The 57,671-nt window shown below is 69.8% G+C and carries 38 protein-coding genes and 2 pseudogenes (2 of these 40 cut by a window edge); 22 read left to right on the forward strand and 18 right to left on the reverse strand.

Annotated features, from left to right (window positions below; all coding sequences use genetic code 11):
- From ACIRC0_RS03930 to ACIRC0_RS03940, 3 genes are all read left to right on the forward strand, one after another.
- Positions 1-1,232, forward strand: the 3' portion of a protein-coding gene (locus ACIRC0_RS03930) for a glycoside hydrolase family 97 catalytic domain-containing protein (protein WP_403610836.1). 736 nt of this gene lie to the left of the window's left edge; only the last 1,232 of its 1,968 coding nucleotides appear in the window; its start codon lies beyond the left edge, outside the window; its stop codon occupies positions 1,230-1,232.
- A gap of 214 nt (positions 1,233-1,446) precedes the next feature.
- On the forward strand, positions 1,447-2,502 hold the full coding sequence (gene denD / locus ACIRC0_RS03935; RefSeq protein WP_403610839.1) for a D-erythronate dehydrogenase: 1,056 nt from the start codon (positions 1,447-1,449) through the stop codon (positions 2,500-2,502).
- A 17-nt stretch (positions 2,503-2,519) separates the two neighbouring features.
- Positions 2,520-3,260, forward strand: coding sequence for a FadR/GntR family transcriptional regulator (locus ACIRC0_RS03940; protein WP_403610842.1), 741 nt, complete (start codon positions 2,520-2,522; stop codon positions 3,258-3,260).
- A gap of 54 nt (positions 3,261-3,314) precedes the next feature.
- Here ACIRC0_RS03940 and ACIRC0_RS03945 read toward each other — a convergent pair whose 3' ends face one another.
- The 3 genes from ACIRC0_RS03945 to ACIRC0_RS03955 form a co-directional block, all read right to left on the reverse strand.
- Positions 3,315-3,539: a hypothetical protein gene (locus ACIRC0_RS03945; RefSeq protein WP_403610845.1), complete on the reverse strand. Its 225-nt coding sequence runs from the start codon at positions 3,537-3,539 to the stop codon at positions 3,315-3,317.
- Positions 3,536-4,171 (reverse strand): hypothetical protein, encoded by a 636-nt coding sequence (locus ACIRC0_RS03950; RefSeq protein WP_403610848.1) that lies wholly within the window; start codon positions 4,169-4,171, stop codon positions 3,536-3,538. The genes ACIRC0_RS03945 and ACIRC0_RS03950 overlap by 4 nt, the downstream gene beginning before the upstream one ends.
- 128 nt (positions 4,172-4,299) lie before the next feature.
- A complete protein-coding gene (locus tag ACIRC0_RS03955; RefSeq protein ID WP_403610850.1) occupies positions 4,300-4,869 on the reverse strand; it encodes a TetR/AcrR family transcriptional regulator in 570 nt (189 codons plus the stop codon).
- 158 nt (positions 4,870-5,027) lie between these two features.
- Here ACIRC0_RS03955 and ACIRC0_RS03960 point away from each other — a divergent pair, with 158 nt between their 5' ends.
- The 9 genes and pseudogenes from ACIRC0_RS03960 to ACIRC0_RS04000 all read left to right on the forward strand — a co-directional run bounded on the left by ACIRC0_RS03960 (position 5,028) and on the right by ACIRC0_RS04000 (position 13,944).
- On the forward strand, positions 5,028-6,374 hold the full coding sequence (locus ACIRC0_RS03960; RefSeq protein WP_403610853.1) for a carboxypeptidase regulatory-like domain-containing protein: 1,347 nt from the start codon (positions 5,028-5,030) through the stop codon (positions 6,372-6,374).
- Between the two features lie 162 nt (positions 6,375-6,536).
- Positions 6,537-7,580, forward strand: coding sequence for an L-glyceraldehyde 3-phosphate reductase (gene mgrA, locus ACIRC0_RS03965; RefSeq protein ID WP_403610855.1), 1,044 nt, complete (start codon positions 6,537-6,539; stop codon positions 7,578-7,580).
- Positions 7,581-7,609: 29 nt separating this feature from the next.
- Positions 7,610-7,936, forward strand: a complete 327-nt coding sequence (locus ACIRC0_RS03970) for a putative quinol monooxygenase (protein ID WP_403610858.1) — start codon at positions 7,610-7,612, stop codon at positions 7,934-7,936.
- 298 nt (positions 7,937-8,234) lie between these two features.
- Entirely contained in the window at positions 8,235-8,747 is a 513-nt protein-coding gene (gene msrA, locus ACIRC0_RS03975; RefSeq protein ID WP_403610860.1) for a peptide-methionine (S)-S-oxide reductase MsrA, read from the forward strand.
- 102 nt (positions 8,748-8,849) lie between these two features.
- A complete protein-coding gene (locus tag ACIRC0_RS03980) occupies positions 8,850-9,275 on the forward strand; it encodes a hypothetical protein (RefSeq protein WP_403610862.1) in 426 nt (141 codons plus the stop codon).
- Between the two features lie 637 nt (positions 9,276-9,912).
- Entirely contained in the window at positions 9,913-11,322 is a 1,410-nt protein-coding gene (locus ACIRC0_RS03985) for a ricin-type beta-trefoil lectin domain protein (protein ID WP_403610865.1), read from the forward strand.
- Between the two features lie 44 nt (positions 11,323-11,366).
- Positions 11,367-12,602, forward strand: a pseudogene (locus ACIRC0_RS03990) (alginate lyase family protein); the annotation flags it as partial.
- 45 nt (positions 12,603-12,647) lie between these two features.
- A complete protein-coding gene (locus ACIRC0_RS03995) occupies positions 12,648-13,019 on the forward strand; it encodes a ricin-type beta-trefoil lectin domain protein (protein WP_403612688.1) in 372 nt (123 codons plus the stop codon).
- A 106-nt stretch (positions 13,020-13,125) separates the two neighbouring features.
- Positions 13,126-13,944, forward strand: a complete 819-nt coding sequence (locus tag ACIRC0_RS04000; protein WP_403610867.1) for an SAM-dependent methyltransferase — start codon at positions 13,126-13,128, stop codon at positions 13,942-13,944.
- Between the two features lie 99 nt (positions 13,945-14,043).
- On the opposite strand, the gene ACIRC0_RS04005 is transcribed toward ACIRC0_RS04000, so the two are convergent.
- From ACIRC0_RS04005 to ACIRC0_RS04015, 3 genes are all read right to left on the reverse strand, one after another.
- A complete protein-coding gene (locus tag ACIRC0_RS04005; protein ID WP_403610870.1) occupies positions 14,044-14,436 on the reverse strand; it encodes a hypothetical protein in 393 nt (130 codons plus the stop codon).
- On the reverse strand, positions 14,436-16,928 hold the full coding sequence (locus ACIRC0_RS04010) for a DUF4132 domain-containing protein (RefSeq protein ID WP_403610873.1): 2,493 nt from the start codon (positions 16,926-16,928) through the stop codon (positions 14,436-14,438). Before ACIRC0_RS04010 ends, ACIRC0_RS04005 begins: the two co-directional genes overlap by 1 nt.
- 141 nt (positions 16,929-17,069) lie before the next feature.
- Complete coding sequence (locus ACIRC0_RS04015) at positions 17,070-17,675, reverse strand: DUF4328 domain-containing protein (protein ID WP_403610874.1); 606 nt, start codon at positions 17,673-17,675, stop codon at positions 17,070-17,072.
- A gap of 277 nt (positions 17,676-17,952) precedes the next feature.
- Here ACIRC0_RS04015 and ACIRC0_RS04020 point away from each other — a divergent pair, with 277 nt between their 5' ends.
- From ACIRC0_RS04020 to ACIRC0_RS04030, 3 genes are all read left to right on the forward strand, one after another.
- Entirely contained in the window at positions 17,953-18,840 is an 888-nt protein-coding gene (locus ACIRC0_RS04020) for a squalene/phytoene synthase family protein (RefSeq protein WP_403610877.1), read from the forward strand.
- 195 nt (positions 18,841-19,035) lie between these two features.
- Positions 19,036-19,938 carry an RNA repair domain-containing protein gene (locus tag ACIRC0_RS04025; protein WP_403612691.1) on the forward strand — a complete coding sequence of 301 codons (903 nt, stop codon included), beginning with the start codon at positions 19,036-19,038 and terminating at the stop codon, positions 19,936-19,938.
- Between the two features lie 545 nt (positions 19,939-20,483).
- Positions 20,484-21,725, forward strand: a complete 1,242-nt coding sequence (locus tag ACIRC0_RS04030; protein ID WP_403610879.1) for an Ig-like domain-containing protein — start codon at positions 20,484-20,486, stop codon at positions 21,723-21,725.
- Between the two features lie 243 nt (positions 21,726-21,968).
- Here the strand turns inward: ACIRC0_RS04030 and ACIRC0_RS04035 are convergent, their stop codons facing one another.
- Positions 21,969-22,907 (reverse strand): LysR family transcriptional regulator, encoded by a 939-nt coding sequence (locus ACIRC0_RS04035; RefSeq protein ID WP_403610882.1) that lies wholly within the window; start codon positions 22,905-22,907, stop codon positions 21,969-21,971.
- Between the two features lie 120 nt (positions 22,908-23,027).
- On the opposite strand from ACIRC0_RS04035, the gene ACIRC0_RS04040 reads away from it, so the two are divergent.
- A complete protein-coding gene (locus ACIRC0_RS04040; protein WP_403610885.1) occupies positions 23,028-23,702 on the forward strand; it encodes an FMN-dependent NADH-azoreductase in 675 nt (224 codons plus the stop codon).
- Between the two features lie 1,557 nt (positions 23,703-25,259).
- Here ACIRC0_RS04040 and ACIRC0_RS04045 read toward each other — a convergent pair.
- Positions 25,260-26,559: pseudogene (locus ACIRC0_RS04045) on the reverse strand (hypothetical protein).
- 715 nt (positions 26,560-27,274) lie between these two features.
- Between ACIRC0_RS04045 and ACIRC0_RS04050 the strand changes: the two are divergent.
- Together ACIRC0_RS04050 and ACIRC0_RS04055 are read left to right on the forward strand one after the other, a co-directional pair.
- Complete coding sequence (locus tag ACIRC0_RS04050; RefSeq protein WP_403610888.1) at positions 27,275-28,684, forward strand: hypothetical protein; 1,410 nt, start codon at positions 27,275-27,277, stop codon at positions 28,682-28,684.
- Complete coding sequence (locus ACIRC0_RS04055) at positions 28,681-31,335, forward strand: hypothetical protein (RefSeq protein ID WP_403610891.1); 2,655 nt, start codon at positions 28,681-28,683, stop codon at positions 31,333-31,335. The genes ACIRC0_RS04050 and ACIRC0_RS04055 overlap by 4 nt, the downstream gene beginning before the upstream one ends.
- A gap of 631 nt (positions 31,336-31,966) precedes the next feature.
- Here ACIRC0_RS04055 and ACIRC0_RS04060 read toward each other — a convergent pair.
- The 10 genes from ACIRC0_RS04060 to ACIRC0_RS04105 all read right to left on the reverse strand — a co-directional run bounded on the left by ACIRC0_RS04060 (position 31,967) and on the right by ACIRC0_RS04105 (position 49,452).
- A complete protein-coding gene (locus ACIRC0_RS04060) occupies positions 31,967-32,167 on the reverse strand; it encodes a hypothetical protein (RefSeq protein WP_403610893.1) in 201 nt (66 codons plus the stop codon).
- Between the two features lie 49 nt (positions 32,168-32,216).
- Positions 32,217-33,977 carry an Hsp70 family protein gene (locus tag ACIRC0_RS04065; RefSeq protein WP_403610895.1) on the reverse strand — a complete coding sequence of 587 codons (1,761 nt, stop codon included), beginning with the start codon at positions 33,975-33,977 and terminating at the stop codon, positions 32,217-32,219.
- Complete coding sequence (locus ACIRC0_RS04070; RefSeq protein WP_403610898.1) at positions 33,974-34,876, reverse strand: hypothetical protein; 903 nt, start codon at positions 34,874-34,876, stop codon at positions 33,974-33,976. The genes ACIRC0_RS04065 and ACIRC0_RS04070 overlap by 4 nt, the downstream gene beginning before the upstream one ends.
- Entirely contained in the window at positions 34,873-36,615 is a 1,743-nt protein-coding gene (locus ACIRC0_RS04075) for a hypothetical protein (RefSeq protein ID WP_403610900.1), read from the reverse strand. Before ACIRC0_RS04075 ends, ACIRC0_RS04070 begins: the two co-directional genes overlap by 4 nt.
- Entirely contained in the window at positions 36,615-42,080 is a 5,466-nt protein-coding gene (locus tag ACIRC0_RS04080) for a DEAD/DEAH box helicase (RefSeq protein ID WP_403610902.1), read from the reverse strand. Before ACIRC0_RS04080 ends, ACIRC0_RS04075 begins: the two co-directional genes overlap by 1 nt.
- Positions 42,077-43,069: a hypothetical protein gene (locus tag ACIRC0_RS04085; protein WP_403610905.1), complete on the reverse strand. Its 993-nt coding sequence runs from the start codon at positions 43,067-43,069 to the stop codon at positions 42,077-42,079. The genes ACIRC0_RS04080 and ACIRC0_RS04085 overlap by 4 nt, the downstream gene beginning before the upstream one ends.
- Positions 43,066-45,126: a hypothetical protein gene (locus ACIRC0_RS04090; RefSeq protein WP_403610908.1), complete on the reverse strand. Its 2,061-nt coding sequence runs from the start codon at positions 45,124-45,126 to the stop codon at positions 43,066-43,068. Before ACIRC0_RS04090 ends, ACIRC0_RS04085 begins: the two co-directional genes overlap by 4 nt.
- Before the next feature lie 427 nt (positions 45,127-45,553).
- Positions 45,554-47,185, reverse strand: a complete 1,632-nt coding sequence (locus tag ACIRC0_RS04095; protein ID WP_403610911.1) for an RNase H family protein — start codon at positions 47,183-47,185, stop codon at positions 45,554-45,556.
- 177 nt (positions 47,186-47,362) lie between these two features.
- Positions 47,363-48,016: a hypothetical protein gene (locus tag ACIRC0_RS04100; protein WP_403610913.1), complete on the reverse strand. Its 654-nt coding sequence runs from the start codon at positions 48,014-48,016 to the stop codon at positions 47,363-47,365.
- A gap of 209 nt (positions 48,017-48,225) precedes the next feature.
- Positions 48,226-49,452 carry a DNA sulfur modification protein DndB gene (locus ACIRC0_RS04105; protein WP_403610916.1) on the reverse strand — a complete coding sequence of 409 codons (1,227 nt, stop codon included), beginning with the start codon at positions 49,450-49,452 and terminating at the stop codon, positions 48,226-48,228.
- A 146-nt stretch (positions 49,453-49,598) separates the two neighbouring features.
- On the opposite strand from ACIRC0_RS04105, the gene ACIRC0_RS04110 reads away from it, so the two are divergent.
- The 4 genes from ACIRC0_RS04110 to ACIRC0_RS04125 all read left to right on the forward strand — a co-directional run.
- Positions 49,599-51,749: an N-6 DNA methylase gene (locus tag ACIRC0_RS04110; RefSeq protein WP_403610918.1), complete on the forward strand. Its 2,151-nt coding sequence runs from the start codon at positions 49,599-49,601 to the stop codon at positions 51,747-51,749.
- A 166-nt stretch (positions 51,750-51,915) separates the two neighbouring features.
- Entirely contained in the window at positions 51,916-53,166 is a 1,251-nt protein-coding gene (locus tag ACIRC0_RS04115; protein WP_403610921.1) for a protein kinase, read from the forward strand.
- A 139-nt stretch (positions 53,167-53,305) separates the two neighbouring features.
- A complete protein-coding gene (locus tag ACIRC0_RS04120) occupies positions 53,306-56,188 on the forward strand; it encodes a DEAD/DEAH box helicase (RefSeq protein ID WP_403610924.1) in 2,883 nt (960 codons plus the stop codon).
- A gap of 25 nt (positions 56,189-56,213) precedes the next feature.
- On the forward strand, positions 56,214-57,671 hold the start of the coding sequence (locus ACIRC0_RS04125) for a class I SAM-dependent DNA methyltransferase (RefSeq protein WP_403610926.1). 3,633 nt of this gene lie beyond the right edge of the window; the window shows 1,458 of its 5,091 coding nt (coding positions 1-1,458); it begins with the start codon at positions 56,214-56,216; its stop codon lies beyond the right edge, outside the window.

Genomic DNA, 57,671 nt, shown 5'->3' on the forward strand with positions numbered 1-57,671 from the left:
GCCTGATGCTCAGTTCGGTACCCGGGCAGCCCAACACCCTGGCCGCCTTCCTGATGGAGCACACCGCCCGCGGCACCGGACCGGTGGCGACCGAATCCACGGTCACCACCCCGTTCGCCACACCGTGGCGCGCGGTGGTGATCGGCTCCACCCACGCCGAACTGGTCGACAACGCTGAGCTCGTACTCAACCTGGCGCCGCCCAGCGCCCTCACCGACACCTCGTGGATCAAGCCCGGCAAGGTCTTCCGCTGCGAGCTCACCACCGCGGCCGGCCTCGCGGGCGTGGACTTCGCCGTGGCCCGCGGCCTGCAGTACATCGAGTACGACGCCGGCTGGTACGGGCCCGAGTTCTCCACCCCGGACGCGACGAAGCCGATCGCCGCCATCGACCTGCCGTCCGTCGTCTCGTACGCGACGAGCAAGGGCATCGGCGTTTTCCTCTACGTCAACCGGCTCGCGCTGACCGACGCCGACTCGCTGTTCGGCCTCTACAAGAGCTGGGGCGTCGCGGGCATCAAGCTCGGCTTCATCAACGACGGCACCCAGGCGATGACGAACCAGATCACCGGCTGGGCGCAGACGGCCGCCAAGTACGAGTTGCTGATAGACATGCACGACGACGTCCGGCCGTTCGGCTACGAGCGCACGTACCCGAACTACATCAGCCTGGAGGGCGTCCGGGGCAACGAGAACTTCCCGACCGCCACGCACAACGTGACGCTGCCCTTCGCGCGCAACATCGGCGGCCCGATGGATTACACCATCTGCTACGGCCAGTCGCGCGACAAGACGACCAACGCCCACCAGATGGCGATGGCGGCGGTGTACTACCAGCCGCTGAACTTCCTCTTCTGGTACGACAAGCCCTCGAAGTACTCCAACCCCGCGAACTGGCCCGGACTGCCCTGGTTCAACGCCATCCCCACCACCTGGGACGAGAGCAGGACCCTGGCCGGGTCCATCGGCGAGTACGTGGCGGTCGCCCGCCGCAACGGCGACACCTGGTACCTCGGAGCGATGACCAACGAGACGTCCCGGACCCTGTCGATCCCGCTCTCTTTCCTGGGCGGCGGAACCTACACCGCGACCGTCTACGCCGACGGCACCCCGGGCACCAACCCGTACCAGACCCCGGTCGTGGTCAGCACCCGGACCGTCACCTCGGAGTCCACGCTCGACATCGCCATGGCCGGCGCGGGGGGCCAGGCGATCATCCTGACGCCGAGCTGACCTCAGGCGGTCGTCGTCCTCGCCCAGTCCTCGATGAGCCGGACGGTGCGGTCGACGTGTTCCTCGTGCAGGTAGTGGCGGCGGTCTTCGCGGGGCCCGACATGGTCGCCCTGGGGGCGCTGGCCGCCCCCCGCGCCGGCACGAGCGAGGGTCTCCGCCGGCTCGACGGCTACCGAAGCGACCGAAGCGACCGAAGCGACCGAAGGAACAACGCATGAGGATCGTCATCACGGGTGGCTTCGGCTTCCTGGGACAGCAGGTGGCCGCCGCACTGCTGCGGACGCGAACGTTCTGTGGTGCACCGATCGACCGGCTGGTGCTCGCCGACCGGATCGTGCCGCCCGCATCGACGGCGGCGGCCGACCCGCTCGTGGACGTCGTCCAGGGCGACCTGGTGGACCACCTCGACGAGGTGTTCGGTGAGCCGGTGGATGTGCTGATCCACCTCGCCGCCGCGGTCTCGGCCGCGTGCGAGGCCGACTTCGACCTCGGCATGAGCGCCAACGTGGACACGACCCGCGCGCTGCTCGAAGCCGCCCGGGCACAGTCGGCCGCCGGCGGCCCGACGCCGCGGGTGGTGTTCTCCAGCAGCGTCGCGGTCTACGGTTCCGACCCGATGCTGCCGCTGCCGCCGGTGGTCAGCGAGTCGACCCTGCCCACGCCGCGGTCGAGTTACGGGACGCAGAAGCTCGTCTGCGAGCAGCTGATCGCGGACTACACCCGCCGCGGCTTCGTCGACGGACGCGTCGCCCGCCTCATGACCGTCTCCGTACGGCCGGGGAAGCCGAACGCGGCCGCTTCCGGTTTCCTGTCCGGCATCATCCGCGAGCCGCTCGCGGGCCTCCCGGCCACCTGCCCGGTGCATCCCGGACTGCGGGTGGCCCTGGCCTCGCCCCGGCGCACGGTCGCGGGCATCCTCCGCGTCGCCGAGGTTGAGCGAGGCGTCGGCCCGGGGCGCCTCGGCGGCGGCGTGCCGGTGAACCTCCCGGCGCTCACGGTTTCGGTCGCCGAGATGCTGGCAACGCTTCGGCGGGTGGCCGGCGACACCGTCGCCGACCTGGTGACGATCGCACCCGATCGTGACATCGAGGCCATCGTGGGCTCCTGGCCCGCTGTCTTCGACAACGCGCGCGCCACCGCCCTCGGGCTGGAACCCGACCCGAGCTTCGAGTCGGTGGTACGGGACTACGTCGAGGACCACGCCGACGCGGTGCTGGTCGACGTCGCCCCGCTCGCAGCCGGGGCGGACAGGGCGGCGCCGATAGACTGAAGAGCATATTTTCCAAGGTGAACGGTCCCGTGCGGCTCGCGGACCAGGTCGCCGCGGTGCTGTCGGAGGAGATCGAGTCCGGACGACTGGCCGTGGGCGACAAGCTGCCGACCGAGGTGCAGCTGGTCAAGCATCTGGGCGTCAGCCGCACGGTGGTGCGCGAGGCCGTCTCCAGGCTTCGCAACGTGGGCCTGGTCGAAGCGCGCCAAGGTCTCGGCGTGTTCGTCCTGCCTCGGCGCACCCGACCGCTCGACCTGGAAGCCGATGCCTCCCAGACCAGGTCCAAGGTGCTGCAGATCGTGGAGGTACGTCGCCCCATCGAGGGCGAGGCGGCGTATCTCGCGGCCGCCCGTGCCGCACCGGACGACCTCGCCCGGATACGTCAGGCCCTCGACGCGATCGACGCGGCCGTGGCGGCCGGGGGCGACGGCGTGGACGAGGATCTCGCCTTCCACACGTCCATCGCCGAGTCGACCGGGAACGCCGTGATGGTCTCGACGGTCCGGTACCTGGGCGAGGTACTGCGCAGCGGCATCCGCGTCACCCGCGCGAACGAGGCGCGGCGGGGCGATTTCATCGAAGCGGTCCGGCAGGAGCACCACGCCATCTTCGCCGCGATCGAGGCAGGTGACGCCGAGGCGGCACGCGCCGCCGCGCGCCGCCACCTGAAGCACGCCGCCTCGCGGCTCCAGGATGCGGACGACAGGTTCTGGACCGAGGCGCAGGACCTCGCCGTGGATCTCGGCACCGCTCCCTGACGGGTACGGCGGCCTTGATCGCCGTTCGGGGCACGCGCGCCTGCGCCGCCCCGCTTACGGGGCGCTTCGCAGGGGTCGCAGGGCAGCGGCGCCGACCCGTGCCATCGCGGACACCGGTGATCCTGCCCATCGGATGAGGTCGCGCGGGAAGCCGGCGTCGAGCTCGATGGTCACCCGCACGTATCGGGTGTGCAGCCGAGTGACCTTGACGGGACGCGGTACGGCGGCGTCCGGTTCCCGCTGCAATGCGGCCCGGTAGGTGTCCTTGCGCTGGTTCATGCCTTGTCCTGTCGCTTGATGAGTTCGTCTGCGAGGTCCATGTACGCCGAGCCCTTGACGTCGACGGGGCTGCCGAACGACTGGGCGTACAGGTCGAGCCGCGGAATGTGGGTGGACAACACGTCGAATCCCCGCTCGGTGAGAACCTCGCGGGCGTCGGCGTCGGGACCGGTGCGCGTGGCCTCGGCGCGATTCGTTCGGTTCAGCAGAACGGCGGCACGGGCCGGCTGGGCGCGCAGGGACTGCACGTCGCCCATCTCGCCGCCGATGGGCGCCATGCGATCCAGTTCGATGGGAGCCGGAGTCACCGGCACGATCCACTCGCTTGCGTACCTCATGATGCTCCGGGTGATGTGCGCGTGGTCCTCCAACTGCGGGGCGTCGAAGACGACGGCCTTGCGGTCGCCGAGGAAGTCGTTCACGCGCCGGTGCACGTCGCCCACCGGAAGAGCGACCACCGGAAACGGGAAGCCACCCGCCAATTCGCTCCAGCGCAGTGCGGAGGAGGCGGCGTCACTGTCGACCAGCAGCGGTGGGATACCCGACTCGTGAAGCGCGTGCGCCAACCAGACCGCGCTCGTCGTCTTTCCCACTCCGGGCTTCAGGTTCACAAAGGCGTAGCTCAGCGACACAGGAGTCAACGTATGGTCGCGAGCGGCCGTCGGCCGTCGGCTCGGGGCACACGGTCCCGGCGTTCACCCTGCGGCGCCGGCGAATCATCCGTTTGGGCCAGTACGGAAGCCGCAAGGCCCCATCGAGCTCAGTCGGCCGCCGCGACCGCGTCCCTGATGAGGCGGCGAGCGGCCGCGTCGGTACGGGCGACGTCATGGGTCACCAGGCGGTCCTGGCACAACCCGCGCAGGCCGGAGACGAGCAGCGTGGCCCCTGCCCGCGCCTGCTGTGGCGTGTGACCCAGCCGGCCGTATGCGGCGGCGATGGGGCCGATCATGACCTCGACGCTGTCGGCGGCAAGGGTGCCGTACTGCTCCGGATCGGTGGCGGCCAGGCTGAGCAGCTGCAGCAGCATGCGGACCGGTCCGGACTGCTCCCCTACGGTCATCGCTTCCCACAGCGCATGGGCGGCCTTGCGCAGCCCGGCGGTGTCGTGGACGTCGTCGAACATCGCGTGGGCGTCGGGACGGCTGGCGGCCAGTGCCTGGGCCAACAGGTTCTCGCGACTGCCGAAGTAGTACAGAAGCATGCGCTTGGTGGTGCCGATCGACTCTGCGAGCGGGCTCAGCGACATCTGCGCGACGCCGCGGTGCTGGAGGTGGTGCACGACCTGCTTCAGCAGCTCGGCACGCTTCTCGACGTTGACGGGGCGAGGCACGGCTTTGACTGTACCGGCCGGTACACGTATGGTCCACCCAACATGGATGTGCCGATCGGTACATTAACGGGATGGCGCCACGGTGATGGGCCGGCGCGGGGATCGAAGACAAGGGTGGTTCCGTGAAACACCGGATCGAACGTCCTCGGGGCATACCCTTGGCCAGGACTCTGGCCGAGGCACTGACGATCCCGGCGCTGCTCTTCCTCGGGCTGCTGTTCTGCTTCCCTCTGGCCTTTCATGAGCCCCAGCCGAACCACGCGAAGATCGTGATCGCCGACCCCGCAGTGGAACGCAAGGTCGACACCGCTCTGCGACGGCAGCATCCAGGTGGGTTCGAAGTCGCCGCTGTGGCAGACGCCCGGGAAGCCCGCCAGGCGGTACTGGGCCGGGGCGCCGTGGCGGGCTACGCCGCCAGGGGCAGACATGCTGTGCTGTACGTGGCCAAGGCCAACGGGGTGGCCCTGGAGCAGGTGCTGACCAAGGGTTTCACCCAGCTTGCGGCGCACAACCACCAGAGGCTCACGGTCACGGACGTGGCGCCCACCGTGAGCAAGGACGGGCTCGGCACGACCCTGGTCTACTTCGGAATCGCCTGGAACGTCCCCGGCTACATACTCGCGACGACCCTGCTGCGGGCGGTGACGTTCAACCGTCGCAAGAAGCTCCTGACGATCGCGGGCGCAGCCGCGCTCTTCAGCGTCGTGGGCTTCTTCGTCGGCGTGGGGCTGGGCTTCTTCCCCGACGAGCCCTCGGCCCTGGCGATCGCCTTCTTGCTCACCACGGCGGTGGCCACGTTCTCCCTCGGCGTGGCGCCCTTCACCAAGCAGTTCTTCCCTCTGGTGGGTTTGGGTCTGTACATCGTGCTCAGCGTTCCCTCCAGCGGCGTGGCCCCCGTCCAGTTGCTGCCGAGGTTCTTCCAGGGCCTGCACGCCGTCATGCCGCTGGGCAACGCGGTGGACGCCCTGAAGGGGGTCCTGTACTTCGGCGATGCGGGGGTGCTCAAGCCGGTCCTCGTGCTGTGCGCGTGGACCACGGCGGGTATGGCCTTGCTGGGCCTCGACGCGTGGCGGCACCACCGCATGGCCGTACGGCGCGGGCCGGAGGACGAGCAGGAGGACGTTCCGGAGCCGCCGGTGGAGGACCCGTCCGTGGAGGCGCCCACGCCTACCGCGCTTCCGGTGCACCGTCACCACTTCGGCGAGCCGTTGCCGATGCTGGAGGGCACCGTCCACGACGGCGAGCAGAAGCCGCTCCGCCATGCCGCGGTGACCGTCATGGACGCCGGCGGCCGGCAGTTGGTGCGGACCGCGACGAACGCACGGGGCGAGTACGCCGTGACCGGTCTGCCCGAGGGCTACATCAGCGTTGTGGTCTCCTACCCCGGCCGAAATCCAGTGGTCCGCCAGAGGCTGCTGCAGTCCGGTGTGGCCGTCCGGTCCGACTTCACCATGCATGACCGGCGCAACGGGGTGTCACCTCTCGCGGCCGCTCCACGCCACTGACAGGAAAACAGGAGGCGCGGGGTGCTGGATCCCATTCAGAAGCAACACTGCTGAATCCGATGGATTGGCGCTATTGGACTTCAGAGTCGCGCAGGAGCACCGTTGGGAATCGCCCCCTCGAACCCGACGGGGGCATTCACCGCCCCACCCGGAGATCGCCCGATGAACCACGTCGCGGATCCTGAGCGCTACAACGGCACCATGCGCTACCGGCGCACCGGCCGCTCAGGGCTCGACCTTCCCGTCCTGTCCCTGGGCTACTGGCACAACTTCGGCGACAACCGGCCGTTCGAGGCCCAGCGGGAGATCGCGCTGCGCGCCTTCGACCTCGGGATCACCCACCACGACCTCGCGAACAACTACGGCCCGCCCTACGGCTCCGCCGAGATCAACTTCGGGCGCCTGATGAAGCAGGACCTCGCGCCGTACCGGGACGAACTGGTGATCTCCACCAAGGCCGGCTGGGACATGTGGCCCGGCCCCTACGGCCAGGGCGGCGGCTCCCGCAAGTACGTGCTCGCCTCGCTCGACCAGTCGCTGCGGCGCATGGGCCTGGAGTACGTCGACATCTTCTACTCCCACCGGCTCGACGCGACCACACCGCTCGAGGAGACGATGGGCGCACTGGACACCGCCGTCCGTCAGGGCAAGGCGCTGTACGTGGGCATCTCCTCCTACGACGCCGAACGGACCCGCGAGGCGGCCGCCGTCCTCCGGGACCTGGGCACCCCGCTCCTCATCCATCAGCCGTCGTACAGCATGCTCAACCGCTGGATCGAGACCGACGGTCTGCTCGACACCGCCCAGGAGGAGGGCTTCGGCGTCATCGGGTTCACGGCCCTCGCCCAGGGGCTCCTGACCGGCCGGTACCTCGACGGCATCCCCGGTGACTCGCGGGCCGCGCAGGGCACGTCGTTCGACACGGCGTGGCTGTCGGACGACATGCTGAACCGGCTGCGCGCTCTCAACGACATCGCGGCCCGTCGCGGGCAGACCCTGGCCCAGATGGCCCTCGCCTGGGCCCTGCGCGACGAGCGCGTCACGTCCCTCGTCATCGGCGCGTCGCGCACCGAACAGCTGGAACAGAACGTCGCCGCGCTGGACAACCTCGACTTCACCACCGAGGAACTGGCCGAGATCGACAAATACGCCACCGACGGCGGCGTCGACCTGTGGCAGGACGCCCGCCTCGGAAACCTCGGCTGACCATCACCGGCACGACGGAGAGCAGCGAAATGATCTTCATCACGGCGAAGTTCCGGATCAAGCCGGAGCACGCGGAGCGTTGGCCGGAGATCGTCCGGGAATTCACCGAGGCCACCCGCAGCGAACCCGGCTGCCTCTGGTTCGACTGGTCACGCAGCCTGGCCGACCCGGCCGAGTACGTACTCGTCGAGGCCTTCCGCCACGCCGACGCCGGCGCCGCACACGTCCAGTCCGCCCACTTCAGGGCCGCGCAGCAGACCCTGCCGCCGTACCTGGCGGACACACCGCGGATCGTCAACGCGGAACTCGAACAGGACGACTGGTCCTTGCTCGGGGAGATGGCCGTCGAGGACTGATCCGAGTCACAGGGCCCGAGGTTCGCCGCGCCGTCATCAGCGCATAGAGGGTCACGGACGCAACGCCGCGCGGTCGGATGCACCCCGGCTCCCCGGGTCCTGTGCAGTCGCTGGGAGGCGCCCACGGCAGCAGGGGCCCGCCGACAAGCCGAGCGCGCGGCGACCGGAGGACCGGTCGGGCAGGCGCGGAATTGTTCGGAGCCCTCACGCGCTGAGGTAGCCAGAGGGTACGGGACGCCGACGGTGTACGAACCGAGCGGCGCGAGTGACCGAGGCGACAGACAGTGGAGGGGCCGACATGGCAGCGCAGACGCAGAGGGCCGTACTGGCGGGCGGATGTTTCTGGGGGATGCAGGACCTGATCCGCCGGCTCCCGGGCGTGACGGCGACCCGGGTCGGCTACACCGGGGGCGACGTGCCGAACGCGACGTACCGTAACCACGGGACCCACGCGGAGGCCATTGAGATCCTTTTCGACCCCGAGAAGACCGACTTCCGCACGATCTTGGAGTTCTTCTTCCAGATCCACGACCCGAGCACCAAGAACCGCCAGGGCAACGACATCGGCCTCAGCTACCGCTCGGCGATCTACTACGTGGACGACGAGCAGAAGCGGATCGCCGAGGACACCATCGCGGATGTGGACGCCTCCGGTCTGTGGCCGGGCAAGGTCGTCACCGAGGTCGAGCCGGTCGGCCCCTTCTGGGAGGCCGAGCCGGAGCACCAGGACTACCTGGAGCGCTACCCCGAGGGCTACACCTGCCACTTCCCCCGCCCGGGATGGCGGCTGCCAGCCCGCACGGAGCGCTGAGCCACCCCCCCAACCGGCGCAGGCCACGGTCTGCGTCGGCGTTGTCGCCGTACCGGTGCCCACTCGTCGCCCACCGCGCTGCGTGGTCGGCCGCTGACGGGGGTGTGGTCACTCGACCAGGCGCGGCCGGATTCGATGGCAGGGGCTGAGGGGTTCGGTGCGCTGTTGAAGCGGCCGGCGGATCACCGGCAACGGGACCTCGGCGCCTTGCCCCTGCTCGCCGACGTTTCCGAGCCCGAACTCCTGAGCCTGTTCCGCGGCGGGGCACCGAGCCCGTCTCTGCTTCGGCGGCCTGCGCCCGCGCTCCGCCTGCACACCGCGGCCCTATTCGTGATCGCGGGTGTCGAGGTGCCCCACGACCTCGCCCCTGCGGACACCAGGGCCGGAGAGCGGGTGCCCGACCTCGTCCGTCAGGCCGTCGCTCTGCCGCCGGAGAAGCGTGCCGATTCGCGCGATTTCACGGCGTCCCTGCCGCGCCAGGAGCGCACGCAGCCTGTTCCTGGCCTGCCGGCTACCTGGCGGCGTTGACCGGCGTCCCGCTCCCGGGCGTGTACCCCAGCCCCCGGTCCGCCGCTGCCGGCCTCGGCGAGCTCATCGGGCACGTGCGGCGTCTCACCTCAAGTCGGCTTCAGCGAGTCAGCGACACGACGGAGTCCATGCTGCGCCAGCTCGGCGAACGGGGTCGGGCGTAGCCGGGCCGTGTCAGGCCCACCCTCGCGGCCACGGCGATCCGGGCGGGCGGTGCGCGGCTTCCTCCTGCACGGCAACGAGGCGCGCAAGCCGCCATGAGCAGTCGTCGTCCGCGTTCGTTGCCGTCATTGCCGTCGCCGGTCAGCTCCAGCCTCCTCCGACGGCGAACGCGGCGAACCAACAGCGACGGTGCAAAGCCGCTGTCTTACCTTGCCGTGCCCGGCCGTCGCGCATTCAACTCCCGTACGCAGCAAGGCGTCAAGGGAGTCGAGCGGGGTCTGTGACGCAACCTCGTGAAACTGCACCGTGGGCCATACGGCGCGGCCGTTCGAAGAAGTCGAAGTCAACGACGACAGGAACCTTTCCTGTCAGTTCTCTTGCGCGTTGCTTTCTTCGCTAGTTGACTTCGCGCTGCTCGGCCGCTCCTCCTTCTCCCCCACGAACCGGTCCCTCACCAGACCCAGTTGGATGGCCCATGCGTATCAGACATCTGTCCCCCCTCGTCGGCTTCCTGGCGTCGGTCTCCCTGCTCGGTGCAGCCTCTGACGCCCAGGCAGCAGCCAACCCCGGTCCAGGCTTTCCCGCCCAATACGTCGCGCCCTGGGTGGAGACCTGGAACTCCCCGTCCGCCATGGCGAACGCCCGGGCCGCCACCGGCGTCAACCACTTCCACCTCGGGTTCGTACTCAGCGACGGCACCTGTAACGCCACCTTCAACGGCAACATGTCGATCAGCGACGCCGGCTGGACCACCGCGATCAACAACCTGCGGGCCTCCGGCGGCGACGTCATCGCCTCCTTCGGCGGTGCCGCCGGAACCGAACTCGCCCAGGCCTGCGGCACCGTGTCGGCGCTCCAGGCCCAGTACCAACGGGTCATCGACACGCTCAACCTCACCCGGCTCGACTTCGACATCGAGGGGTCGGCGCTGAAGGACACCGCCGCCAACGACCGCCGCAACCAGGCCATCGCGGGCCTCCAGGCGGCTGCCAAGGCCGCCGGCCGGAAGCTGGACATCGACTACACGCTGCCGACGAACCCCGACGGTCTCGACAAGGACGGGCTGAGCCTGGTCGACAACGCCAAGTCCCGCAATGTGAACGTCAATCTGGTCAACATCATGACCATGGACTACTACCAGAACGTCTCCGACATGGGTTCTGCCGCCATCAGCGCCGCCACCGCACTCCACACCCAGTTGGGGAACGTCTGGTCCACAAAGACCTCCGCCGAGCTGTGGGCCATGGAGGGCAACACGCCCATGATCGGCGTGAACGACTCCCTCAACGAGATCTTCACCACGGGCAACGCCACCACGCTCACCGACTTCGCCAAGTCCAAAGGCATCCAGCAGATCGGCTACTGGTCCCTCGGCCGTGACGCGGCCTGTGCGACCAACGGCACACTCTCCGACACCTGCAGCGGCACCCCGCAGAGCCCGTACCAGTTCGCCGGCATCTTCAACGGCATCGGCGGCAGTGGTGGCGGTGGCACCACCCACACCGGTCCGATCACCGGCTACGCGGGCCTCTGCCTCGACGACAGGGGCGCTTCCACGGCCAACGGCAACCCGATCCAGGTCTACACGTGCAACGGCACGAACGCCCAGACCTGGACGGTCAACGACTCCGACCACACCCTGCGGGTGCTCGGGAAGTGCCTGGACGTCGCGGCCGGCGGCACCGCCAACGGCACCAAGGTGCAGCTGTACGACTGCAACGGCACGGGCGCGCAGGCATGGGTCCCGCAGGCCAACGGCTCGCTGCTGAACCCGCAGTCGGGCAAGTGCCTCGACGACACCGACTGGTCCACCACACCCGGCACGCAGTCCCAGATCTGGTCCTGCAGTGGCAACGCCAACCAGAAGTGGGCCCTCCCCGCCTGATCCGTTCCGCACCGGTAAGACCAGTCCGAAGGGCAGGACCTGCCATGCAACTGCGTCAATTCCTGCGGCGGAGCCGCGCCACGACCGTGCTTCCCGGAACCCTCGCGGCTGCCGCTGCCCTGCTGTGCGGCGGCCTCGCCGGCCCGGCCGCCGCGCAGGGCACCGCCACCACCGGGGCGACGGTCGCCGCCTCGCCCACCGCCTTCACCCATCCCGGCGTGATGGTGAGCAGACCCCAGCTGGACTACGTCCGTACCCAGGTGCAGGCAGGCGTCCAGCCATGGGCGTCCGCATACCAGCAGATGACGTCGAGTTCCTATGCCTCGCTGTCGCGCGTCCCCAAGCCGTGGTCGGTCGTGGACTGCGGCTCCTACTCCAACCCGGACCACGGCTGCACCGACGAGCGGCAGGACGCCATCGCGGCCTACACCGACGCCTTGATCTGGTACATCAGCGGCGACAGCCGGTACGCCGACAAGTCGATCCAGCTGATGAACGCGTGGTCTGCCGTGATCACCGACCACACCAACAGCAACGCCCCGCTGCAGACCGGCTGGGCGGGCTCGGTGTGGCCCCGGGCCGCCGAGCTCATCCGGTACACCTACACCGGCTGGTCCTCCTCGGACATCGGCCGCTTCACGGCGATGCTGCGGAACGTCTACCTCCCCGAGGTCGTCAACGGATCCAACAGCAACGGCAACTGGGAGCTTTCGATGATGGAGGCCGCCGTCGGCATCTCCGTCTTCATCGAGGACCCGGCCGGCTACGACACGGCCATCAAGCGTTACCTCAACCGGGTCCCGGCCTACATCTACCTGTCCTCGGACGGCTCCCTCCCCAAGACGGTGCCCGGCAGCGGCCTGGACACCTCGCAAAAGGTCATCAACTACTGGCAGGGACAGTCGACCTTCGTCACGGGCCTCACCCAGGAGACCTGCCGGGACTTCACCCACACCGGGTACGGCATCTCCGCGATCTCACACGTCGCGGAGACCGCGCTGATCCAGGGTCAGGACCTGTACCCGCAGGTCGGTGAGCGGCTGCGGCAGGCGCTGGGCTTCCAGACCACCTACGAGAACGGCGCCGCGGTCCCGTCGTGGCTGTGCAACGGCACGCTCAACCTCGGCCTCGGCCCGATCACCGAGCCCGGTTTCAACGCCATGCACAACCGGTACGGCTATGCGATGGCCAACACCCAGTCGTACACGGAGTCACACCGTCCGCAAGGCACCAACAACCTCTTCGTGGCCTGGGAGACCCTGACCAACGCCGACAACCCCTACGTCGCCTCCGGTACGCCGCCACCGCCGTCCCCGGTCGGTCCGATCACCGGTATCGGCGGCAAGTGCGTCGACGTCGCCGGGGCCGGCACCGCCGACGGCACCGCCATCCAGCTCTGGGACTGCAACGGCACCGCGGCCCAGCAGTGGACCGTCGCCACCGACGGATCCCTGCGCGCCCTCGGCAAGTGCATGGACGTCACCGCCGCCGGAACAGCCGACGGCGCAAAGATCCAGCTGTACTCGTGCAACGGCACCGGTGCCCAGCAGTGGAAGCCCCAGACGAACGGCACGCTGGTGAACTCCGCGTCCGGCAAGTGCCTGGACGCCACCGGGCAGAGCTCCGCCGACGGCACCCGGCTGCAGATCTGGACCTGCGCCGGCACCCCCAATCAGCTGTGGACCCTGCCGACGTGAACTGACGCGGCCGGGTGATCAGCGCGAGCCCACTTCACGGAGAAGACCCGTTCAAGGATTCCAAAGTGATGGTCAGCGGGCCACGCCACAGGGGAGGATTGTCGACATGACGGATGAAGGCTCCTCCATCGACCCCACCAAGCCCAGTATCGCCCGCGTCTACGACTACCTGCTCGGTGGCAAGGACAACTACGCCGTGGACCGGGAGATCGGCGACGTGTTCAAACGTGACCTTCCCGGTTCGGTGGCAATCGCCTTCGCCAACCGCGCGGCCCTGATCCGCGCGGTCCGGGAGATCGCGACGACCACCGGCGTGCGGCAGTTCATCGACCTGGGCAGTGGCCTTCCGACCGCCGACAACGTCCACCAGGTCGCGCAACGGCACGCACCGGAGTCCCGGGTCGTGTACGTGGACACCGACCCCCAAGTGCTGGTCCACGGCCGTGCGCTGTTGGAGGAGAACGACCGGACCCGGTTCGTCGCGGCCGACGTACGCAACCCCGAAGACGTCCGTACCCACCCGGACACCCTGAAACTGATCGACTTCGATCGCCCCGTCGCCGTCATGTTCAGCGCCATCCTTCACCACGTCAACGACGAGGAGGACCCGGCTGGAATCGTCCGCTACTGGCGCGACCACGTGCCCTCCGGAAGCTACTTCTTCGTCAGCCACTTCCGTTCCGGCAACAACCCGGAGACGGCGGAGGCCGAGGCAGTCCTCCAGCGGACTTTCGGCCGCGGCCGGTGGCGCACCGACGAGGAGATCGAATCCCTGCTGGACGGCCTGGAGATCCTCGACCCCGGGATCGTCCCCGCGTCCCTGTGGCGTCCTGACGTGGTCGACAACCCGTGGAACAGCAGCGGCGAACGGGAGCTCACCGTCTGGGAGCGCCTCATCGCCGCCGGACTGGCCCGGAAGGCCTAGTACGTGTCAGGTGATCATGTCACCGCCGTGTGCCTGTGTCGTCGGTCCCAGGTGGACGCGCCTGGGAGAAGGGCCAGTGACTCTCCAAGGTCCGGTCCCTCAGCCGCCGACGAGGGCGACGAGCTTGATGAAGACCAGGTCGGGATCGGTGGTGAGATCCACGACTTCGTCGAGGTCCTCGACCTGGCGATCGGCGACGAGCACGAAGAACCCGTTGGCCAGGAAGGCCCGCTCGGCGATCTCGGCCTGACGTTCCCAGTCGATGCGGCGGGGTTCGCGGAGTCGGTAGCCGTTCAGCTCCGTCTCGGCGTCGTCGGGGCGGACGAGGCCGTTGAAGCGGTCGCCCGGGCGGGTGTTGTGCCGGGCGACCTCCTCGCGGACCCGGAGCCTGATCAGCTCCCGCACGGTCATCCGTTCCGGCAGCCCGGCGACTTCCCATTCGGTGACCGGCTTGCCCGCCGCGGTCTCGTCCCGGAACGTCACGGTGGCCATCAGGCACCTCGCTTGATCTGTATGAGAATCGACTCGTCGGTGATCTTGCTGTCGGCCGCCAGCAGCAACGCCTTGCTGAGGATCAGAGAGAGCCGTTCGTCCTCGAACGGCAGGAACACCTTGCCGTCGCCCTTGCCGCGCGACGGGACGATGCACAGATAGGCGTCGTGGGGCTCCATCAGGATGTTGGTCGAGCCCAGATGGATCTTGTATCTGCCGAGGTCCCCGCGGACCACCAGGAAGCGGCCGTCGAGCGAGCACCGGTCGGCGATCTTCAGGCGCGGCAGGATCCGCTCCAGCGCCTCGCGGCGGACCTGCGCGCTCGCTGTCAGCGCGCCGAAGGTGGCCGTCCGCCAGTACGCGGCGTAGCGGTCGTCGCCCCGGTCGGTCCAGTCGGGATCGGCGGCGATCGAGGTCACGCCGACGAAGAGGTCCACGTCGCGCATCGCCTCGCTGAACACCACCTGGGGCACGTCGGCGAGCGGAACCTCCCTCCAGCGCCGGCCGTCCCGCCGTTCGAAGCGGACCTGGTCGGTCGCGGCGTACTGGGGCGCGTAGTCCCGGTAGTCGTCCTCGGCGGGCTCGTGGTAGAAGCACGCCCGCCACTCGCCGTCGCCGAACTCGGCCCGCGCCCGCCCCTCGTAGCCGCCGTCGTGGCGGCCGAGGAAGTTGGCCTGCCAGCCGCGCTCCTTGAACAGGGCGTAGAGCTGCCGGTAGTGGACGATGTGGGCGGCGAACCGGTTGGAGTAGACGCCGGTCTCCTCCTCCGCCGGGGTGAGCAGGTAGATCTCCCGGAAGGCCTGTTTGAAGGGCTGCCGCAGCCGCTCGGCGACGAGCCGCTCCCGCCACGCCCTGATGTCGTCCGTCGACGCCCGGATCGGATGCCACAACCGGACGCGCTCGGGCTCGCCGGGCGGCTCGGCCATCGGTGCCACCGCACGCCAGTCGCCGTCCGCGCCCTGGAACTCCCAGATCAGGCCGCGGACGAGAGTCCCGGTGACCGGATGGTCGCGGTAGTGGCGGCACCACTCGTCGTACGGCCACTCGCGCCCGGCCGACATCAGCGCCTCGACGCGGGCCCGCTCCCCCGACAGTGTCCCCCGCACCTCCTTGGCCAGGGTTTTCAACTCCTGGAGCTCGTCCGGGAAGCCGTCCTTCACTGCCGCCGGAGCCGTGCGGGACGTGCCCCCGTCGGGGCGTGTGAAGGTGAGCCGCACGGTCGCCGCGTCCTCGATCGCCACCCGTACCCGGTGTCCGCCCAGGTCCCGTTCCAGGGAGCCGTCCGGCGCCAGGCCGTGGTCCGGCACGCTGCGCTCGACGAGCTGCTCCGCCGTGATGCCCTGCTTCCCGGCCGCCGTCACCAGCGCGGTGTCGAGCTGCTTGCGCAGAGCGCGGTGCTTGATCCGGGACCGCAGCCGCCACAGGGCCTCCAGCGAGGCCGGATCGCCGGTCTCGGCCAGCGCGTTGATCGCCGCGCCCGCGAGCTTGAGATCCTCGATCACGCCGGTTCCGGCTCCGCCGGTCCGCAGAGCGAGCGCGCCCAGGTGCCGCACCGCGGCCGGGCCGCCGGTCAGCGCGGCCGCCCAGACGACGCCGCGGGCCAGGTCGCCGTCGTTCTGGTGGACGACGTAGTGATAGTGGTAACCGCCGCCGATCCAGCCGGTATGCGCACCGCTTCCCCTGCTGCACAGCGGATCGTCCTCGGCCAGCGCCCGCAGGACGTCGGCCACGAGGTCCCGCGCCGACGCGGCGTCCGCGAGTTCGAGGCACGTCCGCCGCCACCTCAGTGCGGGGCGCGGGCCCGACAGGCTCGCCAAGTGGCGTACGAAGCCAGCCAGTTGCGGCGTCGGCGAGGTCTTCGCGCGGTCCCTGAGCGGGGTGGCCCAGGGAGCGTCGGCGGGGATCAGTCCCTCGGGCAGGTGCGCCTCGTCGACGCTGGCGAGCAGCCCGCGCAGGCGCTGGGCGAGCGATGCGCGCAGGCGCGCCTCGACAGGGGTGGCCATGAGCTCCGTGTGCGCGTGCCGCAGCCAGGGCATGACCGCACGGCGGCCGTCGGCGTCGAGCTGGTCGGCGGCGTTCAGCACCAACGCCAGCGAGTCGGCGAACCAGAAGCCCATGTCGTACTCGGTGGCACGGAGCAGCATCACCGCGACCTCGTCGGGCGTCCAGCCGCGCACCCGAGCGATCAGGCGCCCGATCTCGGCGTCGTAGTGCCACAGCGTGTCGCCGAAGTCGGCGGCCAGCATGAGACACAGGACCGCGGCCCTGCCGTCCTCGTCCGCGCAGGCCGCGAGCCGCTGGTCGATCTCGGCCCGGGTCGCCTGGACCTCCGCCTCGAATCGCCGGTACTCGGGCCCCATGGCCCGGCGGAACTCGGTGCGTTGACGTTCCAGGAGGTCGACGAGCCAGCGGACGCGGTCGAGCGCGGCGGACCTCACGTCGTCGAGCGAGTCGTTCCTACGGGATTCTGCCACCAAGGCGTCGTAGAGCATGGCGGGATGATGACAGGGAGGACTGACAACACGATCGACCTGCGGGGCGACGTGGGGCCACAAGGGCGGCTCGACCTGCGGACCCGAGCTTCATTCCGCGACGGCCCCTGCCCCGCCCGGGTCGGCCCCGGCGTCGATCCCTCAGGCGTGAGCGAGCGGTTCGACAGGTGCCGCGGCGCGGAGCGCGGCACCCTGTAGCCGGGTGAGGTGTTCGATGACGCAGATCGCCAGCAGCGCCGCGCCGATGGTGAGCGTCTCCGCCACCACAACGAAGAGGATCGCGGTGCCCTGTCCCGCCGTGAGCGCCACCGCGCCCATCACAAGATGCGCGACCCAGACCGCCCACCAGGCGTTCACCAAAGCCGCCTTGCTCGCCTTCTGCGACACGCCGGCACTCGCGCGCTCGATGTCCAGCACGAACTGGCGTGGGAACCACCAGTTGAGCACGGGGATGAACCACGCCACGACAGCCCAGACACCGGACGCCCCGACGGATGCGCCTGTGAGTATCTGCGCGTTACGCCGACAACGCCCCAACCACACAAGGAACAACACGGCTGCCGCCGTCATCGCGTAGACGAAGACCATCGACGCGAACCCGGACTCCTTCAGCGACGCGTCCGTGGGGTGCACGACGTGAGCCCTGACGGCCGTGGCTCGGTACACGTCCGCCACGGCCGCCACCACTATCGCGCACTGCGCGAAGCCGGCGTAGAGCCGGGGAGACTTGGCATCGGGCCTTGTCATGGTGGACATCCTTCTTCTCGCGGGCGCCGACTCTGTGGCAGTCGAGGAAATGGACAGCTGGACAGATTCGGGCAGCCCCGGTCTCCCAGGGACGAAAGCACTGCTGCCGACTTCGGCCAGTACGGCGACCTAACGATACGGTCGTGGTGGCGCAAGGGAAGCCGTCCATCTGAGACGCCTGTCAGAGTGCACCGGAGAACGAGACCGCCGCCCGTCGGCTCATCGGAGACGGACAGCCTCTCCGCCCGCTTGCGACGACCGCCCCTACGATCGGCCCATGCGAGGGTGGACGAAGAGCCTGGACGCGGCTGGTGTCCGAGCGCCGGGGTTGCGTGCGGACTACGACCGTCAGCGGCAGATGGTGCGACGCTTCCGGCGCACCGCGTACCTGGCGGCCAGGCTGCTGCTGCCACGGCCGTTGCTGCCGCATGTGGTGGCGGCGACCGCCGTGATGCACCACGGCGACAACCTTCTGGACACCGGGCCCCTGCCGCAGCGCGAGACAGCGTGGGCGTCCTGGGAGCGGCAGGTGCGCGAGGCGTTGCGGACGGGGACGAGTGACCGTCCGCTGCTCCGTGCGTTCGTGCACACCGTGTCCGCCCATCCACGGCTGCGGGAGATCGTGGAGACCTACCTGGCGACCGCCACGGCCGAACTGCATTTCGCGGGCTTCGCCACCGAGGCCGACTACCAGGCATACGTGGACGCCTATTCATACCCCGCCTTCATGCTCGTCGCGGGACTGCTCGCACCGGAAGACGACGACCTGCGGTACCAGGCCGCATGCCGGACTTTCATCGAGGGCAGTCAGCGGCTCGACTTCGTCAACGACCTCGCCGAGGACGTGCGGGAAGGACGCGTGGGCATCCCCGTCGACACGATGGAACGGTTCGGGGTCACCATGGACGGCATGACGGCCGGCATCGGCGGCTCGGCCCTGGAGGAACTGATTGCCGAGCAGGTAACCACCGCACGCGCCGCCTTGCTGGCCGCAAGGGAGCTTCCGGCGCTGACCGCGGCCGACGGCCGACGGCTCGCAGGTGCGCTGGTGGAGATCGAACTGCTCACGGCGGAAGCGGTGCTCGCACGGGGCGCGGGGGTACTGCGCGGTTCCGCGAACCCGCCGCTCGTCAGGGCGCTACGCGTTCTCGCGCGGCAGTACTGACAGCCCGAACAGGGCGCAGGCACGTGTGGCGGGCTACAGCCATCGCCGATCCTGACGAGACGAGTCGCCTCGGCACACACCATCGCCATCACGCACGGAACCCAATTGGTTGCGGTGGGTGAGGAACGGCCGTCGAGGACAGGGTGAGCGGCACCCTGGAGGAGGAGAAGGTGTGATGGCGGGAGACGAGGCGTGATGCGGACCAGCGACGAGATCTATCACCGGGTCCGCTGGGACCCGCGGTTCGACCCGGCCCGGTTCGTGCTGGGGATCAGCCAGCGCGGGGATGCCCTCAAACGCATCCCGCTGCCTTCCTTCGTGCCCGGAGGCGACATCCCGTGGCATCGGGTGGTGTTCATCGAGGCGGACGGCGAGGTGGTCTGGGACCGGGCCACGGGTGTGGACCGCATCGACGCGTCGGGCGCCGGCCGGGTGCGGGACCCGCAAGCGGACCTGAGCTTCGGCAGGGGCGAACCCGGCGACGTCCTCGACGTGTCCCCGACCGCCCGCACGGCGGTGACCTGGATCCCGCCCGCGGAACTGTGGCCGCCGATCCAGGACGTCCGCCGGGATTACGATCCGCAGATCCACCGCTGGCCGCCGCACGTCAACGTCCTCTTCGGCTTCGTGCCGGAGTCCGACTTCGAGCGGGCCGCCCCGCTGCTCGCCGCGGCGACGGCCGAGACGCCGGTCTTCACCGCCCGGCTGGACGGGGTGCGCACCTTCCGGCACAGGGCGTACTCCACCGTGTGGCTCGACCCGGCGGCGGGCGGCAAGGCGCCGTGGGCGGACCTGCACGGCGCACTGCAGCAGCGGTTCCCGCGCTGTGGTGGGCCCGCCAAGAACTTCACCCCACATCTCTCCCTGGGCCGGACCCGGGATCCGCAGCGAGTCAGCACCGACTGCGCCACCCGGCTCGAGGCCATGACGGCGACGGTCTGGGAACTCGTCCTGCTCTCACGCAGGGGTGACGGGCCGATGCGACCGCGGGCCACGGTCGCCCTGCGCACGGGCGAGGTCCGCTGGCTGCCCGCGCCCGGCCCCGAAGCGCCCGGCCCGGAGGACACGGCGTGGCTCTCCGAGATCACCGGCAGGTGAGGCCACAGCCGGGCGGGGCATGCGCCGCCAGGCATTCAGACCGCATGGGCAGAGTGTCCGAGCCGCCGCTGACGAGCGTGCCGTGCTCGCGTATCCACCTCACCAGCCCGAGCTCGTCGCGCAGTTCGGCCTGTCGCTGAGCCGCCGTCGCTGTCAGGCAGGCACGCCGGCCTGCATCCCAACCAGGCGCCGACACGTCGCGGCGTACGCCTGCAGCCTGTGGACACCGACCCCGAACGCGGGCCGGTCGTGTCCCGATTGGATCATCACCGACCGGCCCGCGCACCCGACGTTGGTCAGCGAGGCCGACTTCATCACCGTCCAGAATCTGCGCTCCGCCGGGAGACTGCGCCCGGCCGCACCCCCAACGCGTACGCACACGAGGACCACGTCCTGCTGCGGCGATGCGCTCGACGTCGCGTGGCCTTCACCACAATTTGCCCATTTTCAGACAGATGCATGCCTATAAGTGGTTCCAAGGCTGGTTGCATCCCTCCGGCGTTCAGCTCGCAGCTGTGTAAGGACCAGTGGCATGGGAGAAGCGTTTGATCACGGTACGTAAACGACGCACCGGGCTGGTGGCTACGGCCGGCGTACTCGGCGGCGTACTCGCAGTCACGGCACTCGGCGGTACCAGCAGCGCTGCGACCGGCGGCAACGACGACGGAAGTCAACCGAAACCGCAGGCGCGCGTGGATCAGGCGGCCGCCCAGGAAGCTTCCGACGCCCGCATAGAGATCACGCCCAGGCAGGGTGCTCACCACGTCGGGATCAAAGATCCCGTCAAAGTCACTGTCAGCAACGGCCATCTCACCAAGGTGACCATGACCGCCGTCGCGACCGGTGCCGAGATCCCGGGCACCCTGTCCCCGGACGGTACCTCCTGGAAGCCGAACGGCCGGCTGGAGCGGGCCACCAGGTATCAGATCGCCGCAGAGGCCGAGGACGCCAAGGGCCGCTCCGCCACCGGGAACGCCACGATCACCACGGTCTCCCCGGCCAACGACCTCATCGGGCACATCTCCCCCGAGGACGGCTCGACCGTCGGCGTGGGCATGCCGGTGACGGTCGACTTCGACAAGCCGGTCGGCGACAAGGCCGCCGTGGAGTCGGAGATCCGGGTCAGCTCCAGCAGCGGGCAGCGGGTCGTCGGTCACTGGTTCAACGACGACCGCCTGGACTTCCGCCCCGAGAACTACTGGAAGCCCGGTTCTACCGTCACCGTCAAGATCGACGTCCATGGCATCCAGAAGACGGTCACGTTCAAGATCGGGCGGAGCCAGATCAGCACGGTCGACGCCAAGACCAAACAGATGACCGTCGTACGGGACGGCAAGACGATCAAGACCATCCCGATCTCGTCCGGCAGCCCCGAGCACCCGACGTACAACGGCCAGATGGTCATCTCCGAGAAGTTCGGGCAGATCCATATGAACGGTGCGACCGTCGGTCTCGTGAAGAAGGACGGCAAGCCCGCCTACGACATCAAGGCCGTACCGCACGCCATGCGCCTGACCGACTCGGGCACGTTCGTCCACGGCAACTACTGGGGTGCCGACTCGGTCTTCGGCAAGGTCAATACCAGCCACGGCTGCGTGGGCCTGAAGGATGTCATGGGCGGCGGCGACGGCAAGCAACCCGCCGCGTGGTTCTTCGACAACTCGATGATCGGTGACGTCGTGATCGTCAAGAACTCCGAGGACAAGACCATGTTGGCCCCGGACAACGGCCTCAGCGACTGGAACATGCCGTGGAGCGAGTGGGTCGCGGGCAGCACGACCCCCTGACACCCTGCCACTCTCCATGCCCAGGCCCAACGAGGCCCCGCACCCCGTACGCGAGCGGGTACGCCGGGTTCGGTGAGCGGCAAGGAGAAACGGATCGGTGACGACACCGGCGCCGCGCGGATCGTCGCCGAGCACTTCGACACCGCGCGCCCGCACCGTGCACTGGGCGCGTCGGCCGGAGACGGCGGCCCTGCTCGCCGCGACGGCCGCCCCGGACCGGGACTTGACGCGATCGTCTCGCGGTCATCCGGAACGGTCGGTGCGACCGGGGTGGGACAGGTGCCCGGCCGCCTCGCGCAGGGCCGACAGCAACGCTGCGGTCGGCGCGCTGTTCAGGGCGCCCTCCCGGACGACCAGCGTGGTACGGCGAGTGAGGCGGTGACCGCGCACGGCGAGGCGTACGACGGGATGGCCCGGCCGGTCGGGGGCGAGGTCGGGGACGAGCGCGACGCCCCAGCCCAGGGAGACGAGGCCGAGAACGGCTTGCAGGTCGCCGGTGTCGCAGACCACGTCGGGGTGGAACCCGGCCCCGGCACACAGATGCAGGGCGAGCCGACCCAGGTCGGTGGTGCGGTCCAGCAGCCAGGGGGCGTCGGCGAACTCCTCCATCGCGCGCGGCTTGCCGCTCGCCGCGAACGGATGCCCCGGTGCGACGGCCAGCCGGATGTCGTCGCTGATCAGCTCCTCCTCGTGCAGACCGGGCCGGCCGACGGCGGGGACGTATGTGTAGCGGGCGGCGAGGGCGACGTCGAGTCTGCCGAGGCGGACGTCGTCCCGTCCGCCGTCGGGCGTCACGCCGTGCAGGGTGATCCGCAGCCTGGGGTGCTGGGTGCGCAGCCGGGTCGCGGCGGAGGCGACCAGGGCCGGTCCCTCGTGCAGCGGGACGCCGATGCGCAGTTCACCGGTCACCTCACCTTCGCGGGAGCGCAACTCCGCCTCGGCTTCCTCCAGTTGGGCGATGACGCGCTCCACGTGCCGGACCAGAAGGTGTCCTGCGGCGGTGAGCCCGGCGCGCTGGCCGTCGCGGGTCAGCAGTGTCGTGCCGGTCTCGTCCTCCAGGACGGACAACTGCTGGGAGACGGCGGAGCGGGTGTAGTTGAGGGCCTGCGCGGCGGCGGCGATGGAGCCGCGCGCCTCCACCTCGCGCAGCAGCATCAGTCTTCGCACGTTCAGCACCGTCATTTTTCCTTACGCATCTGTCCAACGATCGTCACGCCAGATTACGTGAAGTGCGGCCGGTGGCGGGATTCAATGGATGTCGAACGACATTGTTGTGATCAGTCCCACGGAAAGGCGGCACCTATGACCACGCTGCTGCATCTCGACTCCAGCCCGCGTCCGGACTCGGTCTCCCGGCGGCTCTCCGGGGAGTTCGCGGCCGCATGGCGCAAGTCCGACCCGGAGCGGACGTACGTCTACCGCGACCTCGCCGCCGACCACGTGCCGCACATCGACGCCGCCCAGATCGCCGTCATGCACCGACTGGAGACGGAGGGCGTCCGCGACCTGGCCGCCGCCCGGGACGCGGCCCGCACACCCGAGGAGGCGGCGAGCTGGTCGGTGACCTGGCCGCTGGTCGAGGAACTCCTCGCGGCCGACACCGTCGTGCTCGGCGTGCCGATGTACAACTTCTCCGTCCCCTCGACCTTCAAGGCGTGGTTCGATCGGATCCTGGTGGCACCGCTGATCGTGGACCCGGAGACCGGCCGGGGGCCGCTGTCCGGCAAGAAGGTCGTCGTGGCCTCCGCGCGCGGCGGCGCCTACGGTCCCGGGACTCCGCGCCACGACTCCGACCACCAGGAGCGTTACCTGCGGGCCGCGCTCGGCATGGTGGGCCTCGCCGACGACCTGACCTTCCTGCACGCGGAGATGACCAAAGCGGACCACGTGCCCCGGCTCGCGCGGTTCAAGGACATGGCGACGGCGTCGTACGAGGCGGCGATGGACGGGGCCCGCATCCTGGCCGCGCGTGACTAGGAGAAGCTCTCGGCGAGGCTGTCGGCGCGGGGCAGACGAGGCGTACGCGGACGTCGGTGCCCCCGCGCTCGGGCCGCACGCCGCGATATCGTGCGCGACGGAAAGGCGTGACGCGTCGCCGCGGCGGGTGCGGCATCCCGACACCGGCGGCCCGCGCGGCTGAGCTGTCGCCGGTGTCCGGATGCCCTCCTGCCCGTGTCCGGCACCGCCCCGGCGGGCGCGCCGCGAACGCGGCCGGGCTCGGTCCATGGCGGCCGCTGCCGTCGGGGTCTTGCCGCCCTTTCCGGGGGCGTCAGGAGTACTCGGCCCAGCGCTCCACAGCGGTCAGCCACGCGATGCCCGGGTTCAACCATGCCGGGAACCTTGGCACCTTCGTCGAAGTATTCCGCCCGGCTGGTGGCGCCGGCGAAGACCTCCGCGGCCGCATGCAGGTAGTCACGGGTGTCGCCAATGATGGACGCCGGGGCGCCTCGGTTGGGATCCTTGTGTCCGGCCACGACGGTGGTCGGGTCTCGGAAACGACGAACACCCACCCCGGCCGTACGCCGGAAGCGGGTGGGTAGTGCGGACCGAACCTCGTAGCCGCATGCGGTGGCGCCCGACCGCATCGCCAGCCGATGGGTGCCGAGCAGCCAGATCGTGACCAGCAAAGCTTGTCCTGCGGCTGGTCCGGAAGAACCCGTCGTGGGGCTATCGCTGGGGGCACGCCGAACTCGGTGTCGTCGGCATCAAGGTCGCCGCCTGCACGGTCTAGGAAGTCCTCAAGGCCGAGGGACTCGGCCCTGCGCCCGACCGCAGGGCCACCACCTGGGCCGACTTCCTGCGTTCTCAGGCCCCACGTACGGCCAGTTGCCGTTTCACTGTGAGTAGTCGAAACGGGTGGAACGCTGTGACCGGTCGGCCATGCGGTCTGAGTGCCCTTCGAAGCAGCGGTCGGCCTCCGACAGCTGACGGGTTGCGCCGACTCGCCCGAGTGTGGGAGCTGGTCGCTTCGCAACGCTCGGGCGAGCGGGCGTCTTCGTCGGCGCCGACGCGGATGATCCGAGCGAAGGGCTCCTCAGCCTCGCTCGTACGTTGCGCATACGCGCGGAGATTGGGCCCCTACGGAGCCCTCAGCATCACCATCAGTTACGACAACGCCACGAGGACCGCGACCGTAAGGTCGAGGCCCTCGCTTGCGTATCGTTATAGCGAGTGGGACGTTCACGAGATCCTTTGACCAGCAGAAACAGGGCTAACTGGTGTTGAGGTTCCCGCGAGACGCAAGATCATCCCCCGAGAATATGCACACGCAATCGTTTTGACGGGATGAGCTGTGTCCTGAGGCGACTCGTCCGCGCAGCTTCCATGCACGCACTTTCTGCGTCTCACAGCCCGCACCGGCAGCATGAGCTGGAGAGTCCCGTGCCCGATTGCACCTTGGACCAAGCTGGGCCGGGCACGAAAGGTCAACATCACCCTCAGTTACGTCGGCCGCGTGGCCGTAGGGCCACCATCGCGTTCGAGGTTTCGGGCCGTCCCGCACCACGCAGCACGTGAGTGTGAGCGCGCCTACGCCTACGCGGACAGCGCAGGGAACACGATCACCGAGCCGTCCTTGTTGCGGGCAATCTCAATCGCCACGTCTGTCGTGCGGCTGTTGACCATGACGCCGTCGCCCAGCTTGCGAATCCGGTTTGCCGCTCGCATCAGGCGATCGACTTCACCGGTGGTGAAGACGGGCCACAGACCTTGCGGAGCTGCCAGCTCCAGCGCCGACAAGCGTTCCAGGACACCGGCAATGTTCCACTCCAGTTCGTCGAGGCGCTGCTGGTCGCGCTTGAGTTCGCGGGTGAAGTTCTCGAACAAGTTGTCAGGGTTGTCCTGGGCATGCTCGACAGCCTGCAGGACGACGACCCGCCTCTTCAGCGCAATGGCCAGGGCAGCGAGTTCGAGGTGGGCGCGGAACATGCCGCCATGCTCGTCGACGCCGGGGAACGACTTGGCCAGCGTGCTGATCTCCACGGACTTGCCCTCGGGCAGCTTGTCGAGTGCGCTCTGCCACCGGGCAAGGCAGCGGTCAGCGGCGCCCAACGCCGTGTTGATGGCGTGCACTGCCGAGTCCAGTCCCAGGGAGACTCCGAGCTTGCCCTGGTCAAGCAGAATGGCGGTGGCTTTGTCGATGGCATCGCGGCAGCCGTCGAGTTCGCTGTGCTCATCTTCGAGCTTCTGCTCGTGCAGCTGCTCCAGCAGTTCTGTGATGTGTTCGATAGCCTGATGGCGCTTGTAGTCGGCATGCGCGCTCATGCCCACCGCCACGGCCATGAGCACGAGCGGTGCGGCCACGGTGAGCGCCGCGCTGCCGGCGGCCGCGACGCCAGCTGTCGCACCGGCTCCGCCAACCGCGCCTGCTGCCGCCGCTTTACCGACTGGCACGAACGTCGCATTGGCGGCGATGCCCGTCGAGTTCATGAGTGCGCTGTGGGTGCCACCGGCCGCCGCCTTCGACGCCATTGGGCGAACGATGCCCTGACCGAACTGGGCGGCGACCTTCGCCGGCACCACCATGCGATACAGGTTTTCGCCGGCAGCGGTCGCCCTGGCCGCTGTAAGGGAAGTTCGCGTCGATGAACTGTGACAGGTGCTGCGCCAGGGGACTCGCGGCATCGAGCGGGATGCCTCGGCTGCGGTCGAGTTTGTCGGGCAGCGGATGCACCTCAAGTGTGGCGATCGGCGCGGCGGCCAGGGCGGCCAGCACACCACGCAGTTCAGCCAGGCGCTCAGCCGTCATCGGCTCGCCTCCGGCCAATGCCGGCACACGGACGTCACCGGTCGCCAGCGTCCACACCGGAACGACTGCCTTACGATCGCCAGTCATCGTCTCCCCCTTGATTTCCAACAACAGCCTACGGCTGACGTCCGACAAGAACGGCATGAACCTCGTGTATGCAGCGACGGACTCTGTCTCCCGGCAACTGACGATCTCACAACGGAGGGACGGCGTCCCCACCTGTGATGAGCTGGCGGGACCGGCGGCTCGCGGCGCGGGACGACGAGACCCTTTGGGCACGCTGGAATCGCACGCAGCGAAAGATCGCGGACCGCCGGGGCCGCGTAGCAGCCTCAGAGTCGCCCTGACCACAGCACTCCCGCAGGGCATCTAGGTTTCGGGAACTTGCAATCGCCCTGGGTACAGACGGCATGGCGGAGCCCGTTAATGCGCTGTCTGTCGTCGCTGCCCCATGGGGTTCGTGAATCGATCGCCTGCGTCAGCCCCGAGCTCAACTCGGTCGCTGCCGAAAGCCAAGTCGCGGACGACCTTGAGGCGAGATCGGGCGCGTCCCGGCAACTTCCCGAATCCAGTCGGCGGTACTGGCCTCTCGTCCGCAATCAGCATCTATTCTGAGGCAGGGTCAGGTAGCTCCTGCCGATGCAACGCTCCGGCAGTCAACAAGGGGTGGCAAGTGACAGCGGATGTCCGTGGGCCGGCATGGGCACTCGAGGGATTGGGCGTGCGGTCCGGGCGCTATCCCCTGGCGGTGGAGGGCCCGGTGATGCGGGCGGTGGACCGGTTGGTTCCTGGAGTGTCCACCGTGACCCGCTACATCCGTTACCACTCGCTGTATGCGGCGATCGCGGCGCACGCGGAACGGAACGCTTGGGACATCACCGCGTGCCGCCGGGCGGTCCGCCGCAGCGAGGTCCTGCTGGCGGCGCTTCAGCACCACACGGAGACAGATCCGGCGTGGCTTGCCCACGGGGTCGATCGGGTGCGGCGTTTCTGCGCAGAGGAACTGGAACTCGCGCGAGCCGCCGATGAGGAGCAGCTGAGCCAGTCGTACTCACCCCGCCGCTGGGGCTTTTGGGACCAGTACGGCGGACCCGCGACGGTGCTCGGCACCGTGGACGTCCGGGACGGAGTGCTCAGGCCCGGCCGGCACCCGTGCCCTCCCGCGGTCAAGGAGCTCTTCGCACCTCTGCTGTCTCTCGCGGAGCGGGACGTCGTGCCCGTCGCCGCCCTGGAGACAGCGGGGCAGGCGGCTCTTGGCGTCCCGTGTCCGGCAGAGCGGGAATGGCTGACGGACGTGCTGACCGCAACTCGCGGTGGAGGAACCCACGCGCAGGGGGACTGGGAGGCGTCCGACCGCACTCGGCGTGCGACCCTCCGTATCCTCGGCCGGGCGATCGATCTCCACGGTCATGAGGGCCACGGGTATCAGGAGACGCTGCGCTCCGCGGTCGCCTTCGGCGGCGAGGCGACAACGGATCCCGTTCTGGCGGCGATTCCCGAGACGGCCGGTTGGCGGGGGGTGTTGCTGCGCCACTACTCCGTCGGTGCCTGGCGTCGGCTTTGGGCGGCGCTGGTGGCCGATGTCGGCTCCAAGGACGGCGAGGCCGACCGGTCGGCCGCGGAACTGCGCGACTGGCTGGCGCAACAGGCCCCGGATGCGAATGTACGGCGGGTCCTGGACGACCTGCCTCCGCTCAAGAACGCGACAGGTCAATTGTTGCCGGTCGAACGGCAACTCCTGACGCAGGGTGCCGATGCTCCGATGACCAATGTGCTGCTCCTGATGGTGGGTGCGCTGCGCTCCCGGCAGGGTCATCTGCCAGACGACGTACGGGCCGTCTTCCTGGGCCGTCAGCGGCGCTGGGCCGAGTTCCTCGACCCGACGTGGGTCGACGGCCTCATCGACGACTACGCCGAACGGCCGGTCCGCGACCTGGCCGCCCGGCTGGTGGACGACATGCTCGCCCAGTCCCGCAGAGTCGCCCTCGCGAAGCTGCGCACCGACCCCGCGACCGGCGGGCTGAAGATCTTCTCCCGTCTACACCTTCGCAACGAGCGTTATTTCAAGACCGGTGACGAAGGAGACTCCGACATCGGCACCCGCATCCCCCAACTGGGCGCCCTGGCAGCGCAGCTGGGGCTTTTCGCGGTCCGCGACAACTGCCACACCGTCACCGTGGAGGGACGGCGAATCCTGGAGACAAACCCATGAGCGCGGCACAGCACACCCGGTTCGCATCCCCCGTCACGCTGCTGAGAGAGTGGAGCGAACGCAGCGATCAGCAGGCGCTGCACGAAGCACTCTTCCTCGGTTTCACAGTTGATCTCCCCTTCCTGGAAAAGGTCGCCATACCCGTCGCCCGTGGCCTGGGTGCCCGCACCGCGGTGATCGGTGATGCGGCCCAAGGGCTGTACGACCCGGTCGATGTGCGCATGGCCGGCCGCAGTTATCTGCACGGTCTGGCCTCCTGCCAGCGTGCGTTCCACCCCAAGGTCGTCCTTCTGATCGGAGAACACGCCTGCCGGCTCGCAGTGGGTTCGGGTAACCCGACGCTGTCCGGCTGGGGTGCCAACGACGAATTGTGGACGGTGGTGGAAACCGAGAACGACGACTCCCACGCGCTCCTGGCCGACCTCGCCGACTGGTTGGACGCACTGCCCTCCGCCGTGGAACTGGCCCCTTGGTCGGCGAGTCATCTGGCGGAACTGGCTGCCCTTCTGACGGAGCGGCATGTCAACGCCCCGGTCGGACCGGAAACCGGTGCCCGGCTTCTGCACAATCTCGAGGAGAGTCTGCTGGACCAACTGCCGCTCGGTCCTGTCGACGAACTGCACGCGTACGCCCCGTTCGTCGACGAGGCCGGTCATGCCCTCAGCGGGCTGGTCGGCCGTCTGACACCCCGTCGCACCATCCTCGGGCTCCAGCCTCGCTGGTCGAGCTACGACGCCGGAGCGATCAAGAGGGCACTCGGCGGCTTCGACGCGCAGATCCGTTTTCTCGAGGAGACTCGGATGCGACACGGCAAATTCGTCGAATGGCAGGCCGGCGGCCGCCGATACGCTCTCACCGGGAGCCCGAATCTCACCCGCGCCGCGCTGTGCACCAGCACCCGGGACGGCGGCAACTGCGAGCTCGCCGTACTCGCCGCCGACACCGCGCCGCTGCTTCCCGAACAGGGGCGCATCACCTCACTCGCGAGCCTTTCGGGCCACACCATCCGGCCCTTCCAGTCCACCGGTCACACGCTCGTCCTGCTGGGCGCGAAGACGGACAGTGAAGGCCTGCACGTCTCTCTGGCGCACCCCCAGCCCGTGCCCGTGGCGATCAGCACGTCTCCGGACGGTTCACCGGGTTCCTGGACACGGACCGGAACCATTCCGGCGGGGGCGTCGGCCTGTTCCTTCCCGCTGCCCGAGGTTCCTGGTGCGGCGGTTCGCGCCACGTGCGTCCGTCCTGACGGCACCACAGCCGAATCTGCCGTCGTCTTCGTGTACAGCCCCGTGCACTGCGCACGGCGCCACAGCGCCGACAGCGGTCCCCGGCTGAGATACGACTACACGGCGCAGACCCTGTTCGCCGACGAGCGTGCCGCACGCCGTTTCGAAACCGATCTGCTGCGCCTGCGCGAACTCACCGCCGGAACGTCCGCTCCCCGGGTGAGCCCGGTGGGAGACACGACAACGGGCTCGGTGACATCGAGCGGCGTCGACCGCTGGGACGCCTACCTCGCCGACTGCCGCCGGATGATCGGGGCGCCGTTGACGGATCTGGCGTTCGGCACCTCGCCGCTCGACCTGCCGCAGGCACCCTCGTCGCGGTGGATCGTGTCGGCGGTCACCCTTGGCGTGCGGGAGGAGGACGACGAAGAGCACGAGGACGAGACGGAGGAGGTGGACCTCCCCACCACGAGTGAGCCGCTCGCCCCGTACGTCGCGCCAGAGCAGCGTGCCCGTTGTCGCGCCTGGGCTCAGCGCTGGGTCGCGGCGCTCACGGGCCCTGACGGTTCAGCCGCAGCACCGGTTCCGGTCCGGCTGCTCGTGGCCAACCTGTACGTCCAGCTCCTGGCCGCCGGAATCTGGGACGAGCAGGACCAGAGCTGGCGCGACGGACTCAGCCGCCTCCTCGAAGCACTCCGTTCCGAAGACCTGGCGGGCGAGGCGGACCACGATGCGCCGCCCGAGACCCGGCGACGGCTGGACGCGGTGGCGGCCGTGGTGATGACACTGCTCGTCCAGGACGCCACGTTCTCCGGCGGCGGCGAGCACGACGTACTGGCGGCCCATGCCTGGCACGGCAGCAAGGCGATGATCGCGCGCGCCGAGCCCGCCGAGGCGGAGGACCTGATGATCCCCCCGGAGCGGGCGCTCGCCCGCGTCGCGCCGTGGAGTGAGGTGGACAGACTCATCACTCTGGCGCAGGAAGACGACCCCTACGCGGAGGCGATCGAGGGGCTCACCGCGGCCGGCTGGTCGGTCGCATGCGAGGACGGGCTCTGGGAGATCACGGGCTCCTTCGGCAATCCGCTTCCGGTCGTGGCCAAGGCCGCCGAACGACTCGGGCGGCACCACGCCGACGGCGTGCTTGTACGAGCCCGCAGCAAGAACCGCTGGGCCTTCATGGCGTGGTCGGACCCCTACTTGGTCCTGCTGAATCCCCCGGCACGCGTCTGGTTCACCTACCAGGTACGCCCCCCTGCCACACCGGAATCACGGTTCAGCGGCGGCGACCTTTCCGCAGTGCCCGGCCGCGTCAGTTCGGCCCCGCTGCAGAAGGGCCCGCCGGAAGCGCTCATGAAGATTCTCGCCGAAACAGGCCTCACCTACCCGGAGTTGGTCAGTCGCCTGTTCACACTCGACACGTGACGGGGGAAGATGGCGATCAGTGCCGTGACGCCACCGGTGACGAACCGTCGAGCGGCTGATTTCCTTCGTTGACCTCGTCTCACCGTCACGCCGCTGCTCAAGGCGGGCAGGCGCGATGATGGTGGGAGCCTGTCCCGGGGGCAGGGAGCCGTCCGCCCCGAGCCCGAGCACTTGGCAGCGCACCAGTCCGTGCCGGTACCACAGTGCGGCCGTCCACGCACAGAGCAGCGCGTCGATGAGGTCCTCCCGATGCTTGTAGTCAGCCGCCTCCTGAGGTGAGGTCTCGGAGAGCAGTTGACGGGAGACCAAGTGAGAGGAGAGCAGGAGGGGCGGATCGGCGGTGGCCAGGCCCGCCATGTGCCCGATCAGCCTGTCGCACTCCGCCGCCCGTACCGCTCGCCACTCTGCCGTCGGAACTCGTGCCGGTCGACGCTTGTACGTGGGGCGTTCCTGGTCGTAGCCCAGCTCGGCGGCTCCGACCAGGGTCGTGTACGGATTACACTCGGAGAAGACCAGACCGCCGTCCCGCGGCCCGCCCCTGCCGTCGTCGTAGGACCAGCCCGACTCCTCCAGCCGTCCCGCAGCAGCACTCCGGCCTGTCGCGGAGTGCTCTGGTTGGTACTGTTCGCGCTCACCTTCCAACGGCCGTACCGCCGACCGACCTCCCGCTCGCAGGGCCGCTGGCCGACGGGTTGTCGACGACCAGCGGTGCGTCGACGAATGCCAGGGTCGATCCGTCGACGGCTGTCCTGTCCAGCCATGACATCGTCTCCTCGATGCCACGGGTCCAGCCGCATTCGATAATGACGCCGTGCGCGTTGATAGCGGCCACGCCAGTTTCATTGGGCTGGGTGCGTGCTCCGCTCTGCGCCCAGGCATGGTCAAAGTCCCCCCGTCACCAAGCCCTGCGGCTCGCCGTTGACCGTCACGGCCGGGTCGGCCTCCACCACGCGCACGGACATGTCGATCGGTGCGGGGCGGGCGTTGGCCGTTTCCGCTGCCGAAAGGTGTCGGACGTTGGCGGAGCCGTCGGCGAACGGGCGGACTGTATGGGCCAAAAGGCGGGTGAGCTCATCGTCGAGGCCGTGCTGCAGTGGGGTGCCGTCGGGCCCGAAGGAGTCGATCTCGCGCTCGGCGAGCACGACGCCGGTCTCCGCGTGGGTGGCGGTGAAGCGCAGGATGCCGCTCTCGTTGTAGCGGAACTTGATTTGGATCTTGTTCCGGCGGACGTCCTGTTCGCGGGTCGGGAGATCCACCTCGATGTTGGCCAGGGGGAAGGAACGGTCGCTGTCGGCCGGGTAGCCGGCCTCGCCCTCGATCACCGTCACGCGCACGAAGGAAGCGCCCGGCGTGTCCGGCTGGAAGGTGGACGAACCTTCCGCAGGGAGCGTGGCGTTGCGTCCGATGATGACGCGAAAGCCCTTCTGTGTGCCCGCGCTGACGGCCGCGCCCAGGTCGTAGCTGGTCACCAATGAGAAGTCGCTGTCGTCGCCGAGTTCGCCGTCGAGGGAGGCCGCGTATATGGCCGCGCCTCGCGCGACGGCGGTCATGGGTCGGCACAGGCCGCTGTCGACGATGCGGTCGTGCCCGAGGAGCTCGCCCAGCGCGTGACGCACCTGGGGGATCTGCGAGGTGCCGCCGATCATCAGAACGGAGTCGATGTCGTCCGCGGTGATGGCCAGGTCTTCCAAGGCCTGCTGGACCGGTTCCAGGGCGCGGGTGATGAGCGGGCTGATCGCCTCGGTGTACTCGACCGCGCTGATCCTGACCTCACGCCTCGAGATCGAGGGGGCAAGGCCGACCGGGAGGTCGAAGAAGAGCGCGCCGTCCGTCGGCACGGACGACAGGGCGATCTTCGTCAACTCGACTGACCGGCGCCACCGGCGCCTTTCGGCCTTGGTGAGCTGATCCGCGGTCAGGCCGATCTTCTGCTGGATCAGCTTGGCCAGCGCGTTGTCGAACTCCAGGCCTCCAAGGGCGGTGATGCCGCGGGATGTCTGCTCCTCGAAGAGGCCGTCGTCGTATTCCAGAACAGTCACGTCGATGGTACCGCCGCCCCAGTCGAAGACGAGGAAACGGCCGGGGACCGGGACATCGTGGGCGTAGGAGATGGCAGCCGCGGTGGGTTCGTTGAGCAGGGCCCGGACCTTCACTCCGCCGAGCGCTGCCGCAGCACGGGTGCGGTACCGGGCGCCACCCGTGGCCTTGGCGGGGACGGTGACGACCGCGTCGGAGAGGTCGAGCAGCTGGGCGGAGACGCCTTCCTTCATGCGGCTGAAGAGGGAGGCGGCCGCAACCGTGCTGTGGAACTTCTCCGAGCCGACCCAGACGTGATGTTCCTCGAGCTGGGCCGCGACCTCGAAACCGTCGGTGTCACCTTCCTTCTCGGCACCGGAGCGGGTGCCGAGCATGCGCTTCACGGCGTCGAGCGGCTCGCTGGTGCCGGTCTTCGCCTCCCAGCCGAAGCAGAGGGTGCGCTGGAGGTCGCGGACGGACAGCACAGAGGGGAAGAGCTGCTCGAACTCCGACATCTGCCACTGGGCGGGGACGTTGTCGCCGTCGATCGGCACTACTTCGGTGGTGTGGCCGTTCCAGTGGGCCACCACGGAGTTACTGGTGCCGAAGTCGATACCGAAAGTCATCGCGTTCCCCTTTGCCTGTTCTGGCGGTCCCCGTTCCCTCCGGAGCGGTGAGGTGGCCGGCCGTTTCGCCGCCGCCCGTTTTCTCTGTTCTGCTGCTTTGCGGGATCCTGGCCCCGGTGGTGCCCTTTCCTCTCCTGCTGTGCAGGAGCCTCCTTCTCCGGCTGTTTCCTCCCCGCTTCACCATGGGTCGCTCTTCGCCTCTGCCCGGGCTTCATTTCCCGGGGTGAGGTCTTGGCAACGGCCCGCAGCCAGCCGCGTTCGACAAGCTTCCCCGACTCCTTGTCGACATAGGCGGGCGCGACCAGTTCAAAGGTGACCGGGCCCCTCTTCATCACGCCGGGCTCGTCCTCCACGACGTTGAACAGCGACTGATCACCGGTGTCACCGACGACCCGCAAGCCGGCCTTCGCCGTCTCGTCCTCCAGGCGGGTCAGCATCACCTGCAGGGTCTTCGCGTCCAGCGCCTGCCGGTGCAGGACGGCCATCTGGGCCAGGTGCATCTGACGTGTGCGGATACTCTCCAGCACACCCTTGCGTACCGCCTCGGTGAACTGGGGAAGCACTCGGCGCATCAGCTCGGTCCGGAGGGCGGAGACAAGATCGGCCTCGGTCTCCTTGCCGGCCAGAGCTGCGCCCAGTTTCTCCGTCGCCTCCTCCAACTCCTTCTCCACCACGGGCAGGAGCGTGTCGTTGACCGACTTCAGGATCGCGGCGGCGTCCAGGGACCCGGGCGTGAACTCGGGCAATTGGCTCTTGGTGAATCGCCAGGGAGCAGCCTCGGCCGCCCTGCGCTCGCCGCGCTTTCGCACGCTTCCGCTGTTCGGCCCACGTCCCTGGCTCCGCGGGGATCCGTCACGGGGGCCAGAACCACTGTTGCCTTTACCGGCTCCGTTGTTCACGATGTGCTGCTCTCTGGGTCTTCAAGGGCTGCGGGGCCTTCAGCAGCCGGGGAAAGGCGTTCTGTCGCCCTGGCGATTATTTCTCGGGCCGCCTCGGTGCGAGACCACGCGCGGTCGCTGTCCGTGGGGGGCTGAGTGAGCCTTCGCAGAGGCTCGGGCGGGAGTTCCAGCCGGGGGCTCGTGCCGGTGGGGTCCTTCCAGCGGTGCGGGGCGAGCGGGACCGCGAACGAGGGTACTTCCTGCTGCTCGCGCTCGGCCTTCTCGATCATGTCCTTAGCCCGGTTGATCCGGACGCGGCCGCTGTCGTCGAGCTCCTTCCTCAGGGCTCGCCAGGCCTTCTTCCAGTCGTCCGCCCCGTCGGGCACACCGAGCACCAGATAAGGATTGAGGGGCTGGTCCCGTTCTCCGATGGGACGATCCTCCAGGTAGCTCCGGTTCTTCCGCAGCACGGCCACGACACCTCCGCCGAGCTGGTCCGGCACCGGGGGACGGCCTTCTGCGTCCTGCTCCAAGAGTTCGAGGGACTCCTTCATCTCCTGACCGGCACTCAGGTAGGCGTGGACGTTTCGGGCCTCCCAGCGCACCGGCTGCGAGTGGTGCCCGAGCCTCGCGGCCACGGTGAGCGCCGCCTTCCTCCGCTGGTCCGCCGTCTCGTCGTCCCCGCGGAGGAGGGCACGGTGCATCTGCCGCACGGCCCTGACCAGGGTCCGCACGCCGATCCAGCCATTGAACTTCCTGTTGCTCGCGCTGCGCACGCCGGGGCGGATCCGCTCCAGGAGGACCCACAGTCGCTCGTCGGCGACGAGGTCGTCCGGTACCTCTCCGGTACGCCGCACCTCGCGCAGCGCGTCGAGGAGCTTCTGCGTCGGCGGCAGGAGGTCGGTCCACTCCTCAGTGATCGCCTTGGCGTCGTTGTCCTGCAGCCTGACCAGCAGACGCCAGTCCTGCGGCCAGTCACGGCCGGGTTCCGTCCCCGAGCCCGCCTCCCGGCGCTCCCGTTCCAGGGGCCAGGCCAATAGGTCCATCTCCTCGTCGGTGAGGGACGCCGGGTCCAGACGGGCGCGGAAGTAGGCGGCACGAGAGGTGCCGTCGCGCTCCGGGACCGCGCCGATCCACTCCTCGTCGATGTAGTCGTCGAGAAGCGGCCGGGGAAGATTCGCCAGGAGCGCCCTCTGCCGAGGGGCCGGCAGGTTGGTCTCGATCAGGCGACGGTCGTCCTGGTAGATCTGCCACATACTGCCCGGCTCGCCCAGGAGCGGCAGCGGCTTGTCCTCCAACAAGGCGCGGGCGCGTTCGTCGAGTCGTCCGTCGAAGACGTCCAGCCCATGGTCTTGCGCCATCGCGAGCAGGGAGACGCCCGAGACCGGATCTTCCTGCCGGGACGCCGCATCGGCCGCGGCTCGCGCCAGCTTCCGCGCGGAAAGCGTCCCGGGCTCCGCATTCAGCGCGTCAGGCAGCACGACTTCGGCGAAGGAGCGGGCGCGCTCCCAGGCATGTCGGTCGGTGAATCCTTCGGGGACCGGCTGGGGCACGGCCGGTTCCGGTTCCGGCTGCTTCTGCGGCGGAACGACCGGAGCAGGGCCGCCCGCGCCTTTCGCGTCCTGCGGGGCTTTCCCCACGGTCCGCCCTTGGGCGCGGGCCTGGCGAAGGGCGAGACGGCGGGCGATCTCGCGCTGCCGCAGCTCCTCCCGGTGGGCCTGCTCGTCGTGGCCCGCTCCCAGCGGGATTCCGGACGTCATCAGAGTTCCTCCGCGAAGATGTGCACCTGCTCGATCACCGCGGCAGGGGTCCGGTCCAGACTGTAGGAGTCGGCGAAGGCGATCCTGGTGGCGAGGCCTCCGTCACGGACCTCGTTGCGCAGGGCCTGCAGCCGTTCGTTCCCGCATTCGTCGGCGGCGGACTCCAGGGAATGCTTGACGGCGACCGCGACGGGCTCGCCGGTGAAGTCCGACGTGAAGAGCGCCACCGGCCCGGCGACGGTCTCCTTCAGACTGACGTTGGGTTCCTCGTCCACCCAGCCCTTCAGCAGGACGGCGTGCTCGTTCGGATCGATCTGCAGTTCCCGACCGCGCAGGGCGTCGGTCAGGTCGCGGGCGAGCCGCCAGTCGTACAGCGGGTGGAGGCGCATGTTGGCGTAGTCGCGCAGGCAGACGTAGCAGGAACTGCGGCAGTTCCGCGCATGGTGGTCGGCCTCCAGGTCGTGCACGTAGCGGTCGACGGCTTGGAGGAACTCCTCGATGTGCTCCTGTGAACCGAGGTAGGTGCTGAAGCCCGCTCCGTTGTCGAGGCTGTCCGCCAGGTAGGCCATGACCGGAGCGGCCACCGGGGCGTCCGAGCCGTGGATGCCGCTGAGGAGTTCCTCCGGCTGCACGTCCAGGTGCGGGGCGGCGGCACGGCGCAGCAGGGCCGCGAGCGAGTACCAGGCGGCGCGCCGCCCGTGGTAGGCCTCGGGGAAGCCGTCGATCTGCTGGGACTTCGAGATGTCGAAGCGGAGGCCCCGGATCGTGTCGAGGGCGCCCTTGGCCCCGATGAAGAGCATGTCGGTGTGCTGAGTGGCGCCGAGGGCGATCTCCAGGTCGGCATCCGCCTTGGGGCTGTCCAGAGCCAGGTATCCGCGCCACGGGCCGGTGTTCTTGACGAACCTGAAGAGCTTTCCGGCGTTGGTGTTGACGATGTAACGGTCGCCGCTGCCGGTGTGGACGACCATCCAGTCGTCGGCGGCACGGCGGATGCGCGGGGCGGTCTTCTCCAGGTCGGTGGCGGTACGTGCACTGGTGGCGTTGGAGCCGAGCTCTCGGTAACCGTCGTAGTCCCGTGCTTCGTGGGCAGCCCGGAAGCCTGCGGGCTCCCGGAAGGGGACGGCCCTGTAGTACTTGCTTTCCGCGCTGCAGGCGGGGCAGGTGCCGGCGCTCCCGGTTTCCGGATCGACAACGGCCTGCGCGTCCACGTGGGAGCAGATCCGGCACATGGCGACCAGCTGTTCCGGTCCGAAGGGGTCCTCGGCGGCCTGTACTCCGCGACCGCTCGGCACGAGGGAGACCACTCCCCTGGAACGGAGCAGGCGGCCGTCCTGCGGGGTTTCACTGCCCGGTGCGAACTTGCTGAGGGCGACGGCCAGGTCGCGGTTGATGGAGTCGGCCGGCGGCCAGGGGAAGGTCTTCTGCGGGATGCTCCGGTAGAGGAGGCGGGAGCGGGTGGGGAAGCCGAACATGGGCAGGAGACCGGCCTCCGCCAGGCGCTGGCTGAGGTCGGGGTGGCCCACCGCCCGAGCCGCCACCTCGTCGACCTGGCCGAGAAGTTCGCCGATGGCGGATACCGGGTCGAGGGCGGCGACGTTCTCCGGCGTTCCGGCCCGGAGGGCGGCGGCAGCGGCTCTGACGCGGTCCAGGTGCTCGGCGATCCAGCGGCGGACGGCACCACGGTGCGTCGGCCAGTCGGCGGCGAGGCCGAACTGTCCGTGGACGTTGGTCGTCATGTCCGGACCCTTCCGGCGGTCCTCCGGCTGCAGGGGCTCGAAGGCCTGGCGCAGGACCTCTCCCAGCAGGACCCGGCGGAAGACGGAAACCATGCCGAGGACCAGGTAGGGCGGCGGAGTCGGATCGTTGGTGATCGCTTCCGGTCGGGCGAAGTAGTGCTCGTCGTGACTGCGGCCGCGGCAGACGGTGAGGGCCACGGCGACCGGGCTGTTACGTCGGCCGGCACGTCCCACGCGCTGCTGGTAGTTGAAGCGGGTGGGCGGCATGTTCGCCATGATCACGGTGTTGAGGGGGCCGATGTCGACACCGGCCTCCATGGTCGTGGTCACGGAGAGCAGTTCCAGGCCGTCCGCCTGCGGGACGTCGTTGTCGCCGAGGAAGACGTCCTGGAAGAGGCTCTGCCGACGCTGGGCCTCCAGCCGGTCCGTCTGGCCGGTCAGCTCCGCGGTGCGCAGGGGGAAGGCACCGGTGCGGTGGGCGGCCTTCCAGGCGTAGTAGTCGTCTTCGAGGACTTCGCTGTACCGCTGAGGCACGGCGGGCAACGGAGTCAGGCACTTGGTGCACAGCCCCGCGCCCGGGTGGAGGTGCGGCCGGTGGCAGGAACGGCACGTCCATGTCTTGTTCTCGCCGGGGCGGAGTGCCACCTTCTCCGGCTTGATGACGTAATCGACCACGGCGTCCTTCCAGACGCCGAGCACCCGGTCCTCGATGGTCTGCAGATCGGTGCCCTGACGTTCGGCCACCTGCTTCCAGAAACGCTTCAGGGGCGCGGGCGGCCTCTGCAGAGAGGCGCGTATCCGGGTGAAGCGTCGCATCAGGCCGAGAATCCGCAGGCTGGCACGCGCCACGGCCTGGTCGCTGTCCGGGCCGATCTCCAGGGGCGAGCGGTCGTCGCGCAGGCAGAGCCAGCCGAGCCCGAGCGATTCGAAGTCACGGCCGCCGCCGGAGAAGAGACTGCCGATGGTCTCGAGGCGGAGGCGGGAGCGGATGCGGTTGAGGAGTTCCTCCTGCGCCTGGGTCTCCGTCACCGCTTCCCGGTCCCGTTCCCAGTTGTAGAGCACGGTCCAGGGCTGTCCGGCCGAGGTCTGCTGGAGCGAGGCCGCGGGACCGGCGGGGTTGGTGCCGTACTTCAGCAGCATGCCTTCGAGGTCGGAGGCGAGGTCGTCCAGGGAGGGCAGTTCGGAGAACTTCCGCTCCAGGTCGGGCAGGAGTTCCGGTTCCGCGTCGAGGTCGTCGGTGAGGATCGCCTTCAGACGTCCCCAGTCCGCCGGGTCGCGGTCCCGCAGCCGTGCCACGGCGGCACGGGCAGCCGCACGATCGACCGGCTCACCGGCGTAGTGGCCCTTCACCGTCTGAAGGTCTCCGAACGGATCCCCCTGGCTCTCGACGGCCTGGGCGCTGAGCAGGCGGAGAAGGTCCTGGTGGTGGCGGAGGGCAAGACCGCTGGCGAGTTCGGAGGCGTCGTCACGGCTGTCGGAGAAGGCGATCGCCTTGCGCCGGCCGTCGGGAAGGTGGCCGAGCGCTTCGGTCACCAGCACCTGGTTGATCTTGTAGAAGCCGGTGCGCATCCGCCGGACCGGCGCGTTACGCAGCCGGTCAGGGGATTCCAGCGGGACGAAACGGCCGTCCCTGTCGTACTTGATCTCCCAGTCGTCGCCGCAGGCGGGGCAGCGGGTGGGGAAGGCCTGCAGCCGGGCCGGGTCGTAGGCCGGCTTCTTGCCCTCCTTGTCAAGAGGCACGGAGATGTGGAACGACCATCCGGTGTGCTGGACGTCCCGGTTCTCCAGGCGGCCGGTGGCGGGCTGGTAGGCGCTGCGGCGGAACGCGAACTCGACCTGTGGCCCGCCGTCGGACAGGCCCGCGTGCCAGTCGGGGTCGTCGAGGCCGAGGCCCTTGGTGCGCGGCCAGTACACGATGTAGTTCGCCGCGGTGGGTGCCCCGCTGGCCTCGTCGGGGAGCAGGTCCAGGTCGGGGAAGTCGGTGTGGAGTGCACCGGTGAACTTGCGTCGTTGCGTGTCCTTGGGGCTGGCGTACCCGCCGAGCATGAGGTCGCCGCAGGCCTGGCAGGAGAGAAGCTCGAGCACGCGGGCGCCGCAGGTGCAGCGGGAGGTGGGCTCGGCGAAGAGCCGGCCGACCCGGCGTTCGGGGCCGTGCTCCACGGGGATGTGGGGGCAGTTCGGATCGGAGCAGGCCCAGATGCCCTCGATGTTCCGGAAGAAGAAGTGGGCCCGGAGCTGGGGGAGTTCGGTGTCCTGTGCAGAGCCGAGTATGCGCAGCACGCCGTGGAGAGCGTCCTGGCGCTGTTCCTTCGGGATGCCCGGGAAGAGCTTCTCCGCCAGTTCGGGGGCGGGCAGAGCACGAGGCTTGCCGCCTGGAGTGAGTGCGCTCTGGAGCGCCGGACCGAGGCCGGTCTCTCGGGCCAGGGCGATGGCTTCGTCCTGGGTGACGGGAGCCTTCGCGGCCTGCGAGAGACGTTCGGTGTGAGCGGCCAGGTCGCCCTCGCCGTGGATCTCCCTTACCTTTCCGGGGATGATCACGCGCCGGGAGCCGGGCAGGGCGAAGAACCCGTCGAGGAAGTCGTCGTCCCGGCCCGCCTCCAGGGAGGCGGAGGCTGCGAGCACTCTCAGCTTCTCGGGGTTCTTGTCGAGGCCGAGGCGGTGGCGGAGGTTGCGCAGCAGGTAGGCCACCTCCGTGCCGGCCGTGCCGCGGTACATGTGGAGCTCGTCCAGGATCAGGGTCAGGCGGGCGCCGGGGGTCTGCTCGAGCCACTTCCTCGTGGCGCTGAAGATGTGCTCCTCCTGCTTGCGGAGCAGCATGATGTTCAGCATCGAGTAGTTGGTGATCATGATGTCCGGTGGCGTGGCCTGCATGTCCCAGCGGGCGTGCATCTCCGCTCCGCCGAGGCGCGGGATGAAGGGCCGCAGCTCCTCGTCGAGCTTCTCGTCGGCCTTGTGCTGCCGTTCCTGGACCTCTCGCAGGTACTGCCGGAGACGGAAGGTCGCCGGCTCGGAATCGCGGCTGCCGGAGACGGGGGTGGCTCCGGTGTAGCGGCCGAAGTAGAAGCGGTGTCCGTTGCGTTTCTGGTCCAGCCAGGCGTGGGCCTCGCGGCTGTCCAGCGACTTGCGGAGCCGGACCAGCTGGTCGTCGGCCAGGGCGTTGGTGGGGTAGAGGATCAGCACGCGCATGGCGGCAGGGTGCCCGTGCTCGCTCTGTCGGCTGGGCACGTAGTCGCCGTCTTGCTGCCACCATTCCCGCTGCACCGCACGGGTGCCCTGCCAGCGGGCGGACTCGGCGACAAGGTCGGCGAGGACCGGCAGCAGGAAGGACTCCGTCTTGCCGGAACCGGTGCCTGCGGTGACCACGAAGTCCTTGCCCTCGCAGGCGGCGACCAGGGCGTCGTGCTGATGCTGGTAGAGGCTGGTCACACCGTCGGGGAGCGTGAAGCGGGCGAACTCGGCCGCGTCGGGGTGCGCCCCTGCTTCGGCGAAGGACTCCGCGACGGTGACGCCCCGGGAGGCGTACTGCGGGCGCAGCTCGATCAGCGGGTCGCGCCAGGCCCCGTTGTCCCGGTCCAGGAGGTTGCGCCGTTCCTCCATGACGGAGCGATCGTCGACGCTGAACGGGGTGTCGTAGTAGCGGAAGAGCGCGCTGCGCAGGTCGCCGAAAGTGCCCATGACGTCCTGGACATCGGTGTCCGTCACCGCCGCCGTCTGCTGTTCCACGCTCACTTGGCCTTCCCGCCGGCGGCCGCCACTGGTCGCGGCACGATCTCCAGGTTCTGCTGCAACGAGGCCGCGATCGCCTCGGCGAGCGCCCTCGGCACGTTGTCATACGCACGGGTCTGCGTCTGCTTGCCCACCGAGGGCGGGAAGCCACTGCACAGGACGGCCGCGCGCTCGTGCAGGGCGGGCAGGGGCGCGTACCGGTCGACGAGGAGCCGGCCGATGCCGACACGGCCCTTGCCGGATTCCGGCCGCCAGCGCATCACGCCGGTGCGGTGGCGTGCGAGCTCCAGGTAGATGCCCGTCTCGCGTTCCACCGCGTGGAAAACGCCGTTGCGGCGGAGGCGGGTCAGGCGTGCGTAGTCGGCTCCGCGCCACCGGTACAGGCCGTCCTCGTCGTCTCTTGCCACGGATACGAACCGCTGGAGGCGCGGCTCGTACCTCTCCAGCGTGTTGACGGTGCTCCCACCGGGCGGTGCAGACTCGGGGGCCGGCGCGGCCTGCGGAAGCAGCTCCATCAACTGCAGGGCGGCGCAGGGCACGTAGCGTGCCCCGAGGAACTCCGCGGCTTCCCGCAGGGCCCGCGGGTCTTCGTACTGGAACAGGAAGGTGTCGGGCAGCGGGGCTTCACCGGCCTCCGGGTGGTGGGGGACGGAGATCAGCTCCATCCACTCCTGTGCCGCTTCCTCGACGCGTGTGCTGATCCGCGCGGTGCGGGCACCGGTCAGCAAGGCGAGGCCGTCGGCGTGGGGCAGCCGGGTCAGTACCGGCGGTGCCACCGACCAGCGGTCGGCGCGCAGGTCCACGTCGATGAAGCCGAGGGCGGCGGCCTTGCGCATCCAGTCCCAGTCGGCGTACGCCTTCAGCTCCAGGTCCCATGCCTGGGCCTGGCCGCGGATCCCGTCGCGCAGTGCGGACGCCTTGCCGCTGCGGCTCTCGCTCAGCCAGCGCAGGAGAATCCCACCGAACTCGGTGCTGCTCGTCTGTCCCGTCATCGGTCCAGCTCCTTCGCTGCCTGCACGTACGCGGCCCACGAGGGCTCGGCGGACGCCTGCTGGGCGTCGAGGACGGCGCGAGTCCACGCCCGCGGGTTGCCGGCGCCCTTCGGACTCGGCGTTCCGGGGTTGACCGGGCTGCCCTTCCAGCGTCCGCTTCGGCGCTCCAGGAGCCAGCCGCCGATGCCGTGGAAGCCGACCTCGAAGCGCAGCGGGGCGGGGGTGTCGGGGAGGCGTTCCGTCCACCAGTCCGGTTCTTCCGGGGCCTCCAACGTCCACAGCCGTCCGTCGGCCGCCGCGAACAGCACCTCGTCCGCGTCCCGGCGGCACAGCTCCATGACGGCTGCCGCGTCCTGGGTGGTTGCGCCCGCGCAGTGGGCGCCAGTGATGCCGGCCGGCAGGGTCTGCTCGGCGAGGAGGGAGGGTGACTCCGACGCCTTGCCGTCCACGACGGTGAAGCCGCAGACCCTGGTCGTCTTCGGCTCTACGACGGCCTGGTCCGCGGTGACGAAGCCGATCTCCACGCCTGCGTAGCTCACCGTGTGCCGGCCGGGCTCCAGCCTGAGCACGGCCAGGGGGGCGGGGCGGCCCGCGGCGATCGCCTTCCTGAGCTCGGGTCGCTCCTTTCCGTCGACGAGGAGGGTGCCCGTGCTCTCCATGGCGTCCGGCAGGACCACGTGGGGCTCGCCTCCACGCAGATACAAGTGGGAATCGAGCGAGGGCGCGAGCTTCAGTCCGCCCTCGAGGCGCAGCTTGAACTGGGCCGGGGGCTGCAGGAGGCCAACCGCGCCCTGGACCTCCTTCAGCGCCCGACGCAGGGTGACCGCGTCGTCGAAGGTGACGGGCTTGTGCATGGACCAGCCCTGCGGCACCCAGGCCAGCTTGCTGGTGTCGGCGCTCCGGCCCGTGGTCGCGGCCTTGTCCAGCAGCCGCTGCACGTCCCGCTGCACGGTCGGGGCCGCGAGCACCACGTGTGCCTCTCCCGGGCGGAAGCCGTCGGTGCCGGCCCAGACGCCGAGCACGTCGTCCCGTGCGAGCACCAGGACGGGGGAGGCGGGGCGGCTGAGCACCAGGTTGTCCCCGTCGCGGCGGATGCCCCTGGCGAGGGTGTCCGCGCTCGGGGCGGGCAGGCCCGTCACCTCGTAGTAGGCGGTGTCGCCGAGCTGTTCGAGGACGACGCCGCCCTTGAGCTCGATGCGCTTCTTCTGATCCGCGGACCGCAGGCGCGCCACCCAGCTGAGGCGCCCCGCGTCCAGCCGTACCAGGAGTTCGGCCCGGGTGACACCGGTGGGCACCAGCTCGTCGGAACCGTCCCAGGAAGCGGCGTAGTTACCGATCAGCCTGGCGAGGAAGGGGCGGAACTCGTCCTCCTGCAGAGCGTTGCGGAAGCCCTTGGAGAAGTGCTGCTCCATGCCCCGGATCTCGATCTGGGCCAGCAACGTCTCCCCCGGCAGCGGCCAGGTCGTGCCGTACTCCCGCAGCGACCGGAAGAGCTTCGGCATGAAGGAGCGGTCCGCGCCGCTGAGGAGTGCCTGGGACTGAGCGAACCCGATCATGCTGCGGTTGGAGGGCAGGTCGGCGGGGGCGGGAACGGTACACAGGCCCCGCGCTCCCCTCTGGCTGTGCTGCCAGGAGGCCAGCACCTGCCACATGCGGGAGACGGGCTCGTAGTGGTGGCTGCCCAGTTGCTTCTCGTCGCCGGTCAGCAGCTCGGAGAAGCGGGCGTGGTAGGCGGTGGCCCGGTGGTTGCGGTCGTTCACCATCCGGGACGCGGCGATCACCGAGCAGGCCAGCAGCGGCAGGAAGGCGGGCACGCCGTCCTTGTCCTGTTGCCGTTGGCGCCAGCGGTAGTCCTCCAGCGCGCTGTACGGTTCGGCGGTGCCCAGCCGCAGGAACCTGCCCACGCAATGGGCGAGAGGTTCCCCCATGCCGTATCCGTGCCTGAGCTCCTGCTCCACGTCGTCGTCCACGTAGAACAGCGTCGGGTGGCCGGCGTGCTGCCGTCCGAAGAACTCCTCGGCCAGCACTTCCTGCCACGCCTGATAAGAATGGTCCACTCTGTCCCCAAAGGAGAGGTTCCGATGCCCTGTTCGTGAAATCGCCCGGCACGGAACGGTCTTTCGTATCGCCCTGTACCCGCCATCGGGCCGCTACCGAACACCCTCTCGGGCACAGCCCTCGACCGCCACCGCCCGGCATAAACCAACGGCGCCCTGCATCTGGAGACGTCCGCTCATCCCCCACCGTTTTCCACAAGCGTCCATTGCAGCGTTCGCATGGCGACTCGAAAGACATGGCCAGAGCTTCACCAGAGTGATGCGACCGCGGCATCCACCGCGATCACCCAGGCACTTCAATCGATGCTCCCTACAATCAAAGACTACCTGTGCAGGTAATGTGAGCGAAACGTGAGGGACCGTCAACTGTGCTCTCGCTGGCGCGCTCCGGGGACACACGAGGCAACCGCCGCCGCGGAGCATTGACTCAGGCAGCGACCCGGAGGGGGCCTGCCCCTGGACCGAGCGAGCGCAGGGTCCGTGCCTCCTCCTTCCGGGCGACGGCGGGAGGGATTCGGCCGCTGGCACGGCGGAGGGAGATGCGGGCGAACGCGTCGGCGGTTTCATTGAGGTCGTGCCCGATGTGCCCTTTCAGCCAGCGGACCTGGACGCGGTGGCGGTGACGCAACAGGCGGTCCATCAGCTGCCGGCTCTCCGGGAAGAGGAGGGTGCGGTATGCGGCTGTCGGGTCGGCGGAGCGCAGCGCCGTGTCGACTGCCTCGACCGCCTCGGTGCTGTCGCACAGGAGGACCACGGGTGCGTCCTCGTGGTACTCGAGGAGGCTGAGGGCGGCCGCACAGATACCGATGACTTCGGCTTCGCCGCTGCTCGAGGCCAGGGAGTCGCCGTATCCGGTGGTCCCGTCTTCGGCGGCCCAGCCGTAGCCGCACAGTGCGGACTCGTCACCGACGGCGGCGTCGGCGACGGCCACGACGGCGGTGTCGGGAAGGTCGGCGAGCACGGCGTAGCGGTCCACGTCGGCCGGAACCGTTGCCGTCGGATGTTCGCCATCGCTGTCCTCGCCCGTGTCGGCAGGATGGGCGTCGGCGAGGAGGGCGGCGAGAGCGCGGTGACAGCGCGGGCAGCCGTCGGCCTGTTCGGGACAGTGCGCCTGGTGCTTCATGGTCAGCTCGCGCACGCCGTGCCACAACTCGGGCTCGGCGTCGGCCAAGCGTGCCAGAGCCGCGGCGCGACACTGCGCGAGGAGCTCCGCCAAGGGCCCTGTGGTTACGCAGGCCCACATCCGGTCGTGGAGTTCCGTGACCCGGAGCAGGGCTTCGCGGGAGCGGGCAGCGAGAACCGCTGTGTCCTGGTAGGCGTCGTCCAGAGCGTCAAGTCGGGTGCGCCGTTCGGAGAAAGAGCAGGCGAGTACGTCCCGTTCGGCCTGGCCGATCGCGTAGCGGCCCCAGGCCAGCGCGGCACGCGCATGGCGGCTCCACCGTTCGGCCACCGCGTCGTGCGGGAGGTACGGGTTCTCTTCCTCCCGAGCATCGCGCAGGAGGGCCTGAAGGAAGGCCTCGTCGTCGCAGTCCCGCAGTTCGCGCACCGGTGCCGACACTTCGTCACCTACCGTTATCCGGCCCCAGGCCCACCGGGCGAGGTCGCACTCCGGCGCCTGCCGTGTGCCGTCCGGCATTCCCCTGTCGCTGAGTTCCTGCCGCAGTGCCTCGGCGAAGGCAGCCGGGGATGCCATGCGCGCCACCCTCAGCTCCAGCATGTCCACCGGCCGGGAGCAGCCGGCGAGGCGGCGGGCACGCTGCTGCTTGTACACGGCCTCCGCCTGCGAACGGGCCCGTCGCACCTTGCGCGCGTGGGCTCGCAGCCGTCGCAGCCGCTCGGGGGGCTGAGCCGAGAGCTCCGCGCGCCGGACGGCCCCGCGAGCGAGGACATCGGCGTGGGCGAGAGTGATGGTGATGGGACCGGCGAGCGAAGCGTCTTCCAGGGCCGCGGTGATCTCCGGAGCGCAGACTCCGTTCATGCGTGCGAGGACGGCCTCCTGCAGGGCGGTGAAGTCGTCGGCGAAGCGACGGATCAGCTCTGTGCGCTCGTTGATCGTCACGTTGGCCTTCCAGGTCGCGGGTGGTGGTGAGCGGGGCCGCACATGGCGTGCGACCGGGCGTGGGTGCGGGCGGGCTCGTGGGCGCGGCTCGGTGTGCACCCGATGACGGCGGCGGCGTGAGCGGCCGCCGTGTGGAGGCGACGAGGGCACACAGCAGGGTCCCGTCCGCGGTCCGGGCTACTGCACCTGGCCGGTGAAGATGGCCGTGCGGTACCAGCCGGAGCCGGAGGTGTCGGTCGGCGTGATCTCGATCTGGGCGCTCCTGGCCGTCTTGGGGAAGGCGCACGCCTCCTTCCAGGTCTGCGACTTGCCCGGCAGCAGGTGCGTGTCCGGCGTGCCGTTGAAGCCGGCGTCCGTGTCGAAGATCTCGTCGGCTCCGTCCGGGCAGGACAAGCTGACCATGCTCAGGTCGATCGAGGACTTCGAGCCGTTCTGCATGGTGACGGAGAAGGCCAGGTAGGCCTTGCCGGACGGGCTGGCGTACTCGCCGGAGGTGCCCCGTCTGAAGCCGCTCAGGTGCGCTTTGACGCCGTTGTTCCACGTGGCGGTCTTGTCCAGCGCGACGGTGAAGGTGTCACTGTCGGAGTCGTCCTGGGTGTCCTTCGCGTCCTCGGCGCCTTGGGTGTCCTGCGAGGCGCTGACGGTGGCCGCCGACGGCGTGGTGTCGGTCTGGCCTCCGCTGATGGCGGAGCAGGCACACAGGGAGCAGCCCACGGCTGCCGTGGCCACGGCGAGGACGGTCCTGCGCAGGCGGGTCGGAGTGGACGTGGCAAAGACGGCGTACGGGCGCGAAGGGGAGGGAGCGGACGGCGTGCCGGGGATGTAGCTCATGGGGCCATTCCTTGTGTGGATGTGGATGGAAGTGGACTGACGGGTGGCGGGAGGAGGGGGCGCGCACGTCGGCGGAGGCGGAGAGCCGCCCCGCCGCGCCCGGGACCGGCCAGACCGAGCCGGCCCGGGCGCGGCATCGCAGCCTGGACGCCGGGGATACGTGGGCGCGGGAGCCGCGGGCCGTGGAGGCCGTGGTCGCGCGCCGATGTTCAGAGGCCGCGAATCCTGCGGCCCGCCTCGGTCGCCGGGTAGAGGATCGCCTCGGCGACCCGGCCGCCGGAGTCCTTGACGCCTCCGCTGAAGTTGAGGCGCCCCGAGGTGCCGGTCTTCGCGGCGACCCCGTCCCAGTACTTCGCCTCCCGCTCCCAGTGGACGCCGTCGAGGAGGCGTACCAGGTCGTCCGTGTGGAAGGCGGACGCCGGGTCGCTCCACGGCATGGTGTGGTGGACGGCGATGCCGATGCCGGCGAGGACGGCGGGCGCGGTGATGGCGCCGCGCTCGGTGAAGTCGCGGGTGTGGCGGGCGATCAGCTGCCCGAGGATCGGTACGACGGCGGATTCCACCTGCTCGGGCCCGTACCCCGTCGGCAGTTCGTCCTCGTGCACCGACTCGGCGGACCGCTGGAGTCCGTTCCGGCCGTAGATCGCGGTGACGACGAGGGCGCGCAGCGCGGAGAGAGTGACGACCTCGCGGTCGCTCGCGGACACCTGCCGCTTGCTGGCATTCACCAGCCGCGCGAAGGGAATGCGCTGCCCCTCGACGTCGACTCGCACCGAGTCGGCGACCGTGTGTGCGAGCCGGGTACCGAAGTCGCGCTGGTCCATGGACATGGCGAGGTTCTTGGCGACGGCCACGCCCTCGACGTTGCGGTCGTAGAAGATCTGCCGCGCGTCGGCCGGGGACAGGTCGACGTACAGCTCGAACGGAAGGCGCACCCGGGCGAGTTCCGGGTACGTCAGGCCGTACGCCTCGGGGTTGTCGTAGAGGTCGTGCCAGGCGGTGGTCTGGGTCTCGCCGTCGATGGCGATGACCATCGTGCCCGGCGCGATGGTGAGGGTGCGCAGGCCGCTGCCGGGGACGAGTTCGTCGCTGAGCGCGGCGAGCGGTCCGGCGTGCCAGAGGGTGACCGGCGGGGTGGACCAGGCGGCGCCGAGCTCGCCCTTGAGCCCGGCGGCGATGTACTCGGCGTACGGGCCGACGTTCTTGCCCTTCTGCGAGGACTTCAGCGTGCGCTGCACGGTGGCCCGCAGCTCGGCGTGCCGGCGCACGAGGCCCGAGGCGGCCTTCAGTCTGCGCGGATCCTCCTCGGCTCGCGGCGACGGCACGAGCTGGACGAGAGCGGGTACGGACATCGTCCCGACGACGGCGTCGTCGCGGAACGGCATGACGGTGAGCTGAGTGCCTTCGACGACAGCGGTCGGCATGGTCAGGCGCATGGAAGACCCCCCGGAGATCCTTCGCTTCCACTCGGAAGCATCACCAGAGAAGCATGACACTGAAAGCACTGTCAAACAAGCTAGCCGACTTGACGAGTGCTGTAGGTTGTTAGCTGTTCACCATCGAGAGGCTCAGGGCTCCCCCCATGTCGCAGCCATCCGCGCAGGTCACCGCCGCAGAGATTTCCCGCATCGCGGGGGTCACGCGCGCCACGGTCAGCAATTGGCGCCGTCGGCACGAGGACTTTCCCGCGCCGTCCGGCGGTACGGACAGCAGTCCGCTCTACGACCTCGATTCCGTGCGTGCCTGGCTCGCCTCGCGCGGCCACACGTCGGCGGCAAGCCCGTCGGAGGAGCTGCGGACCACCCTGCGTCTGCGCGCGCAGAGCGGCGGCGGTACATCGGAGGATCTACTGCTCCTCGTGCTCGCTGCGGCGGGCCGCTCGCCGGAGGAACTGACGGCCGCCACTGAGCTGCCGGACGCGGACCTCACCGCCCGCGCACAGCGCGACGCGGCCTCCGTGGCCGACGCCGTGCCGAGCGCGGACGCGGTCCGTTTCGAGGCGGGCGACGCGGCGGTGCTGCGCGCGCTGTACACGTGCGTGCGCGACGAGGGCGGTCAGGCCGCGCTGGGGGTGCTCGCCGAACGGGAGTTGGAGGAGAACGCGGCGTCCGGCGCCTACCGCACTCCCGCACCTCTCGCGGACCTCATCGCCCGTCTGGTCCCCGGCTCACCGGCCCGCGTACTCGACCCGGCCTGCGGCAGCGGCACCCTCCTGGCGGCCGCCGCCCGCCGGGGCGTGCGCGAGCTGTACGGCCAGGACACGCTTCCGGTGCAGGCCCGGCGCAGCGCCGTGAGCCTGATGCTGGCGGCTCCGGAGGCAGAGGTCACCGTCCGTGCCGCCGACAGCCTCCGCGCCGACGCGTTCCCCGAGCTGCTCGCCGACGCGGTGCTGTGCAACCCGCCGTACGGGGTCCGGGACTGGGGCCATGACGAGCTGGCGTACGACCCCCGCTGGGCCTACGGCGTACCGGCCCGCGCCGAGTCGGAGCTGGCGTGGGTGCAGCACGCCCTCGCCCACCTGACACCGGGCGGCTACGCGGCCCTGCTGCTGCCGCCGGCCACGGCCGGCCGCGCGTCGGGGCGTCGCGTACGGGCGGAGCTGGTACGCAGCGGGGCGCTGCGCGCGGTGATCGCGCTGCCGGCGGGCGCGTCGGTGCCCTTGCACGTCGGACTTCAGGTGTGGGTGCTGCAACGACCTGAGCCGGGCGGGCCCGAGCGCAAGTCCGTGCTGTTCGTGGATACGGCGACGGACACGTCGGCGGCGGCCGGGCACGGTGGGGCGACGACCGCGCGGACGAGGGGCGGGAGCCGATCCGCGTCCGTGGACTGGGAGGGGATCACGGCGCGTGCCCTGGGTGCGTGGCGAACCTTCGCGGAGAACCCCGACACCTTCGAGGGCGAACCCGGTGTCGCCCACGCGGTCGGCGTGGTCGACCTGCTGGACGACGTGGTGGACCTGACCCCGGCGCGGTTCGTACGGGCGTCACGGGCAGACGTCGATCCCGCCGAACTGTCGGCCGAGGTCGATGCCACACGCCGCGACCTCGTCAAGGCCGCGAAGTCGCTCGCGCGGGTGGCCGGACAGGAGGCGTGGAGCGCCGCGGCCGTGGCGGCACGTGAGTGGCGTACGGCGGCTGCGTCCGACCTCGCTCGCGGGGGGGCGCTGACGCTGCTTCGCACCGTGCCCGAGGGCGCGCGGGGGCGCGCGGAAGGCGGGAGCGGAGGCCGGGCGGGTGCCCGCGCGGTGCTCACGGGCTCGGACATCGCGCGTGGGTCGGGGCCCACGGGCGACCCGGCGGAGCTGCGCGGCGACACGGCACCGGTGATCGCCGTCGGGGATGTCCTCGTACGCGCGGTCGCGAGCGGCGACGGCTCGATGACCCGAGTCGCGGGCGAGGAGGACGCGGGCGCGCTGCTCGGCCTCCACGTCCACCTCTTCCGGCCCGACCCGGACCGCCTGGACAACTGGTTCCTCGCCGGTTTCCTGGGCGCGGAGGAGAACATCGCGGGCGCGTCGACGGGCAGTACGGTCCTGACGGTCAGCCCCGGCCGGCTGCGAGTGCCGCTGCTGCCGCTGGAGGAGCAGCGGCGGTACGGGGAGGCGTTCCGGCATGTGCACGAGCTCCGCTCGGAGGCCCAGCGGGCGACGCGGTTGGCCGAGGAGACGTCGCGGCTGCTGACGGACGGGTTGACCGGGGGGCAGCTGCTCCCGTCCGGGGACGGGACGTCATAGGTGGCACCACCACCGATCGAAACCCTCCACAGGTTCTTCACTCGCAGAGGTTGCTGTCTCCCTCCCGCAATCCCCGTTCCTGACCCCGACCGCATCCACTACCGTGTCTCCAGGCGCGCATCGCGGCTGGTCGGATGCTCGCCCATGACGAATGCCGAGGACACACGTGCAGATCACGCCCCTGAACCCCGAGGACCCGCTCTCGCTGGGCGACTTCGAACTCCTCGGCCGGATCGGCCAAGGCGGTATGGGCCAGGTCTTCCTGGGCGAGTCGCTCGGCGGTGAGCCCGCCGCGGTGAAGGTGATCAAACCGTCGGTCGTGGACTCCGAGTCCCGACAGCGGTTCGCGCAGGAGATCGAGGTGCTCAAGACCATCTGGGGTCCGCGCATCGCGGCGTTCCTGGGGGCCGACGCGGAGGCGGAGCAACCATGGCTGGCCACGGAGTACGTGGACGGCCCGGATCTCGCGCGGCACGTCATTACGCACGGACCGCTGCCGTCCGTCCTCACCGCGGCGCTCGGCGCGATCCTCGCCGAGGCCCTATCGGCCGTGCACACCCAGGGCCTGCTCCATCGTGACCTCAAGCCGGCCAACGTCCTGCTCGGACCGAACGGCCCGAAGATCATCGACTTCGGTCTGGCCGCGTTCACCGAGTCGACCATCTCCCTCACCGCCCCTCATCAGGTCGTCGGCACCCCGATCTGCATGGCTCCGGAGCAGGCCGCAGGCGTGAAGCCGCTGACGGCGGCCGTGGACGTGTACGCGCTGGGCGCGCTGCTGCTCTTCGCCGTGACAGGGCACTATCCGCATGAGGCGGCCACCCCGTACATGGTGTTCCACCTCGTCACGGACCCCGGCACGGCACCGGATCTGTCCGGTGTGCCCAGCGAACTGCTGCCGCTCCTGACCGGCATGCTCGCCAAGAGCGCCGAGGACCGGCCGTCGCTGACCGATGTGGTGCAGCAGTGCCGCTCGGTGATCGAGGCCCAGGGCATGAAGATCGCCCAGGCCAGGCGCAGGCTCACCGCGCATACGACGGCACAGTGGCACAAGGCGGCACCCGCCGACGGCGCCCCCACCATCCCCTGGCCCGCCCCCGCGAGTGACACCCCGGGCACGGAGATCATCCCGGCCGACCTGGAAACGCCGCTCCCGTCCGACGCCCCGGCGACCTCCCCCACCCTGGTGGAGCCCCCTGGCCCCGCCGAGCCTCCGGTTCATGACTCCCCCGGCACCGTGCCTCCAGCCCCGCGGGATCCCTCCGGCGGCTCCCGCCGTGAGCAGCCGGCGCCGGGCCACCCGCCCACGGCGCCCAGGCGACCGAAGGAGGGAACGCACACGCTGCGGCACTCCGTACAGGCCCGCAGGACGGCAGAGCGTCTCCGTGCCGCGTATGCGGCGAAGGCTCCGTTCTGAGACCGGTAACCGGCCGGCCGGGCCGAGCCGCACGACCGCTCCCTCCGACCACACGTCCCACCCGCGTGACCGTGCCCCCACCGGCTACCGCCACGGGACACATCCACCGCATGAACACGAACGTCCAGGAGGCACCCGCGTGACCGCCGACTTGAGCACCGCTCCCGCGACGAGCGTCGAGGACGCCCAGTTCCCGCCGGGCGCCCAGATCCTCGTGCGCGACGAGGTGTGGCTGGTGCGCAACTCGACGCGGACCGAGCACGACGGGGTCCGCGTCGAGGCCGTCGGCGCGTCGGACTTCGTACGCGACCAGGAGGCGGTGTTCTTCACCGGCCTCGACCGGATCGAACTGCTCGACCCGAGGCGGACCCGCCTGGTGCGGGACGACTCGCCGAACTTCCGTCGCTCGCGCCTCTTCCTGGAGGCGGTTCTGCGCAAGACGCCGCTGCCGCAGGCCGAGCGCGGCCTGGCGCTCGCGGACTCCTTTCTCCTGGACTCGCTCCCCTACCAGCAGCGTCCCGCGCAACTCGCCCTGTCGGGCCGCAACCTGCGCCCGCGCCTGCTCATCGCGGACGTCGTCGGCCTCGGCAAGACTCTGGAGATCGGCCTCACGCTCGCCGAGCTGATCCGCCGCGGCCGGGGCGAGCGCATCCTCGTCGTCACCCCGCAGCACGTCCTGGAGCAGTTCCAGCACGAGCTGTGGACGCGGTTCGCGATCCCGTTGGTGCGCCTGGACTCGGTGGGCATCGAGCGGATCCAGCGGGAGATCCCGGCGGGCCGCAACCCGTTCACGTACTTCAAGCGGGTCATCGTCTCCATCGACACGCTGAAGAACACCGACCAGTACAAGCACCACCTGGAGCGGATCACCTGGGACGCGGTCGTCATCGACGAGTCGCACAACCTCATCAACAAGGGCTCCCTGCGCAATCAGCTGGCCCGCACCCTGGCCCCGCACACCGACGCCCTCCTGCTGGCCTCCGCGACCCCGCACAACGGTGACGCCCGTTCCTTCGCCGAGCTGATCTCCCTGCTCGACCCGGCCGCGATCCGCGACCCCGAGCACTACCGCGCCGAGGACATCAAGCACCTGTTCATCCGGCGCACGAAGGTCAGCCCCGAGGTGCGGGAGCAGATGAAGGGCCAGTGGGCGGACCGCGGCCCCTCCCGCTCGATCCACGTGACGGCCACCCCCGCCGAGGAGAGGATCTTCGAGGAGCTGGCCGCGGTCTGGCTGCCGTCCGACGGTTCGAAGTCGGTCAGTGACGTCCCCCTGTTCCCGTACACGCTGCTGAAGTCCTTCCTCTCCTCCCACGCGGCGCTGAAGGCCACCGTCACCACGCGCATCAAGACGCTGGAGAAGAAGAACGCCCCGGAGGCGACGGTCGCCGAACGCGCCGCCCTGCACCGGCTGCTGGAGCTGTCCTCGGGCATGACGGAGGCGGACTCGGGCAAGTTCCAAGCCCTGCTGGACCAGCTGCGGGAGATCGGGGTCGGCCCGAAGTCCGACACCCGAGTCGTGGTCTTCTCCGAGCGTGTGCAGACCCTGGAGTGGCTGGCCAGGACCGTGCCGCAGGCCCTCGGCTTCAAGGGCAAGGCGGCCGAGGAGGCGGCCCGCGTGATGCACGGCGGCCTGTCCGACGAGCAGCAGATGCAGTGCGTGGAGGACTTCGGCCTCGCGGACACGCCCGTACGGATCCTGTTCACCGGCGACGTCGCCTCCGAGGGCGTCAACCTGCACCGCCAGTGCCACCAGCTCATCCACTACGACGTGCCCTGGTCGCTGATCCGCATCGAGCAGCGCAACGGCCGCATCGACCGCTACGGGCAGGCGCACGAGCCGCAGTTCCGGGCGCTCATCCTCACGAGCTCGGTCGACGGCGCCAAGGACGACACCCTCGTCGCGGAGCGCCTGCTGGAACGCGAGGCGCAGGCCCACCAGTCGCTGGGCACGGCGGAGGCGGTCTCGGGCCTGTACCGGGCGGAGGCCGAGGAGAAGTCCCTCATCCAGGACCTGCTGCGGGGCCGCACCGTGGACGAGTCCCTGGACACCGACCGCGCCTCGGGCACCGGCGAGGACGACGCCGTGGACGACTTCCTCGCCGACTTCTTCGGCCCCGTCAACGAGGAACCGGAAGAGGACGCCGCGGGCGACGCCGGCCACGGGACCGGGGCGGCGCCGAAGGCCCACGTGCCCCGGCTGTTCGCCTCCGCCCGCGAGTTCCTGGACGAGGCGCTGCGCGAGGTCTACCCGGACGCCCACGACCGGCTGGACCTGTCCGCCGACCCCGAGACCGGCCTGCTCTCCTTCGTCCCGCCCTCCGACCTGGTGCACCGTCTGAAGGCCCTGCCCCCGGACTACGTCCGCGAACAGGGCCTGCGCGACCGGCTGAAGGTCACCTTCAGCCGGCGGCTCGCCGACCACAGCCTCACCCGCGCCCGCGCCTCGGCGACGTCCAGCTGGCCCGACATCTCCCTGCTGACCGACCTGCACCCGGTCATGGAGTGGCTCACGGACAAGGTCCTGGTCCGCCTGGACCGCCAGGAGGCGCCGGTACTGACCGCCGACGTGTCCCGCCCCACCTACCTCGTCCAGGGCATCTACTCCAACGCGCTCGGCCGCCCGACCGTCGTCAAGTGGATGGCGGTCACCGCGGACGGCGAGGTCGACGACGACATGGTGGCGGTACTGCGCCGCGCCCAGGTCGGCCCGACGATGGCGAACCCGGGCCTCGCCCACGACACGGCCCGCCTCGCCGAGGCGATCCCCGGCGTCCTGGACACCGCGGAGGCTTTCCTGGAGCTCCGCCGCGAGGCGTGGGACGAGCCACTGAGGGCCCCCGTCGAGGAGTACAAGACCCGCCTGGGCTCGTGGGAGCAGCCGACACTGGCGGGCGGCGGCTCCGCGCCCACCGGTACGCGTGAGCGTCTCGCGTCCCTCGCGGACTCCCTCCTCACCACCGGCCGCCCGATGCTGCGCGTGCTCGCCGTCCTGGCCCCCGCCACCGCCCACGCCGCCTGACCGAGTCCCCCAGAGGTTCACGAAGATGACGTACGACAGCCTGGTCAACCGCGGCGACTACTTCTCCGCGCACTACCTCGCCGAGGTCCTCCCCAAGGACCTCAAGTCCGGTCTGCTCGCCGAGTGGAAGCAGCGCGAGGAGGACGCCGCCGGCGCAGAACGCCCCGAGGGCGCCCTGCCGGTCACCCCGCGCGCGGGCCTGCGGGCGCTGCGCCGTGCCTACTTCGCGGCCCGCTCCTACTTCACGATGGACGAGGAGCGGGCGGCGACCGGCGAGGACGCCGTGACGTACGACGCCCCCGAGTGGCGCGACCGCGTCCGCGCACTCAACGCAGAGGTGCTGCGCGCCCTCGGCTTCGACGCCAAGCCGGGCACGCTCACCGTCGTCCGCGCCGACCAGTCCCACGAGGTGACGGTCGCGCACACGGAGAAGGACCTCGTCGCCCTGGACTGCGGCTGGTCCGCCGAGCCGGACGACGCGCTGGACCCCGACGGCGCGGGCCGCCTCCTGGACGAGCTGCGCCTGGACGGCCAGCACACCATCACCACCGGCTCCAAGCTCGCCTCCTTCCTGTTCGCCTGCGAGGACGCCCCGCGCTACGTCCTGCTGCTGGTCGGCGGTGTCGTCGTGCTCGCCGACCGGGCCGCCTGGGGCGAGGGCCGCTACCTGGCGGTGTCGCTGGACATGGCACTGGAGCGCAACGACACCAAGGCGGGCGGCGAACTCGACACGGTGGCCGCGCTGTTCGGCGCGGACTCGCTGCGCACGCCGGAGGAGGGCGGCGAGAACCCCCTCGCCTCACTCCTCGACAAGTCCACGAAGCACGCGGTGGGCGTCTCCAGCGAACTCCGCGACGGCCTGCGGCTGAGCGTCGAACTGATCGCCAACGAGGTCCTGGACCGGCTGCGCGAGGCCGGCGTCCGCCCGGACGAGGTCAAGGAACTCCCCGAACTGGGCCGCCAGTTGACGCGGGAGTCGCTGCGCTACCTGTACCGGGTGCTGTTCCTGCTGTACGCGGAGGCCCGCCCGGAGCTGGGCATCCTGCCCTCGGACTACCCCGAGTACCAGATGGGGTACGGCCTGGGCCGGTTGGGCGAGTTGATCGCCGAGCGGGATCTCGTGGACGAGAAGTCCCGCAAGGGCTTCTACCTGTACGAATCGCTGGACCTGCTGTTCAGCAAGGTCCAGGAGGGATACCGGCCGCGCCGCACGCACGGGGTGGACGCGGAGTCGGCCGAGGCGGTGACCGCGAAGACCTCGGAGGACCTCGGGCTGCGGTTCGAGCCGCTGCACTCCAAGCTGTTCGAGCGGGACGCGATCCGGCTGATCGGACGGAACGCCGTCCCGGACCCCCGTGTCGACACGGAGGCCGAGGCGGAGGCCGGTGCTGACGGCGGGGAGCGCTTCATCGACACCCGTCTGCGCAACGAGACGCTGTACCGGGTGCTGCGGCTGCTGATGCTGACCCGCGGCAAGAGGCGC

It is taken from the genome of Streptomyces sp. NPDC093984, assembly GCF_044764595.1.
GTDB classification, from domain to species: Bacteria; Actinomycetota; Actinomycetes; order Streptomycetales; family Streptomycetaceae; genus Streptomyces; species Streptomyces cynarae.

Bases quoted from the DNA above. Each gene is read 5' to 3' on its own strand.
- denD (WP_403610839.1), top strand. From the start codon at position 1,447: ATGAGGATCGTCATCACGGGTGGCTTCGGCTTCCTGGGACAGCAGGTG.
- ACIRC0_RS03945 (WP_403610845.1), bottom strand. From the start codon at position 3,539: ATGAACCAGCGCAAGGACACCTACCGGGCCGCATTGCAGCGGGAACCG.
- mgrA (WP_403610855.1), top strand. From the start codon at position 6,537: ATGAACCACGTCGCGGATCCTGAGCGCTACAACGGCACCATGCGCTAC.
- ACIRC0_RS03970 (WP_403610858.1), top strand. From the start codon at position 7,610: ATGATCTTCATCACGGCGAAGTTCCGGATCAAGCCGGAGCACGCGGAG.
- msrA (WP_403610860.1), top strand. From the start codon at position 8,235: ATGGCAGCGCAGACGCAGAGGGCCGTACTGGCGGGCGGATGTTTCTGG.
- ACIRC0_RS03985 (WP_403610865.1), top strand. From the start codon at position 9,913: ATGCGTATCAGACATCTGTCCCCCCTCGTCGGCTTCCTGGCGTCGGTC.
- ACIRC0_RS04000 (WP_403610867.1), top strand. From the start codon at position 13,126: ATGACGGATGAAGGCTCCTCCATCGACCCCACCAAGCCCAGTATCGCC.
- ACIRC0_RS04005 (WP_403610870.1), bottom strand. From the start codon at position 14,436: ATGGCCACCGTGACGTTCCGGGACGAGACCGCGGCGGGCAAGCCGGTC.
- ACIRC0_RS04010 (WP_403610873.1), bottom strand. From the start codon at position 16,928: ATGCTCTACGACGCCTTGGTGGCAGAATCCCGTAGGAACGACTCGCTC.
- ACIRC0_RS04015 (WP_403610874.1), bottom strand. From the start codon at position 17,675: ATGACAAGGCCCGATGCCAAGTCTCCCCGGCTCTACGCCGGCTTCGCG.
- ACIRC0_RS04020 (WP_403610877.1), top strand. From the start codon at position 17,953: ATGCGAGGGTGGACGAAGAGCCTGGACGCGGCTGGTGTCCGAGCGCCG.
- ACIRC0_RS04025 (WP_403612691.1), top strand. From the start codon at position 19,036: ATGCGGACCAGCGACGAGATCTATCACCGGGTCCGCTGGGACCCGCGG.
- ACIRC0_RS04035 (WP_403610882.1), bottom strand. From the start codon at position 22,907: ATGACGGTGCTGAACGTGCGAAGACTGATGCTGCTGCGCGAGGTGGAG.
- ACIRC0_RS04040 (WP_403610885.1), top strand. From the start codon at position 23,028: ATGACCACGCTGCTGCATCTCGACTCCAGCCCGCGTCCGGACTCGGTC.
- ACIRC0_RS04055 (WP_403610891.1), top strand. From the start codon at position 28,681: ATGAGCGCGGCACAGCACACCCGGTTCGCATCCCCCGTCACGCTGCTG.
- ACIRC0_RS04065 (WP_403610895.1), bottom strand. From the start codon at position 33,977: ATGACTTTCGGTATCGACTTCGGCACCAGTAACTCCGTGGTGGCCCAC.
- ACIRC0_RS04075 (WP_403610900.1), bottom strand. From the start codon at position 36,615: ATGACGTCCGGAATCCCGCTGGGAGCGGGCCACGACGAGCAGGCCCAC.
- ACIRC0_RS04085 (WP_403610905.1), bottom strand. From the start codon at position 43,069: ATGACGGGACAGACGAGCAGCACCGAGTTCGGTGGGATTCTCCTGCGC.
- ACIRC0_RS04100 (WP_403610913.1), bottom strand. From the start codon at position 48,016: ATGAGCTACATCCCCGGCACGCCGTCCGCTCCCTCCCCTTCGCGCCCG.
- ACIRC0_RS04105 (WP_403610916.1), bottom strand. From the start codon at position 49,452: ATGCGCCTGACCATGCCGACCGCTGTCGTCGAAGGCACTCAGCTCACC.
- ACIRC0_RS04110 (WP_403610918.1), top strand. From the start codon at position 49,599: ATGTCGCAGCCATCCGCGCAGGTCACCGCCGCAGAGATTTCCCGCATC.